General features: G+C 71.0%; 49 protein-coding genes, 1 pseudogene and 1 riboswitch (2 of these 51 running past the window's edge). Of the genes and pseudogenes, 19 read left to right on the plus strand and 31 right to left on the minus strand.

The genetic code is table 11. From position 1 onward, the window contains the following. Positions 1–42: the 5' portion of an ATP-binding protein gene (locus IE198_RS15120; RefSeq protein WP_189886955.1), read on the minus strand. The gene continues 1071 nt to the left of window position 1, outside the view; only the first 42 of its 1113 coding nucleotides appear in the window; it begins with the start codon at positions 40–42; its stop codon lies beyond the left edge, outside the window. Between the two features lie 680 nt (positions 43–722). On the opposite strand from IE198_RS15120, the gene IE198_RS15125 reads away from it, so the two are divergent. After that, entirely contained in the window at positions 723–2105 is a 1383-nt protein-coding gene (locus IE198_RS15125) for an SWIM zinc finger family protein (protein ID WP_189886721.1), read from the plus strand. A 25-nt stretch (positions 2106–2130) separates the two neighbouring features. Continuing rightward, positions 2131–3747: a DUF5691 domain-containing protein gene (locus IE198_RS15130; protein WP_189886723.1), complete on the plus strand. Its 1617-nt coding sequence runs from the start codon at positions 2131–2133 to the stop codon at positions 3745–3747. Positions 3748–3987: 240 nt separating this feature from the next. Here the strand turns inward: IE198_RS15130 and icmB are convergent, their stop codons facing one another. Beyond that, positions 3988–4395 carry a coenzyme B12-dependent isobutyryl CoA mutase small subunit gene (gene icmB / locus IE198_RS15135; RefSeq protein WP_189886725.1) on the minus strand — a complete coding sequence of 136 codons (408 nt, stop codon included), beginning with the start codon at positions 4393–4395 and terminating at the stop codon, positions 3988–3990. A 380-nt stretch (positions 4396–4775) separates the two neighbouring features. On the opposite strand from icmB, the gene IE198_RS15140 reads away from it, so the two are divergent. After that, complete coding sequence (locus IE198_RS15140; RefSeq protein ID WP_189886727.1) at positions 4776–5573, plus strand: esterase/lipase family protein; 798 nt, start codon at positions 4776–4778, stop codon at positions 5571–5573. Between the two features lie 236 nt (positions 5574–5809). Continuing rightward, the gene (locus IE198_RS15145) at positions 5810–7300 is read left to right on the plus strand and encodes a M23 family metallopeptidase (protein WP_189886729.1); all 1491 of its coding nucleotides are present in this window, start codon (positions 5810–5812) and stop codon (positions 7298–7300) included. A 170-nt stretch (positions 7301–7470) separates the two neighbouring features. On the opposite strand, the gene pcrA is transcribed toward IE198_RS15145, so the two are convergent. Further along, positions 7471–9933 carry a DNA helicase PcrA gene (gene pcrA, locus IE198_RS15150; protein ID WP_189886731.1) on the minus strand — a complete coding sequence of 821 codons (2463 nt, stop codon included), beginning with the start codon at positions 9931–9933 and terminating at the stop codon, positions 7471–7473. 253 nt (positions 9934–10186) lie between these two features. Further along, a riboswitch (cyclic di-AMP (ydaO/yuaA leader) is annotated at positions 10187–10347 on the plus strand. 2 nt (positions 10348–10349) lie between these two features. On the opposite strand from pcrA, the gene IE198_RS15155 reads away from it, so the two are divergent. Next, positions 10350–11516: a C40 family peptidase gene (locus IE198_RS15155; protein WP_189886733.1), complete on the plus strand. Its 1167-nt coding sequence runs from the start codon at positions 10350–10352 to the stop codon at positions 11514–11516. Positions 11517–11576: 60 nt separating this feature from the next. On the opposite strand, the gene IE198_RS15160 is transcribed toward IE198_RS15155, so the two are convergent. After that, positions 11577–11930, minus strand: coding sequence for a hypothetical protein (locus IE198_RS15160; protein ID WP_189886735.1), 354 nt, complete (start codon positions 11928–11930; stop codon positions 11577–11579). 563 nt (positions 11931–12493) lie between these two features. Between IE198_RS15160 and IE198_RS36915 the strand changes: the two are divergent. Together IE198_RS36915 and IE198_RS15170 are read left to right on the plus strand one after the other, a co-directional pair. Beyond that, positions 12494–12682 (plus strand): annotated as a pseudogene (locus IE198_RS36915) (C40 family peptidase); the annotation flags it as partial. Between the two features lie 76 nt (positions 12683–12758). Further along, positions 12759–13538: a GNAT family N-acetyltransferase gene (locus tag IE198_RS15170; RefSeq protein WP_189886737.1), complete on the plus strand. Its 780-nt coding sequence runs from the start codon at positions 12759–12761 to the stop codon at positions 13536–13538. 42 nt (positions 13539–13580) lie between these two features. Here IE198_RS15170 and IE198_RS15175 read toward each other — a convergent pair whose 3' ends face one another. Next, positions 13581–14270 (minus strand): LuxR C-terminal-related transcriptional regulator, encoded by a 690-nt coding sequence (locus tag IE198_RS15175; RefSeq protein WP_189886739.1) that lies wholly within the window; start codon positions 14268–14270, stop codon positions 13581–13583. Further along, positions 14267–15556: an ATP-binding protein gene (locus IE198_RS15180; protein WP_189886741.1), complete on the minus strand. Its 1290-nt coding sequence runs from the start codon at positions 15554–15556 to the stop codon at positions 14267–14269. The genes IE198_RS15175 and IE198_RS15180 overlap by 4 nt, the downstream gene beginning before the upstream one ends. A gap of 150 nt (positions 15557–15706) precedes the next feature. On the opposite strand from IE198_RS15180, the gene IE198_RS15185 reads away from it, so the two are divergent. After that, positions 15707–16984, plus strand: a complete 1278-nt coding sequence (locus tag IE198_RS15185; protein WP_189886743.1) for a PspC domain-containing protein — start codon at positions 15707–15709, stop codon at positions 16982–16984. Continuing rightward, positions 16971–17270, plus strand: a complete 300-nt coding sequence (locus tag IE198_RS15190; protein ID WP_308426810.1) for a hypothetical protein — start codon at positions 16971–16973, stop codon at positions 17268–17270. Before IE198_RS15185 ends, IE198_RS15190 begins: the two co-directional genes overlap by 14 nt. Here IE198_RS15190 and IE198_RS15195 read toward each other — a convergent pair. Together IE198_RS15195 and guaA are read right to left on the minus strand one after the other, a co-directional pair. Next, positions 17177–17698 (minus strand): DoxX family protein, encoded by a 522-nt coding sequence (locus IE198_RS15195; RefSeq protein ID WP_189886744.1) that lies wholly within the window; start codon positions 17696–17698, stop codon positions 17177–17179. The two genes, IE198_RS15190 and IE198_RS15195, sit on opposite strands and share 94 nt — an antisense overlap. A gap of 376 nt (positions 17699–18074) precedes the next feature. Continuing rightward, the gene (guaA, locus tag IE198_RS15200) at positions 18075–19655 is read right to left on the minus strand and encodes a glutamine-hydrolyzing GMP synthase (protein WP_189886746.1); all 1581 of its coding nucleotides are present in this window, start codon (positions 19653–19655) and stop codon (positions 18075–18077) included. A gap of 318 nt (positions 19656–19973) precedes the next feature. On the opposite strand from guaA, the gene IE198_RS15205 reads away from it, so the two are divergent. After that, positions 19974–20261, plus strand: coding sequence for a chorismate mutase (locus tag IE198_RS15205; protein ID WP_189886748.1), 288 nt, complete (start codon positions 19974–19976; stop codon positions 20259–20261). A gap of 527 nt (positions 20262–20788) precedes the next feature. Here the strand turns inward: IE198_RS15205 and IE198_RS15210 are convergent. Genes IE198_RS15210 through IE198_RS36125 form a run of 3 tightly spaced genes read right to left on the minus strand, consistent with a single transcriptional unit; the run spans position 20789 to position 21410 of the window. Further along, positions 20789–21085, minus strand: a complete 297-nt coding sequence (locus IE198_RS15210; RefSeq protein WP_189886751.1) for an LAVTG motif-containing sortase-dependent surface protein — start codon at positions 21083–21085, stop codon at positions 20789–20791. Beyond that, positions 21079–21291 carry a hypothetical protein gene (locus IE198_RS15215; protein WP_189886753.1) on the minus strand — a complete coding sequence of 71 codons (213 nt, stop codon included), beginning with the start codon at positions 21289–21291 and terminating at the stop codon, positions 21079–21081. Before IE198_RS15215 ends, IE198_RS15210 begins: the two co-directional genes overlap by 7 nt. Continuing rightward, positions 21288–21410, minus strand: coding sequence for a hypothetical protein (locus IE198_RS36125; protein WP_268246479.1), 123 nt, complete (start codon positions 21408–21410; stop codon positions 21288–21290). The genes IE198_RS15215 and IE198_RS36125 overlap by 4 nt, the downstream gene beginning before the upstream one ends. Before the next feature lie 202 nt (positions 21411–21612). Between IE198_RS36125 and IE198_RS36130 the strand changes: the two genes are divergently transcribed. Beyond that, positions 21613–22755, plus strand: coding sequence for an LAETG motif-containing sortase-dependent surface protein (locus IE198_RS36130; RefSeq protein ID WP_189886959.1), 1143 nt, complete (start codon positions 21613–21615; stop codon positions 22753–22755). Between the two features lie 97 nt (positions 22756–22852). Here the strand turns inward: IE198_RS36130 and IE198_RS15225 are convergent, their stop codons facing one another. The 6 genes from IE198_RS15225 to IE198_RS15250 all read right to left on the minus strand — a co-directional run bounded on the left by IE198_RS15225 (position 22853) and on the right by IE198_RS15250 (position 36039). Next, complete coding sequence (locus IE198_RS15225; protein ID WP_189886754.1) at positions 22853–24664, minus strand: GMC family oxidoreductase; 1812 nt, start codon at positions 24662–24664, stop codon at positions 22853–22855. Between the two features lie 50 nt (positions 24665–24714). After that, positions 24715–26331: a succinic semialdehyde dehydrogenase gene (locus IE198_RS15230; protein WP_189886756.1), complete on the minus strand. Its 1617-nt coding sequence runs from the start codon at positions 26329–26331 to the stop codon at positions 24715–24717. A 111-nt stretch (positions 26332–26442) separates the two neighbouring features. Beyond that, entirely contained in the window at positions 26443–27999 is a 1557-nt protein-coding gene (locus IE198_RS15235; RefSeq protein WP_189886758.1) for a serine/threonine-protein kinase, read from the minus strand. Positions 28000–28112: 113 nt separating this feature from the next. Next, complete coding sequence (locus tag IE198_RS15240; protein WP_189886759.1) at positions 28113–31040, minus strand: serine/threonine kinase C-terminal domain-containing protein; 2928 nt, start codon at positions 31038–31040, stop codon at positions 28113–28115. Positions 31041–31167: 127 nt separating this feature from the next. Then, positions 31168–34005, minus strand: coding sequence for a protein kinase domain-containing protein (locus IE198_RS15245; protein WP_189886761.1), 2838 nt, complete (start codon positions 34003–34005; stop codon positions 31168–31170). A gap of 327 nt (positions 34006–34332) precedes the next feature. Beyond that, the gene (locus IE198_RS15250; protein ID WP_189886763.1) at positions 34333–36039 is read right to left on the minus strand and encodes a glycerol-3-phosphate dehydrogenase/oxidase; all 1707 of its coding nucleotides are present in this window, start codon (positions 36037–36039) and stop codon (positions 34333–34335) included. Between the two features lie 242 nt (positions 36040–36281). Here IE198_RS15250 and IE198_RS15255 point away from each other — a divergent pair, with 242 nt between their 5' ends. Together IE198_RS15255 and IE198_RS15260 are read left to right on the plus strand one after the other, a co-directional pair. Next, complete coding sequence (locus IE198_RS15255) at positions 36282–37505, plus strand: nucleotide sugar dehydrogenase (protein ID WP_189886765.1); 1224 nt, start codon at positions 36282–36284, stop codon at positions 37503–37505. 284 nt (positions 37506–37789) lie between these two features. Next, on the plus strand, positions 37790–38275 hold the full coding sequence (locus IE198_RS15260; protein ID WP_189886767.1) for a hypothetical protein: 486 nt from the start codon (positions 37790–37792) through the stop codon (positions 38273–38275). A gap of 69 nt (positions 38276–38344) precedes the next feature. On the opposite strand, the gene IE198_RS15265 is transcribed toward IE198_RS15260, so the two are convergent. The 4 genes from IE198_RS15265 to IE198_RS15280 all read right to left on the minus strand — a co-directional run bounded on the left by IE198_RS15265 (position 38345) and on the right by IE198_RS15280 (position 42639). Further along, entirely contained in the window at positions 38345–39469 is a 1125-nt protein-coding gene (locus tag IE198_RS15265; RefSeq protein ID WP_189886769.1) for a GuaB3 family IMP dehydrogenase-related protein, read from the minus strand. 108 nt (positions 39470–39577) lie between these two features. Next, complete coding sequence (gene guaB / locus IE198_RS15270; RefSeq protein WP_189886771.1) at positions 39578–41080, minus strand: IMP dehydrogenase; 1503 nt, start codon at positions 41078–41080, stop codon at positions 39578–39580. A 138-nt stretch (positions 41081–41218) separates the two neighbouring features. Then, a complete protein-coding gene (locus IE198_RS15275; RefSeq protein ID WP_189886773.1) occupies positions 41219–41806 on the minus strand; it encodes a sigma-70 family RNA polymerase sigma factor in 588 nt (195 codons plus the stop codon). A 221-nt stretch (positions 41807–42027) separates the two neighbouring features. After that, positions 42028–42639, minus strand: a complete 612-nt coding sequence (locus IE198_RS15280; RefSeq protein ID WP_003948568.1) for a response regulator transcription factor — start codon at positions 42637–42639, stop codon at positions 42028–42030. Positions 42640–43143: 504 nt separating this feature from the next. On the opposite strand from IE198_RS15280, the gene IE198_RS15285 reads away from it, so the two are divergent. Further along, a complete protein-coding gene (locus IE198_RS15285) occupies positions 43144–43467 on the plus strand; it encodes a WhiB family transcriptional regulator (RefSeq protein ID WP_189886774.1) in 324 nt (107 codons plus the stop codon). 304 nt (positions 43468–43771) lie between these two features. Here IE198_RS15285 and IE198_RS15290 read toward each other — a convergent pair whose 3' ends face one another. Beyond that, positions 43772–44668 (minus strand): LysR family transcriptional regulator, encoded by an 897-nt coding sequence (locus IE198_RS15290; protein WP_189886776.1) that lies wholly within the window; start codon positions 44666–44668, stop codon positions 43772–43774. An 81-nt stretch (positions 44669–44749) separates the two neighbouring features. Here IE198_RS15290 and IE198_RS15295 point away from each other — a divergent pair, with 81 nt between their 5' ends. The 4 genes from IE198_RS15295 to IE198_RS15310 all read left to right on the plus strand — a co-directional run bounded on the left by IE198_RS15295 (position 44750) and on the right by IE198_RS15310 (position 48662). Next, entirely contained in the window at positions 44750–45466 is a 717-nt protein-coding gene (locus IE198_RS15295) for an MOSC domain-containing protein (RefSeq protein ID WP_189886778.1), read from the plus strand. Positions 45467–45584: 118 nt separating this feature from the next. Beyond that, on the plus strand, positions 45585–47096 hold the full coding sequence (locus IE198_RS15300) for a multicopper oxidase family protein (protein WP_189886780.1): 1512 nt from the start codon (positions 45585–45587) through the stop codon (positions 47094–47096). A 10-nt stretch (positions 47097–47106) separates the two neighbouring features. Further along, on the plus strand, positions 47107–47880 hold the full coding sequence (locus IE198_RS15305) for an SDR family NAD(P)-dependent oxidoreductase (RefSeq protein WP_189886782.1): 774 nt from the start codon (positions 47107–47109) through the stop codon (positions 47878–47880). 89 nt (positions 47881–47969) lie between these two features. Further along, positions 47970–48662 carry an ester cyclase gene (locus IE198_RS15310; RefSeq protein ID WP_189886784.1) on the plus strand — a complete coding sequence of 231 codons (693 nt, stop codon included), beginning with the start codon at positions 47970–47972 and terminating at the stop codon, positions 48660–48662. Between the two features lie 68 nt (positions 48663–48730). Here the strand turns inward: IE198_RS15310 and groL are convergent, their stop codons facing one another. From groL to IE198_RS15325, 3 genes are all read right to left on the minus strand, one after another. Beyond that, entirely contained in the window at positions 48731–50359 is a 1629-nt protein-coding gene (groL, locus tag IE198_RS15315) for a chaperonin GroEL (RefSeq protein WP_189886786.1), read from the minus strand. A gap of 115 nt (positions 50360–50474) precedes the next feature. Continuing rightward, positions 50475–50783: a co-chaperone GroES gene (gene groES / locus IE198_RS15320; RefSeq protein ID WP_005313390.1), complete on the minus strand. Its 309-nt coding sequence runs from the start codon at positions 50781–50783 to the stop codon at positions 50475–50477. Positions 50784–51050: 267 nt separating this feature from the next. Continuing rightward, entirely contained in the window at positions 51051–52022 is a 972-nt protein-coding gene (locus IE198_RS15325; RefSeq protein WP_189886788.1) for a polysaccharide deacetylase family protein, read from the minus strand. Positions 52023–52112: 90 nt separating this feature from the next. On the opposite strand from IE198_RS15325, the gene IE198_RS15330 reads away from it, so the two are divergent. After that, entirely contained in the window at positions 52113–53291 is a 1179-nt protein-coding gene (locus IE198_RS15330) for a class I SAM-dependent methyltransferase (protein WP_189886790.1), read from the plus strand. A gap of 183 nt (positions 53292–53474) precedes the next feature. Here the strand turns inward: IE198_RS15330 and IE198_RS15335 are convergent, their stop codons facing one another. The 6 genes from IE198_RS15335 to rimI all read right to left on the minus strand — a co-directional run. Next, entirely contained in the window at positions 53475–54125 is a 651-nt protein-coding gene (locus IE198_RS15335; protein WP_189886813.1) for a hypothetical protein, read from the minus strand. A gap of 10 nt (positions 54126–54135) precedes the next feature. Beyond that, a complete protein-coding gene (locus IE198_RS15340; RefSeq protein WP_189886815.1) occupies positions 54136–55380 on the minus strand; it encodes an RNA polymerase sigma factor in 1245 nt (414 codons plus the stop codon). A gap of 51 nt (positions 55381–55431) precedes the next feature. Next, positions 55432–55788, minus strand: a complete 357-nt coding sequence (locus IE198_RS15345) for a YciI family protein (protein ID WP_189886817.1) — start codon at positions 55786–55788, stop codon at positions 55432–55434. 104 nt (positions 55789–55892) lie between these two features. Further along, on the minus strand, positions 55893–56153 hold the full coding sequence (locus tag IE198_RS15350; protein ID WP_189886819.1) for a hypothetical protein: 261 nt from the start codon (positions 56151–56153) through the stop codon (positions 55893–55895). Further along, the gene (gene tsaD / locus IE198_RS15355) at positions 56150–57244 is read right to left on the minus strand and encodes a tRNA (adenosine(37)-N6)-threonylcarbamoyltransferase complex transferase subunit TsaD (protein WP_100108631.1); all 1095 of its coding nucleotides are present in this window, start codon (positions 57242–57244) and stop codon (positions 56150–56152) included. Before tsaD ends, IE198_RS15350 begins: the two co-directional genes overlap by 4 nt. Beyond that, positions 57244–57671, minus strand: the 3' portion of a protein-coding gene (gene rimI / locus IE198_RS15360) for a ribosomal protein S18-alanine N-acetyltransferase (RefSeq protein ID WP_100108630.1). It continues 55 nt past the right edge of the window; the window shows 428 of its 483 coding nt (coding positions 56–483); its start codon lies beyond the right edge, outside the window — the gene reads right to left on this strand; the stop codon is at positions 57244–57246. Before rimI ends, tsaD begins: the two co-directional genes overlap by 1 nt.

Genomic DNA, 57671 nt, shown 5'->3' on the forward strand with positions numbered 1-57671 from the left:
CGCTTCCGTTCCGGTCCTCGCGACGGTTTCCGACACGGTCATGGATCCCCCCTGCAGATCGTTCGACCCGATGTGGGAACCACCGTGCACCATGCCACTGACAGTCGCCCCGTCGCGACGACATGACCGCAGGTCAGTAACGGGAAGAGGGGTGTGCGGGAGGAGTCGGCCGCCGACCGGGGACTCCGCCACGCAGCCACCCGAGGGCACCAGCGCCTTGCCGTTCTCCTCGGCGAGCACCTTGCCCTTGTGCGTGATCCTGCACATGATCCCGGCGCCGGCGGGGTCGGCGACCGGCATCACGGCCGCGGGCATGATGCCGCGGAGCGTGACCGTCTTCTTCCACGGCAGGGTGGGCCTGTCCACCGTCTCGATCTTCGGGTTCGGCGCATCGCCCCCACCGCCGTGGAACTGGATCGAGTCGGCGCTCCTGCCGGTGACCTGGTATGTCACCTCGTGCGTTTCGTCGACCTCCTTGTCTACCTGCTCGACCGCCTCGTTGGAGCACGCGGCGAGGGCGAAGGCCAGGACGGCGGCGAGGCCGGCGGCCGTGACGGCGCGGAGCGCCGTGCGGGTGGAGCGCTGCATGGTGTATCCCCCCGGACTTCCATGGTGCTGATGAGCCCGACCGTAGGAAGGCGAATCGGGCGCCAACAGCATCCGGACACCGGCGAATTCGCAGGTCGCGACGATTGTCAGTGGTCGGCCGTAGCGTCGTTCCCATGCTTCTGACAAACGGGGAAACGGCGTCGGGCGCCCTGGCTCAGGGGCCCCGCTGGGCCACGGAGCAGGTGCTGTCACTGGCTCCTGACGACGCATCGCGCAAGGCGGGAAGCAAGCTGGGCGCTGCGGGGCCCTGGTCGACCGCGGGCTGCGACGCGTCCGGGGCCGTGTGGGGCCTGTGCAAGGGCAGCGGCAGCAGGCCCTACCAGACCGTCGTGGACACCACCGGCCCCGCGTACAAGTGCAGTTGCCCGAGCCGGAAGTTCCCGTGCAAGCACGCCCTGGGCCTGCTGTTGCTCTGGGCCTCCGACGAGCGGAGCGTGCGGGCGGGCGACGCCGTGCCGGACTGGGCGGAGGAGTGGCTGTCCGGTCGCAGAGCGCGCGCCGCGGGCCAGGACCGGGCGGCCGCCGGCTCGGGCACGTCCGCGAGGAGCGCCGATCCGGAAGCCGCCGGGCGGCGGGCCGAGCGCCGTGCCGAGCGGATCACCGCGGGCGCCACCGAGCTGGAACAGCGGCTCGCCGATTTACTGCGCGGCGGCCTCGCGGCGGCAGAGCAGTCGGGGTACGGCCTGTGGGAGGAGACCGCCGCCCGCATGGTCGACGCCCAGGCGCCCGGACTGGCCGCACGTGTCAGGGAACTGGGGGCCATTCCCGGCTCAGGGCCGGGTTGGCCGGTGCGGCTGCTGGAGGAGTGCTCCCTGATCCATCTGCTGGACTCCGCCTGGCTGGGGCGCGAGCGGCTGCCGGAGCCTCTGGCCGCCACGGTCCGCACCAGGGTCGGGCTCTCCTCGTCCGCCGACGGCTCGGCCGTCCGCGACCGGTGGCTGGTGCTCGCCCAGTACGACTCCTCCGACAGCAAGCTCACCACACGTCGTATCTGGCTGTACGGACGGGAGTCACAACGAGCCGCACTGCTGCTGTCCTTCGGCGCGGCGGGCCGCCCGCCCCGGCTTGCCCTCCCCGTGGGGCTGATGCTCGACGCCGAGGTCACCGCGCACACCGGCAGCGGGCCGAGGGCCGAACTGGGCGAGCAGTTCACCCCGCCGGTCGCCATCGACGCACCGCCGCCCGGCGGGCCGTGCGCCTCGGCGGCCGACACGTACGGGCAGGCCCTGCGCGCCGACCCGTGGCTGGACTCCTGGCCGGTCACCCTCAGCGGCGTCATACCCGTGCGGGACGGCGAGGGATGGCAGCTGGTCGACGCCGACGGCGGCGACGCGCTGTCTGTCGCGCCCGCCGTGCTCGCCCGCCCCGGCCTGTGGAAGCTCGTGGCGCTCGCCGGAGGCCGGCCGGTCACCGTCTTCGGCGAGTTCGGCCACCGGGGCTTCGTGCCGCTGACGGTGTGGCCCGCGGACATGTCCGAGACGGTCCCGCTGATCTGAACGCCAGGAACGTTAGGGAGGCCTCATGACCCGCACCGCCAGTACGTCACCGTGGGAAGACCTCGTCACCTCGGCGCTGCTCGGCACCGATCGCCGTACGCCGCCGTCCGGGCCGACGCCCGCGGGCAAGGACGCTCCCGTCGCCCTGCTCGACGCTGCCGCGCTGCACACCGTGCGGCGCCGGGCGGGCCTGCGCCCCGCGACGCGGGCCGGCGGGTCGCCGCCGGAGCCGGCGCCGCACGACGCCCGCCGTGCCCTGCCGGAGCCCGCACGGCGGCGCCTCGTGCAGCTGCTGGCCGACCGTGCCGGGCCCGCCGGCTCCGGCGGCAGGCGCGGCACCACCCCGGACCTGACCGAGCTGCTCCCCCAATGGCTCGCCGCCGCCAACGAACACGGCTACCGGGCGCCGGCGTCCGTCCTCCCCGGACTGCTGGACGCCGCCCGGGCCCGCACGGACCTTCGCCCGCAGGCGTTGGAGTTCGCGGGGCCGCGCGGGCTGTGGCTCGCCCGGCTCAACCCGGAGTGGAAGTACGCGCTGCGCGGCGGGTCCACGGGCTCCGCTCTGCCCGCCGTGGACGACGCGGAAGCCGTGCGGAAGCTCTGGGAGGAAGGCCTGTTCGCGGAACGGGTCGCGCTGCTCACCGCCCTGCGGGCCCATGACGCCGGTGCCGCACTGGCACTGCTCGGCACGACCTGGTCCACGGAGCGGGCGGAGGACCGGCTGATGTTCCTCGATTCCCTGCGGGCCGGGTTGTCCGACGCGGACGAGCCGTTCCTCGAGCAGGCGCTGTCCGACCGCAGCCGCAACGTCCGGGCCACGGCGGCGGAACTCCTCTCCGCGCTGCCCCGCTCCGCGCTCGCCGGCCGCATGGCCGCGCGTGCCGCGTCCTGCGTCGCGATCGACCGCAGCGGTGACGCCGCGGCGGCGATCGTCGTGGAGGCGCCCCACGAGTGTGATGCGGACATGCAGCGCGACGGCATCGTTCCCGCTCCGCCGTCTGGACGCGGTGAGCGGTCCTGGTGGCTCGGACAGTTGGTGGAGGCAGCCCCGCTGTCCGTCTGGCCGGGCAGGCTGGGTGGGCGCTCTGCCCGCGAGATCGTGGCGCTGCCCGTGTCCGACGACTGGGCGGAGGAACTGCATGCGGCGTGGTGCCGGGCTGCGGCACGGCAGCGCGACGCCGACTGGTCCCGCGCCCTGCTCGGCACACCCGCCACGCCGCCGTCGACCGGTCCCGGGACGACGTCACCGGCCGAGCGGTCGAAGCTTCTCGCCGCCCTGCCGGACGACGAACGTGCCTCCTGGGTGGCCGAGTTCATCGCCGCGCACGGCCTGTCGGAAGCGTTCCAGCTGCTCGGCGTGTGCGCGGTGCCGTGGGCCGAACCGCTGGGCCGTGCGGTCGTCGACGCTCTGGAGATCGCCCGGGACGCGGGTAGCTACCCGTGGAGCTTCAGCGGCGTGATGGGTCTGGCGGAGCGCTGTCTGTCCCCCGAGGAGGCCGGCCGCCTCGAGGTTCTCACCGCGACGCCGGACGATCAGGAGGACGCCTCACCGGGCGCGGGAAGCTACTGGTCGGAGGCGTTCCAGCGGCTCGTCTCCACGCTGCGGCTGCGCGCGACGATGCATGCGGAACTCACGGCGTAGGACGCACCGGGCCGTGTTTCTTCTGGCCGGCACGGTGTGGGGCTCTTGACCGGCGGACCGCTCCGGGGCTCGCACGGGTCTCGTGCGGCTGAGGGGCTCCTCGGTCGTACGACGGCGGGGTGAGCCTTCGGCTGCGGGCGGTGCCCTCCAAAGGCCCGGCCCACACGTCGGGCCGGGCGCCCGGCCCGACGCAACCGGGCCCGCAGGCAGACTTGGCCCGGTCCGCCGCCCGCCCAAGGGCTACGCCGCCACGCGCACGTTCGCGTTGACCCAGTCCACGATCGACGCTGTCGTCGCACCGGGCGTGAAGATCTCCGCAACGCCCTGCTCCTTCAGCGGCGCGATGTCCGCCTCCGGGATGATCCCGCCGCCGAAGACCTTGATGTCCTCCGCGTCCCGCTCCTTCAGGAGTTCGATGACCTTCGCGAAAAGCGTGTTGTGCGCACCGGAGAGGATCGAGAGTCCGATCGCGTCGGCGTCCTCCTGGATCGCCGTGTCGACGATCTGCTCGGGCGTCTGGTGGAGCCCGGTGTAGATGACCTCCATACCGGCATCGCGCAGCGCCCGCGCGATCACTTTGGCGCCGCGGTCGTGGCCGTCGAGACCCGGCTTGGCCACCACCACGCGGATCGGACCAGTCACACCCATCACTGCCTCCTGGGTCCCCGCGGTCGTACCGAGGCGCGGGGAAGTGAACGAACGTTATCTCCAGCATCCCGCAAGCGGCCGTTTCGCGGGCCGCCGGGAGGGGGAAATCACACGTGGGACATTTTCGCTGAGCGTCGTACCCGCTTCAGGCATCGCGCACGCCCCCCGCGCGGCCCCCGCAGGCACGGTCGCACGGGGAGCCGCCGCAGGTCCACCACAGGTCGCCGTACCACCGCGCCGACAGCCGCACGGCACGGTGGTACGGCGACGCCGACGGCGCGGGACATGGTGCACATGACCACGCCGGCCTCGATCACGCGCGCTTCCCATGAGGGCACGCGGGGCAGAGCCGCCCCCGCCGTGCCGTACGGGAGGTCGTCGTGAGGATCCCGCGTCTGCCCGCCGCGCTTCTGCGGGCCACCGCACTCGAGCTGCTGATCCTCGCCGGACACCTGCTCCTCTACCCCACCGGCCTCACACCGGAGCGCCGCATCCGCACCCGCCCCGCGCCCACCCTGCCGAGGACTCCGGCCGCCGTGCCGACGGTGCTGCTGCACGGCTTCGCAGACAACCGCTCCGTGTTCGTGCTGCTGCGCCGCGCCCTCACACGGCACGGTCCCCACCATGTCGAGTGCCTCAACTACTCACCCCTCACCTGTGACATCCGCGCCGCCGCGGATCTGCTCGGCCGCCATGTGGAGGAGATCTGCGCGCGCACCGGCCACCACGAGGTCGACATCGTCGGTCACAGCCTCGGCGGCCTGATCGCGCGCTACTACGTCCAGCGCCTCGACGGGGACCGGCGCGTGCGCACACTCGTCACGCTCGGTACCCCGCACTCGGGCACCACCGTCGCGCCGCTCGCGAGCGCACACCCGATCGTGCGGCAGATGCGGCCGGGCTCGCCGGTGATCGAGGAGTTGCGGCTGCCCGCGCCCGGCTGCCGCACCCGGTTCGTCAGCTTCTGGAGCGATCTCGACCGGATCATGGCGCCGGTCGAGACGGCCCGGGTAGACCATCCCGACCTTCTCACCCAGAACGTGCAGGTGAGCGGAATCGGTCATCTCGCACTGCCGGTTCACCCCGCGGTCGCCGACAGCATCCGCGAGGTCCTCGAGTCGGGCGCCTCGGACGCGGTCCGCTCCCTCGCCTCTTCCGCCTCCGCATCCGTCGCCTGAGGTGACCCCCATCGACGCCGGCCGATCGAACACTTCTCGAACGTAGGGCCAAGGCTCCGCCCTTGGACCGCCGAAACGCAACCGAATGCCCGTTTCCTGATTGCGTAGATCCCACCGAAGATTGTCGCCGTCGCGTACCGCCGGGTACAGTCGCGCCACTGCTTCCCCCCGGGACCCCCCGCGCAACAGGCGGCCCGCGGAAAACAGGTCCTGCTGCCGAGGCGAGAGAGAAGTTGGTGAACGACCAGCACGCCCACGCCGGGTACGTCGGCTACGCCACCGGCAGCTTCGACTCCGACCCGCTCTTCGGTGCCCTTCCGGGCAGTTACGAAGCGGGCCACAGCGGCCAATACGACTCGTCCCAGTGGGACACGGGCGCCGCCCCGACCGTCGGCTACGACGCCTACGGCACGGCGCAGCAGGCCCAACAGCCGCAGCACGACCAGGGTTTCGAGCAGCAGCAGTACGTGCAGTACGACACCACCGGCCAGTGGGACGCGAGCGCCTGGAACGAGGCGGGCGGAACCGGCCAGTACGAGACGGCCGCGGCGGCCTTCACCTACGACGCGACCGGCCAATGGGCGCCCGGCGCCTTCGAGACGGGCAGCTACGACGCCACCGCGTGGAACTCCGCGACGGCCACGCCGGACGGCCTGGTCCCGCAACAGTTCGTCCCTGAAGAGGGGTTCGCCCAGCCCGCCGAGTACGAGCCGCACCAGACATACGGCACGTACGAGACAAACGACGCGTACGACAGTGGTGCGTACGAGACCGCCCACTCCTTCGAGACGGAGTCCGAGGCGCAGTCGCCGGCAGACCTCGAAGCTGATTACGCGACGGAGTATGAGCCGTCGCCCGAGGCCGAACCCCAAGCCGCCGAAGCCGAGCCCGAGTCGGACCACGACGCGCTGACCCGGACGATGGCCGCCGTGCCGGTCGTGCCGGCCGCGCCCGTCACCCCCCGCGCGGTCCGCCGTGCCGGCGGCAGCCGAGGACGCCGCCGTACGCCGGCCAAGCGCTCCGCGCTCCTCACGGTCGCCGTGCCGTCCGCCTGTGTGATGGGCGTGGCAGGTGTCGCCGCCGCCTCCGTGAGCGGCCTCGGCGGCGAGACGCAGGACGACAAGAGCAGCGTGGCGGCACCCGACCCCGGCTCCGTGAAGCCGGCCGCCGCCAACAACGCCATGGACACCCAGCTCGCCGCGCTCAGCGCCGACGCCCGTGACTTCGGCGACCGCGCCTCCCGCACCCAGGAACGCATCGACCTCAAGGCGCGCCAGGCGGCGGAGAAGAAGAAGCGCGAGGAGGAGGCGGCACGCCGCGAGGCACTGCGCCCCAAGTTCATGCTGCCGGTGAAGCTGCACCAGCTCAGCGCCTACTACGGGCAGTCCGGCGTCAACTGGATGTCCCTCCACACCGGTATCGACTTCCCCGTCCAGTACGGCACTCCGGTCATGGCCGCGACGGACGGCACCGTCCGCACGCAGTGGAACGGCGCCTACGGCAACATGGCCATCGTGACGGCGGCGGACGGCACGGAGACCTGGTACTGCCACCTGAGCAGCACCAAGATCCGCAGCGGTTCGGTCAAGGCCGGCGATGTCATTGCCTATTCGGGCAACTCGGGCAACTCCACAGGGCCTCACCTGCACTTCGAGGTCAGGCCCGGCGGCGGCGCGGCCATAGACCCGCTGCCGTGGCTGCGCAGCCACGGCATCGACCCCACCTAGGCCCGGCGCGTAGCCCCAGCCACGGCATCCACCCCACCCCGGCCCGGCGCGTCGCCGCAGTCATGGAAGGGCCGGATGACGACGCAGAGCCGCACGCGAATACTGCTGAGCCACCGACGAGAGGCCGGCCCCCGCGGGGGCCGGCCTCTCGTGGTCAGAGCTTCTCGTGGTCAGAGCTTCTCGACCGGCGCGTACCGCAGCAGCAGCCGCTTCGGCTTCTCGTCCCCGAAGTCGATCGTCGCCTGCGCCTCCGATCCCGAGCCCTTCACCTCGAGCACGGTCCCGAGGCCGAACTGGTCGTGTGTGACCCGGTCGCCGACCGACAGCGAGATCACCGGCTTGTCGTTCGTACGCCGAGTGGCGAAGCCCGAAGCGCCGCCGCGTGAACGCGAGGAGGAGAGCGACGACGCGATGCCGGACGTCGGTCCGGCGGGCGCTGCCATCGGGCCCGTCCGCTTCCACGTCAGATGCCGGTCGGGGATCTCCTCGAGGAACCGCGAGGGCGGGTTGTACGAGGGCTGGCCCCAGGCGCTGCGCATCGACGAACGGGTCAGATAGAGCCGTTCCCGGGCGCGGGTGATGCCGACGTACGCCAGACGCCGCTCCTCCTCGAGCTCCTTGGTCTGACCCAGCGCCCGCATGTGCGGGAAGACGCCGTCCTCCATGCCGGTCAGGAACACGACGGGGAACTCGAGGCCCTTGGCGGTGTGCAGGGTCATCAGGGTGATGACGCCGGTGCCCTCTTCGTCCTCGTCCGGGATCTGGTCGGAGTCGGCGACCAGCGCGACCTGCTCCAGGAACTGGGCGAGCGTCCCCGCGCCCTCCTCCCCCCGTTCCTGCTCGAACTCGAGCGCCACGGACGCCAGTTCCTGGAGGTTCTCGATACGTGTCTCGTCCTGCGGGTCCGTGGACGCCTGCAGCTCCGCGAGATAGCCGGTCCGCTCCAGCACGGCCTCCAGCACGACGGCGGGGCCCGCGCCCGAGTCCACGATGGTGCGCAGCTCCTCCATCAGCACGTTGAACCGCTTGACCGCGTTGGCCGAGCGGGCCGCCATGCCGTACGCCTCGTCGACCCGCTTGAGGGCCTGCGGGAAGGTGATCTTCTCGCGGAGCGCGAGCGCGTCGATCATCGCCTCCGCACGCTCGCCGATCCCGCGCTTCGGTACGTTCAGGATGCGGCGCAGCGGGACGTTGTCCTCGGGATTGGCGAGGACGCGCAGATAGGCCAGCACATCGCGGACCTCCTTGCGCTCGTAGAAGCGCACACCGCCGACGACCTTGTAGGGCAGGCCGACGCGGATGAAGATCTCCTCGAAGACACGCGACTGGGCGTTCGTACGGTAGAAGACGGCGACGTCGCCGGCCTTCGCCTCGCCCTGGTCGGTGAGCAGGTCGATCTCGTCGGCGACGAACTGGGCCTCGTCGTGCTCGGTGTCCGCCACATAGCCGGTGATCTGCGCGCCTTCGCCGGCGTTCGTCCACAGGTTCTTGGGGCGGCGGGACTCGTTGCGCTCGATGACGGCGTTGGCGGCGGACAGGATCGTCTGGGTGGAGCGGTAGTTCTGCTCCAGGAGGATCGTGGTCGCGTCCGGGTAGTCCTCCTCGAACTGGAGGATGTTGCGGATGGTCGCGCCGCGGAAGGCGTAGATCGACTGGTCGGCGTCACCGACGACGCACAGCTCGGCAGGGTCCAGGTCCTCGTAACCGGTGCCCACCAGTTCTCGCACGAGCGTGTACTGAGCGTGGTTGGTGTCCTGGTACTCGTCCACGAGAACGTGCCGGAAACGGCGCCGGTAGTGCTCGGCGACGTCCGGGAAGGCCTGGAGCAGATGGACCGTCGTCATGATGATGTCGTCGAAGTCCAGGGCGTTGGCCTCGCGCAGCCGCGCCTGGTACATCCGGTACGCCTCTGCCAGCGTCCTCTCGAACCCTCCCCCAGAGCCTCCGGCCTGGGAGGTGCCGCCAAGCGCCTGGTCGGCGAAGGTCTCCTCGTCGATCAGCTCGTTCTTCAGGTTCGAGATCTTGGCGCTGAAGGACTTCGGCGGGAACTTCTTCGGGTCGAGGTCCAGGTCACGGCAGACCAGCGACATGAGCCGCTTCGAGTCGGCCGCGTCGTAGATCGAGAACGAAGAGGTGAAGCCCAGCTTCTTGGACTCGCGGCGCAGGATGCGCACGCACGCGCTGTGGAAGGTCATGACCCACATGGCGTTGGCACGCGGGCCCACCAGCTGCTCGACGCGCTCCTTCATCTCGCCGGCGGCCTTGTTGGTGAAGGTGATCGCCAGTATCTGGCCGGGGTGGACACGGCGCGTCCCCAGCAGATGCGCGATGCGGTGCGTGAGCACCCGGGTCTTGCCGGAGCCCGCGCCGGCCACGATGAGCAGGGGTGACCCTGTGTGCACGACGGCGGCACGCTGCTGTTCGTTCAGCCCCTCGAGCAGCACGGCGGGGTCCACGACGGGGCGCGGCGCACCGTCGCGGTAGTACCCGTCGCGGGCCGGAGGCACGTCGAAAGCGCCCTGGAAGAGGTCGTCCGGAATCTGCTCCGGAGCCGACTCCTCGGGCGGCGGCGGGTGCTCGTCCGCTTGGGGCTGGAGGTCCGCCAGGAAGCTGTCGTCAAAGAGGCTGCTCATCGCCTAACGAGTCTAGGCGGCCGGACCGACAATCCGTGACCGCTCGGGGAACCCAGAGGGGGCCACGGTACGTGACGGGACGAATCCGGCAAGCGACCGATCCGCGGGCCTGGTCCGGACCGGCGGTCACCCACCGAAAAAGGTCACGAAGATGTATCGGACATATCGAACATCAACCTTCACAGCGGCGACACGAGTTGGCTAGCGTGCTCGACCAGGCGGCCCGCACCCCTCCCGGCGAACCACGCCGAACGGGCGGCCTACGCCGAATCCGGCTTCCCGCAAGGGAGTTCGGAACCGGGGACCCACCATGCACAACCGGGGTGAATCGGACCGCGCTCCGCTCGGTCCGTAGGGCACCTTCCGTTCGCCCGAACCCGACAGCTAACCCGGTAGGCGGTCCACGGAAGAAGGAGATGCCGGCCTTGGCGTCGCATCGCAAGCCCCGCAGCCGAACCGCAAAGCCGTCCCCCGCCGTCGGGTTCACGACGGCAGCCCTCGCCGGTGTGACCCTGCTCTCGACGCAGAGCGCGACCGCCGCGCCGGCCGAGCCGAAGCCCAGCATCGAAGAGGTGCAGAAGAAGGTCGACGACCTGTACCGGCAGGCGGGCAGCGCCACGCAGGAGTACAACAAGGCGAAGGAAGCCACCGCCGAGAAGCGCCAGGAGGTGGACCAGCTCCTCGACGAGGCGGCCAAGCGCACCGAGAAGCTGAACGAGTCCCGCCGGGCCCTCGGCAACTACGCGGCCGCCCAGTACCGCACCGGTTCCGTCACCCCGACCGCCGCGCTGATGTTCGCGGACAGTCCGCAGGCGTACTTCGACCAGACGCAGTTGATGGACCGGATGACGGACCAGCAGCGCACCGCGGTCAGCGAGTACGAGACCGAGCGGGCTGCGGCAGCCAAGCAGCGTGCGGAGGCCACGAAGCGCCTCGAGTCCCTCACGGACTCCCAGGAGGCCCTGCGCACCAGCAAGCAGACCGTGCAGACCAAGCTGGCCGAGGCGCGCACCCTGCTCTCGAAGCTGACGGCGGAGGAGAAGGCCCGGCTCGCCGCGATCGAGCGGGAGAGGGAAGAGGAAGCGCGCCGCAAGGCCGAGGCGAAGGCCGAGGCGGAGGCCGAGGCCCGCGCCAGGGCGGAGGCCGAGCGCCAGCGCGAGGAACGCGAGACGACTCCGGACACCGGCACCACCGACCCGGGCACCGGGACCGGCACGGACGACGGGACCTACGCGGCCAAGGCCGACAAGGTCCTCGCCTTCGCCCGCGACCAGATCGGCAAGCCGTACGTCTGGGGGGCGACGGGCCCGAGTTCGTACGACTGTTCCGGCCTCACCCAGGCCGCGTGGAAGGCGGCGGGTGTGGACCTGCCGCGTACCACCTGGGACCAGGTGAACGTCGGCACCCGCGTCGCAACCGCCGACCTGCTCCCCGGCGACCTGGTCTTCTTCTACGACGACATCAGCCACGTCGGGATCTACATCGGCGACGGCAAGATGATCCACGCCCCCAAGCCGGGCGAGAACGTCCGCGAGGAGTCCATCTACTACATGCCGATCTACGGCAGCGTCCGTCCTGCCTGACCTCGTCACACGGGTGCCCGGGCGGCCGAGCCGCCCGGGCACTCGCCTGTCCCGTTCGGGTCAGGTCCAGAGGGTGGCGATGAAGATGTTGACCACGGTCAGGCCGCCCACCGCGCCGAACAGCGCCTTGTCGACCTTCTCGTCGTCCCGCTTGACGTACACGAGGCCGAGGATCACCACCAGGACCGCCAGCTTGATGCCGATCTTGAGGTTGTTCACCGTCTGGTCGTCCGCCTGGTTCAGCCCCACCAGCGCCACACCCGTGACCAGCATGGTCAGGGCGCCGTGCAGCATCGCCGGATTGAAGCGGGCCCTGCCTTCGCCCATCGCCTTCATCTGGGTCAGGAATCCGCCCAGCAGCGAGGCGATGCCGATGATGTGGAGAGCGACGAAGACATTGATGAGTACGTCCATGGCCGGAGCCTAACTCTCCCCATACCACCGCCTGTCGGGCAGGTGGGCCGGTTCCGCCTCATCGGTCGGCCGGGCACGGCATGCGGACCGGCGACGTCGTCCGGGCGGTCACCAACCGGTCCCGAGTGACCTTCTTCGACAATTAGCGGTCCTTCGGCCCCACCACCATGACCGCGAGGTTTAGCGTCATGCCCCAGGTGGCCGACTCCCCACCCCCCGTCGTGGAGCCGGACGGCACTCGGCCGCCACCGCCGAGAGATCCGGCGGCGGACCGCTCCCCCGTGCGGCCCGCCGCCGGATGCGAAGGTACGGCGGAAGGGACGACGGAAGGACGTGGAAGCCCTCGTGGCAGCCCACCGGAAATCCAGGCAGCACCCGCTGGGCGGCCCTGCCGCCCGTACCGCGGTCACCTTCGCGCTCGCCGGCGCGGCGACCGCCACCGCGTTCGAGGGCACGGGTCACGCCGAACCCCGCCTCACCCCCGCCCAGGTCAGGGCCAGGTCGACAAGCTGTACCAGGAGGCGGAGGCCGCCACGGAGAAGTACCACGGCGCCGAGGAGCGGGGGACGGGCGCCCGCACCTCGCTGACCCGGCTCGCCCCGGGCGACCTGGTGTTCTTCTACTCGGGCGTCTCGCACGTCGGCCTCTGCATCGGCGGCGGACAGATGATCCACGCGCCGCGTCCCGGTGCCCCGGTGCGGGTCGCGCCGATCGACCGGATGCCGTTCACGGGAGCGACCCGCCCCGCGTGACGGCCTCGTGACGCAGGCCGATAATCCGTTGGCCCGGAGCCTGTTCTGGTGTCAGCATCCGGACGTCCGCCCGCAGATGCCCGACCAGCAGGAGCCGTACGTGGACCTCGACGTCCAGAACTATGTGCGCACGCTCGCACTCCGCTCGCCCGGCCACGTACGCGTCGGCCCCTTCACCGTGCGCTACAACGCCGACTGGCCCATCCCACCGGTCAATTACGCCGTCCCGGACCACGGTGCGAGCCCGACGGTCGACGACATCGAGGCCCTGATCGAGGTCTTCCGGGCACGGGACCGGCTACCGCGCCTGGAGTTCCTGCCGTCCTGCGCACCCGACCTCGAACCGGCCCTGCTGGCCGCCGGTTTCACGGTCGAGCGCCGCGCCCCGCTGCTCGCCTGCACCCCCGAGTCGCTGGTGGCACCACCCCCGGTGCCGGGCATCACCTTCACCGTGCTGTCCGACGAGGCCGGTTACCGCGCCGCCGCCGGCGTGCAGCACGCCGGGTACGGGCTGGAGGGCGAGGGGACGGACGGCGAGATCGGTGCCCTGCGCAGCGTCACGGAGGGCGGCGGGGTCGCCGCCCTGGGCACCGACGACACCGACGGCACACCCGTCGCCGCCGGCAGCTGCTCGATACCGGTCGACGGCCTGAGCGAGCTGACCGGGCTCGCGGTCACCGCCTCCCACCGCCGCAGGGGCATCGGCGCCGCGCTCTGCGGACATCTGACGGCCCAGGCCTTCGGCCGGGGTTGCCGCACGGTCTGGCTGGAGCCCGGCGACGCGGACGTCGAACGCATCTATGCCGCCGTCGGCTACACCCGCGTCGGCGACAAGACCGACATGTCCCTGGCGTGAGCCGGATGACGTCCCGTCACCCGTTAGGTGCGTGACGGAACGTCACACCAGACGGCGGGCCGTCGCCCACCGCGTCAGTTCGTGCCGGTTGGACAGCTGCAGCTTGCGCAGAACCGCGGAGACGTGCGACTCGACGGTCTTCACCGAGATGAACAGCTGCTTGGCGATCTCCTTGTACGCGTATCCGCGCGCGATCAGCCGCAGTACCTCCCGCTCCCGCTGGGTCAGCCGGTCCAGGTCCTCGTCCGCCGGCGGCGCGTCCGTCGAGGCGAACGCGTCCAGCACGAAGCCGGCCAACCGCGGCGAGAACACCGCGTCGCCGTCCTGCACCCGGAAGATCGAGTCGACCAGGTCCGTGCCGGTGATGGTCTTGGTGACATAGCCGCGGGCGCCGCCCCGGATCACGCCGATCACGTCCTCCGCGGCGTCGGAGACCGACAGTGCCAGGAACCGCACCGGGTTCTCCACGGCCGCCATCAGCGCGGCGCAGCGCCGCAGCACCTCGACCCCGCCGCCGCCGGGCAGATGCACGTCGAGCAGGACGACCTCCGGCCGGGTCGCCGTGATCACGGTGACCGCCTGGTCGACGTCGGCCGCCTCGCCGACGACCTCGACGCCCGTACGCTCGGTCTCCCCGATCTCGGCCTGCACACCGGTGCGGAACATCCGGTGGTCGTCGACGAGCACGACCCGCACCCGTCGCTCCGCGGTCTGTTCTGCGGCCTCGGTCATCCGTCCGCCCTCTCCATCTCGAGCTCCACTTCCGTGCCGTCCCCGGGCACGGAACGCAGCCGTGCCGTCCCGCCGTTGCGCTGCATACGGCCGATGATCGATTCTCTGACGCCCATCCGGTCCTCCGGCACGGCGTCAAGGTCGAAGCCCGGCCCCCGGTCCCGTACGGACACGAAGACCGTACGGCCCTCGACCTCCGCGAACACCTGCACCGCCCCTCCCGCGCCACCGTACTTGGCCGCGTTGACCATCGCCTCACGCGCGGCCTGCATCTGCGCGGCCAGTTTCTCGTCGAGCGGGCAGTCGCCCACGACGACGACCTCGATGGGGACCCCGTGCTTGTCCTCGACCTCCGCGGCCGTCTTCCTCACCGCCTCCGCGAGGGTTTCGGGCTCCTCGTCCTCGTCCTTGCCGGTGCCCTCCGGCTTGTAGAGCCAGTTCCGCAGTTCCCGCTCCTGGGCGCGGGCGAGCCTGCGCACCTCGCCCGCATCGTCGGCGTTCCGCTGGATCAGCGTGAGGGTGTGCAGTACGGAGTCGTGGACGTGCGCGGCGACCTCGGCCCGCTCCTGGGCACGGATGCGCATGGTCCGTTCCTCCGAGAGGTCCTGCGTCATCCGTACCAGCCACGGGCCCGCGAGCAGCGCGACACCGGCGATGACGGCCACGGCGGCGGTCAGCACGTTGCCCAGCTGGGCGGCGGAGCCGCGCACCACCATGAAGACGGTCAGGCCCACGCCGACCAGCGCGACGCCGGCCAGCGCCCGGGCCAGTTGGAGCAGCCGCCGGCGGCGGCCGACGTCGGTCCAGCGGGCGCGCCGGGCGTTGTCCGCCTGCCGCCAGACCAGGACGACGCCCGCGCCGATGAGCAGCGTCGGCCACACATAGCGGTTGCTTCCCCGCAGGTCGACGTTGCCGACGAAGACCGCGGCGCCGAAGAGGAGGGCGGCCACGGCGAAGAGCTGGCCCTTGTCGGGCTTGCGGAGCCTGCGACGCCCGTCGGAGGTGGTCTCGAACACCGAGCGCGGCTCCGCGGCCCTGCCGCCGACGCCGAGCGGCACCACGATCCAGAAAACCGCGTAGAGCACCGCGCCCAGACCGTCGGCCAGGAACAGTCCGAGGAAGACCAGGCGCACCCAGATGACGGGAAGTCCCAGATGCCCTGCCAGACCGCGGGCCACCCCACCGAGCATCCGCCCGTCGGCACTGCGGTACAGCTTGCGCAGAGCCGGCTCCTCCGGCAGGGGGGCGCGGGAGGAGCCGGTGGTTCCCGGTGTGGCGACTGGCATGCCTCGATCGTCACACGCGGGTACGGCGCGCGGTATCAGGGTCGTCCCTCAATCCGCCCCTGAATCCCCACGGTCTCCGGGCCGGATATCAGGGAACGGCCAGGGTCGGCCGGGCTCCCGCCGTACGGCCCCGCCCGTCACCATGGACCCATGACAGAGCAGCCGACCGTCCCGCCCCCCGAGACGCCGCAGCTGCGCCGCTCCCCCCGCCACAAAGTGGTGGCCGGCGTGTGCGGCGGTCTGGGCCGCTACTGCGACGTGGACCCGGTGATCTTCCGGATCGCCGTGGGCGTGCTCTCGGTGACCGGCGGCATCGGGCTGATCTTCTACGGGTTCGCCTGGCTGCTGCTCCCGTCGGACGACGAAGAGGAGAACGAGTTCCGCCGGCTGCTGTCCGGCCGGGTCGACGGCGCCTCGCTGACCGCCGTGCTCCTCGCCCTGATCGGCTGCGGGATCTTCCTGTCCATGCTGGGCAACAGCGGAACGCTCTTCTTCGCGGCGCTGCTCTCGCTGACGGTCGCCGGCGCCGCCGTGTGGTCCCAGCGCCGCCGGCTCGTGTCGACCGACGGCGCGCCGATGGACGCGGCGACGGCGCACGCGGTGGCGGAGGCGCCGCCCGAGACGAAGGCTCCGCCCACGCCGGAGAGCCCCTCGTGGTGGCGCGACCCGATCGTCAAGGACGGCACGACGGGGCCGGTCCCGACCGGCTATCTGTGGGGCCCGGAGTCGGCGATGGCGGAGGCCGCGGCGCCGCGGGACCGCACCGGCAATGCGCCCGTGCCGCGGCAGAACCGGGGGCCCCGGGGCATCGGCGGACCGGTGTTCCTCCTGGCGCTGCTTGCGGGTGGTCTCGGGACCGGACTCAGCTGGGAGGGGCAGCCCCTGGGCACGGCCCTGCAGATCGGTCTGGTGGCCGCACTGGCCGTGTTCGGCCTCGGCCTGCTGGTCGGTTCACTGCTCGGGCGCACCGGCTTCGGCACGATCCTGCTGGCGCTGGTCACCGCGGGGCTGCTCGCCGGTGCGTCCGCCCTGCCGAAGGACATCAGCACGAGCTGGGGCGATCAGACCTGGCGGCCCGCCTCGGTCACCGCCGTCGAGCCGCTCTACGAGCTGGGCACCGGGGCCGGCACGCTCGACCTGTCCACCCTCGCCGTTCCCGAGCGCGCGACGGTGTCCACTCGTGCCGAGGTCGGGGCGGGCCGGCTCAGGATCGTCCTGCCGAAGGACGCGACGGTGAAGGTCGACGCCGAAGTCGGCGTCGGCGACATCCGGCTCCCCGGCGAGACCGCCGAGGACATCGACGTCGGCCCGAGCCAGGACCGCCGGCGCACCCTGCCGCCCCCGGCGGGGGCGAAGCCGGCGGGGACGCTGGAGCTGCGGCTGGAAGTGGGCATCGGACAGGTGGAGGTGACCCGTGCCACGTCATGAGTCGACGCAGGGGCCCGGCCGGGCGTTCCTGCACGGTTTCCGCCCGGCCAGGATGATCGCCGGGCTGTGTGTACTGGCCACCGCCCTGCTCTACGGCGGCGACGCCGGCGGCGCCTGGCACACGCCCTGGTGGGTGGCGTTCCCTCTGGTCTTCGGCGGTCTCCTCGTGGCGGGCGCGGTGGCCGCGCTGCACTACGGGATACGCCGCCGCCGTGCCGCGATCAGCGCGTCCAGGGAGAACAGGGAGGCGCCCGCGAGCACCAGCGGCAGCCAGGCCATCAGATAGGCGAGGTCGTTGCCGTAGTAGTACGGGTCGGTCTGCCAACTCACCGTCAGCCACAGACTCAGCGAGATCAGCGCCCCGCCGAGGGCGGCGAGCCGGGCCACCAGCCCGACGAGGGTGCCGATGCCGACGGCCAGTTCCCCGAGGGCGATGGCGTGGCCGAAGCCTTCCGGGTTCTTCAGCGCCAGGTCGACGAGGGACGGGATGGCGGAGGTGTCGCGCACGTTGTTCATCAGCTCACCGATGGAGCCGGTGCCGGTCGCCGACATGAAGGCGCTGTCGGTGAGTTTGTCGATGCCCGCGTAGATGAACGTCACGCCGAGGAAGAGGCGCAGCGGCAGCAGTGCGTACCGGCCGGCCTGCTCCCTCCAGCCGCGCGGCCGGTCGTCGAGCGTTCCATAGACCGATGTCGCCCGCTGCGTGTGTGTCATCGCTCGTCCCGCCTTCAGTTGACCCGTCAACCGACCATACGTACGGCGTGGCCACGCCGCTCACCAGGCTAGCGGCGCAGTCCGTGACAGAGGAGAACCGTCAGAGGGTGTCGATGTCCCCGATGTCGATGTCGAACGGGACGGAGAGCTCGAGCCGGTCGTGGTGGATGCCGGTCGCACAGGACCTGGTGACCTCTGAGCGCTCGAAGACCTGGACGACCGGGTGATCGTCGGTGCCGCCCGTCTCGACCCGCCGGAAGTGGGGAATGCCCGCCGCCGGGGGTTCTGGTCCGTACGGCGGCGTACCCAGGGGGAACGGACGATGCCGCCGCTCAAACGAATGAGCGACGGCATCACGGTTGGCCTTGCGGAAGGGTCACTCCCACTCGATGGTGCCCGGGGGCTTGCTCGTCACGTCGAGGACCACGCGGTTCACGTCCGCGACCTCGTTGGTGATCCGGGTCGAGATCTTCGCCAGCACCTCGTAGGGCATCCGCGTCCAGTCCGCCGTCATCGCGTCCTCGGACGAGACCGGGCGCAGCACGATCGGGTGGCCGTAGGTGCGGCCGTCTCCCTGGACGCCCACGCTGCGGACGTCGGCGAGCAGTACCACCGGACACTGCCAGATGTCCCGGTCCAGGCCGGCCGCCGTGAGCTCCTCGCGGGCGATGGCGTCGGCCTCGCGCAGCAGGTCGAGCCGCTCTCGGGTGACCTCGCCGACGATCCGGATGCCGAGGCCCGGGCCCGGGAACGGCTGGCGCTGGACGATCTCGTCCGGCAGGCCGAGCTCCTGGCCGACCATGCGGACCTCGTCCTTGAACAGCTTGCGCAGCGGCTCGACGAGCTCGAACTCGAGGTCCTCGGGCAGACCGCCCACGTTGTGGTGCGACTTGATGTTGGCGGTGCCGGTGCCGCCGCCGGACTCGACGACGTCCGGGTAGAGCGTGCCCTGGACGAGGAAGGCGACGTCCTCGCCGTGCTCGGCCTCGGCCACGATCTCGGCCTGCGCCTGCTCGAAGACGCGGATGAACTCGCGGCCGATGACCTTCCGCTTCTCCTCGGGGTCGGACACCCCGGCCAGCGCCTTGAGGAAGCGCTCCTCGGCGTCCACGACCTTGAGCTGCACGCCCGTGGCCGCGACGAAGTCCTTCTCGACCTGCTCGGTCTCGCCCTTGCGCATCAGACCGTGGTCGACGTACACGCAGGTCAGCTGGGAGCCGATGGCCTTCTGGACGAGGGCCGCGGCGACCGCGGAGTCCACGCCGCCGGAGAGACCGCAGATGGCGCGCTTGGTGCCGACCTGGGCACGGATCGCCTCGACCTGCTCCTCGATGACATTGCCCGTGGTCCAGTTCGGCTCGATGCCGGCGCCGCGGTAGAGGAAGTGCTCGAGCACCTGCTGGCCGTAGGTGGAGTGCATCACCTCGGGGTGGTGCTGCACGCCGTACAGCTTCTTCTCGTCGTTCTCGAAGGCGGCCACCGGCACGACGTCCGTGGACCCGGTGACGGTGAAGCCCTCGGGGGCGGCGGAGCAGGCATCGCCGTGCGACATCCACACCGACTGCTCGGCCGGGGTGCCCTCGAAGAGCGTCGAGCCGGGCTTGGTGACGTGCAGCGGCGTACGCCCGTACTCCCGCGCGCCGGTGTTGTCGACGGTGCCGCCGAGCGTCGTCGCCATCAACTGGAAGCCGTAGCACATGCCGAAGACGGGGACACCCGCCTCGAAGATCGCGCGGTCCAGGCGCGGGGCGCCCTCCGCGTACACCGACGAGGGGCCGCCGGAGAGGATGATCGCCCTCGGGTTCTTGGCCAGCATCTCGGCCACCGGCATGGTCGACGGGACGATCTCGCTGTAGACCCGGGCCTCACGGACGCGGCGGGCGATGAGCTGGGCGTACTGCGCACCGAAGTCGACAACGAGTACGACGTCGGGGGCGGCGGAGGGTGCTGCTGGCACTGGGGCTGCCTTCCGGCGGGGAAAAAGGGTCTGCCTTACCGATTCTACCGGCGCGCCGGACGCGGCTTCTCGTCTCACCATCCGAACCCGGTTTGGCCTCCGCGGCCGGGTGCGGTCCATACTGACCGCATGCAGAAGCAGCTGACCTTCGTCTTTACCTATGGCACCGGCCCGTCCGGCTGCCATGGTCGTGCTGCCTAGCTTCAGACAGCGACTTCCCAGGCGCCCCGGGCCGACAAGGCCCGGGGCGCTTCGGCTTTTCCGGGCCGTGCCGATCCGAGGGCCGCGCGAGAGAACCCGGAACAAGGAGCCCATGAGATGTCCGTCACCGAGACCGAGAAGACCGGCGCCCGCACCGACCAGGCCGCAACCGTGATCACCGGCGCCCGCGAGCGGATCGACGCGCTCGACGACCGGATCATCGGCCTCATCCAGGAACGGATGGCCGTCTCCGCCGTCATTCAGGACGCCCGTATCGCCTCCGGCGGCCGCCGGGTGAATCTGGCGCGCGAGATGGAGGTGCTCGCCCACTACAGGGACGCGCTCGGCAAACCCGGCACGGCGATCGCGATGACGATGCTCGAGCTGTGCCGCGGCCGGATCTGACCCAACGGCCCGCGTACGCCTGCGTATCCGCGTTCGGGCGGATCCTCACCCGTACGGCGCGTGACGCACCCGGCCGGGTTTCGTTGGTCCCGTTGTCCGTGCCAGCCAGGGGCGGCCTCGAAGGAAACCACGCGTGGCTCCGCTGGGGCGTGTGACGTACCGCAGGTGCGTCGTGGGACCTCGCCCCAGTGCGCGTGACCGGTAGGCAGGGGACAGCAGCCCGGTCACCCCAAGGGCGGTCGGCGCCGGGGACGCCCGGCACCGACCGCATTCGGTCCGTACGGTTGCGCGCGCCGCAGCCCGCCCAGCAGATGCAGCACGATCAGATCCCCCCCACTGCGCGGCCACATTCCCGAAGGCCACCGCTGCCCGTGCGCGCTGCCCGCGCGCCGGGCCGGCGGCCTGCCCACGACGCGGCGCAACCCCCGGCGCCCCTCGGCACCGGCGCTGCCCTGACGTCGGTGCCGACCTGAAGAGCCCCGCGGACGCCGATGTCCGCAGGTCCCTTCTCGACGTCGGCGCCGGCGTCACGCGGAGCGGCGACGACGGGCGACCACTAAGAGCCCCCCACCCCCGACGAGTGCGACGGCGGCGCCGGCCGCGGCCGGTGCGGCGGTGGAGCCGGTGGAGCCGGTGGAGGCCAGACCACCCTGGGTGGAGTCCCCACCGGTGGTGCCGGTGGAGGAGCCGCCGGCCGTGCCGGACCCGCCCTCGTCGTCACCGGGCCCGCCGGTCGAGCCACCGTTGGAACCGGAACCGCCGGTCCTACCTCCGGAGTCACCGGTGTCGCCGGGGGTCTCCTCCTCACTGGTGCCGTTCAGCACGATCCAGCCGTCGTCGTCTGCGGGCTTCCCCTCCCAGGGGCTGTCCTCCTGCCCCGGGAACGCGGGGAAGTGGATCCTGCCCTTGGCGCTGCGACGACCTTCTCGATGCGGAGCTCGAACGGGTAGCTGCGCTTGTCGTTCTCCAGGACCGGCGTGTCGGCCCAGCGCAGGTAGCGGGACTCGTCCTTGCCGTTCTCGGTGTTCACCGGGCCGCAGGCAGCGGGCTCTTGGTGACCTTCGCGCCCTGCGGGACATTGACCAAGAAGCTGAACGGTTCGCCTCCCGCGCGCAGCGAACCGATCCACGCCGGGCCGTCGTTGCTCATCCGCACGTCGGCATGACGCAGGTCACATAAAGATCCTGTGAGTCGGCGTGCAACCAATCCCCCTGGTCACAGGTCATGCATGCGTAACACCGACCTCACGTGTTCGCACCCACGGTGGTGCCCCGGGGGGTCCCCATCAGCCTTCGTGCCGCATCAGCGGTACCCAGACTTCACTGAGGTCTCAATGAAGCTTCGCCGCGCCATGGCTGTCGCTGCCGCGACCGCCGTCATCGCACCCGCCACCTTCCTGGCGGCGCCGGCTGCGTACGCGACGATCAGCACCACCCCGATCGTGTCCGAGACGGACCCCAACACGCCGGGCACGGAAGACCCCGGTACCGAGGACCCCGGCACGGAAGACCCGGGCACCGAGGACCCGGGCACGGAAGACCCCGGTACCGAGGACCCGGGCACGGAAGACCCCGGTACCGAAGACCCGGGCACGGAAGACCCCGGTACCGAGGACCCCGGCACGGAAGACCCGGGCACGGAAGACCCCGGTACCGAAGACCCGGGCACGGAAGACCCCGGTACCGAGGACCCCGGCACGGAAGACCCCGGTACCGAGGACCCCGGCACGGAAGACCCGGGCACGGAAGACCCCGGTACCGAGGACCCCGACGAGGAGCTTCCGCCGTACTGCGAGGAGCTGGACGAGAACTTCGAGGAGAAGGCGCTCGGCCTCAAGCTCTCCGGGCTGCCCGGCAAGATCGTCGCGGGCAGCGGCTGGGAGGACTTCAACCTCACCATCACCAACAACTCGAAGGCCGACCTCAAGGAGGTCGCCTTCTACGCCGAGGTCGAGAACTACGAGGTCGACGAGGCCAAGTGGCTCAGCAAGTACGTCGAGCTGCAGTTCCGTCTTCCCGGCACCAACCAGTGGGAGCGGATCGGCGACGAGACGTACGCCGGTGACTACTTCTGGGGCGTCCAGACGATGAAGCCCCAGGACTTCGTGAAGATCGACCTTCGGGTCAACATCGCGAAGGACGCGCCTGCCGGTGACAGCTACGCCATCGGTTCCGGCGGCTACCTCGGCGATGTCGAGGGCCAGGAGTGCATCGCCGAGAACGCGGGCGCCTGGGCGGACTTCACCGTCCTGAAGCCGGGTTCCCCGAACGAGAACCCGGGCGACGCGGAGCCGGGCAAGGGCAAGCCGGGTGACAAGGGCCCCGACACCAAGCCGCAGGGCGGCGTGAAGGAGCTTCCCGTCACCGGCAACCTCGCCGAGACCGGTTCCGACTCGAGCCTGCCCGTCATCGGCACGGTCGGCGGTATCGCCATCCTCGCCGGTGCGGGTGTGGTCTTCGCCATGAAGCGCCGCCGTGGTGACGCCACCGCGTAACCGCTGACGCCTGACGCTCGCGTTCAGGCCCGTAGAGCCACCAAGGCCGCTGCACTCGGAGGGGGGTGCAGCGGCCTTTGTGCTGGGTGCGGCCGGGTCACCTCTTCGGCGGGAGCGCCGGCATGCCCAGGAACGGCAGCTTCAGCGCGCCGAACGCATCCGCCGGGACCGCCGGTGACTTCGGCGCCACCGGGGACAGCCGCTGGTACTCCACGCCCTGCGCCGGCCGGGGGTCCTCCTCGCCATTGTTGGGCCAGAAGGACATCGCCCGCTCCGCCTGGGCCGTGATCGTCAGCGACGGGTTGACGCCGAGGTTCGCCGAGACCGCGGCGCCGTCCACGACCGAGATGCCGGGATGGCCGTACAGCCGGTGGTACGGGTCGATCACACCGGTCTGCGGGGAGTCGCCGATCGGGCAACCGCCCAGGAAGTGCGCCGTGAGCGGGGTGCCCATCAGCTCACCGATGTTGGAGCCGGCGAAGCCGTTGATCTCCTCTGCGAGCAGCGAGGCCGCACGCGTGGCCTCGGGGATCTGGTTGGGGTTCGGGGCGCCGTGCCCCTGGCGCGCGGTGAGCAGCCCCTTCCCGATGCCCTTCGGCTTGCGGTACGTGGTCAGGGAGTTGTCGAGGGACTGCATGACCAGGCCGATGATGGTCCGCTCCGACCAGCGCCGGTTGGAGAGCGCGCGCACCGCGAGCAACGGGTGCTTCGCCATGTTGCCGAGCCAGCCGACGACCCGGCCCTTCACCCGGTAGGGCACCTGGAGGACGGTCATGCCGCCCATCGCGTTCGAGCCCCTGCCGTAGCGGACGGGCTCGATGTGGGTGTTCTCGTCCGGGTGGATGGACGAGGTGATGGCGACACCGCGGGTGAAGTCGACCCTGTCGGCGCCGTGGCGCCTGCGGTAGCGCCGGTCGTCGGTCTGCGCGCCGACCACTGCCTCCGAGTTGGTGCGGGTCAGCTCGCCGAGCCGGGCCGACAGATGCGGCAGCAGTCCGCCGTCCTTCATCCGGTGCAGCAGCGTCTGCGTCCCGTACGTACCGGCGGCGATGACGACCCGGCGGGCGGTGAACGTGCGGCCCCTTCCCTTGCGCCGGTTGTCGCTGGGCAGGGTCTTGACGGCGAAGCCGCCCTGAGAGTCCTCGGTGACGGCGACGACGGACGTCATCGGGTGGACGACGGCGCCCGCCTTCTCCGCGAGGTACAGATAGTTCTCGTTGAGGGTGTTCTTGGCGCCGTGCCGGCAGCCCGTCATGCACTCGCCGCACTCGCTGCATGCCCTGCGCGAGGGGCCCGCGCCGCCGAAGTAGGGGTCGGCGACCTCCTCTCCGGGCCTGGCCTTCACCGTGCCGTCGGCGTCGTCGCCGTCGCCGAAGAACACCCCGACGGGCGCCATGTGGAAGCTGTCGCCGACGCCCATCGCCTGTGCGGTCGCCTTCAGATGGACGTCGGAGGGGGTCATCGTCGGATTGAGGCGGACACCGAGCATGCGCCGCGCCTGGTCGTAGTACGGCTTCAGCTCGTCGTGCCAGTCCGTGATGTCCTTCCACTGCGGGTCGTTGAAGAAGGGTGCGGGCGGTACGTAGAGCGTGTTGGCGTAGTTGAGCGAGCCGCCGCCGACGCCCGCTCCGGCCAGCACCATCACATTGCCGAGCAGATGGATGCGCTGGATGCCGAAGAGGCCGAGAGCCGGGGCCCAGAGGTAGTTGCGCAGGTCCCAGGAGTTCTTCGGCAGGGACTCGCGGGTGAAGCGCCGGCCCGCCTCGAGCACCCCCACCCGGTAGCCCTTCTCGGTGAGGCGGAGCGCCGAGACGGAGCCGCCGAAGCCGGAGCCCACGACGAGCACGTCGTAGTCGTACGCGACGCCGTCGCCCGCATCCTGGTTTCGGGCAGGGGGTACCTCGGACATGGCTCTCCTCGTGAAATGTGCGGGCGGTGAAGGGGGACGGGGGCGGCGGGTCAGCGCAGGCGCAGGGCCTTCATCGCCTTGAGGCTGACGCTCATGAAGGCCGCGTACTTCTCGTCGTCCATGCCGAACGACGGGGCCAGCGGCATCAGTCGCTGCTGGGCCACGGTCTGCGCCTCGGTGTACTTGAGGATGCCCTCGGAGCCGTGGCGCCGGCCGAGGCCGGAGTCATTCATGCCGCCCATCGGGGACTGGACGCTGCCGTACGCCGGTGCGTAACCCTCGTTGATGTTGACGGTGCCGGTGCGCAGCTTGGCGGCGACGGCGTGACCGCGCCGGGCGTCCTTGGTCCAGACGCTGGAGTTGAGGCCGTACGGGGTGGCGTTGGCCCGGGCGATGACGTCGTCCTCGTCGGTGAAGCGGTAGAGGGAGACGACCGGGCCGAAGGTCTCCTCCGAGCACACGGCCATCGGTGACTCGACACCGTCGAGAATGGTGGGCTCGTAGAAGAGCGGGCCGATGTCGGGGCGGGCGAGCCCGCCGGCGACGAGCCGCGCGCCCTTGGCGACGGCCTCCTCGACGTGGCGGGTGACGGTCTCGAGCTGGCGCTCGCCGACGAGGGAACCCATGTCGGCCCCGTACGCGAGGGAGTTGCCGAGCCGCATGGCCTTCGTGCGGGCGGCGAACCGCTCGATGAAGTCATCGGCGACGGATTCGTGAACGTAGAGCCGCTCGATGGAGATGCACAGCTGGCCGGCGGAGGAGAAGCACGCACGCACCGCTCCGGCGGCGGCCTTCTCCACATCGGCGTCGTGCAGTACCAGCATGGCGTTCTTGCCGCCGAGTTCGAGGGAGACGCCGACCAGACGGGCGGCCGCACCCTGCGCCACCTGACGGCCGGTGCGGGTGGAGCCGGTGAAGGAGACGTAGTCGGCGTGCTTCACGACTTCGGGTCCCACGACCGGTCCGTCTCCGACGACGACCTGGAACACCTCGGCGGGCAGTCCCGCCTCGATCAGCAGGTCCCGCGCCCAAAGGGCGGTCAGCGCCGTCTCGGTGTCGGGCTTCATCACGACCGCGTTACCGGTGACGAAAGCGGGCAGTGCGTCTCCGACGGACAGCTCCAGCGGGTAGTTCCAGGGTGCGATCTGCCCCACGACCCCGCGCGGGTGGCGCAGTTCGGTGGTCCTGGTGAGGACGGGTACGACTCCGGTGTGCCGCTTCGGCTTCAGGTACGAGGGGGCCTTGCGCCCGTAGTGGCGCGCGGCGACGGCGACGGCCTGGACCTCTTCGTGCGCGTGCAGCCGGGCCTTGCCGGTCTCCAGCTGGATCAGATCGAGGATCTCGGCCTGGCGCTCGAGGACCAGGTCGTGGAAGCGCAGCAGGACGGCCGCACGGGCCCGGACCGGGGTGGCCGCCCATGCGGGCTGCGCGGCGCGGGCGCGTTCGAAGGCCGTGGCCACGTCCTCGGGCGTCGATTCGGGAAGCTCGGCCAACTGCTCGCCGGTGAACGGCGTGTGGTTGGCGGTGCGGCCGGAGCCGACGACGCCCTTGGTCAGCCGGGCGACCACCTCGGGGGTCACCACGTCGGCGGCGGTGCGCGCCCCGGCCGGGGCAGCGGCGGTCGGGTTGGTGCCGAGGGCGGTGGCGGTGGCCTGCGAGTCCGTCATGGGGGCGAGAGTAGGCGTAGAGCAGCACTTTGGGTACCCGTCGGTAACACCTTTTCACCATGTGCGCACGACCATGCCAGTGATCACTGGCACATAAGCCCTGATCAGGTCCTATTCAGCGCCCGAAGGCCGCCATCCGCGCAACATGGTGTCGAACTGCTCACGAGTCGTCGTCCAGTCCTCCGCGGGGCCCGACATGTAGAGGGCGTACTCGGTGCCGTCCTCCTCGTAGTACATCTGGTCGATCGCCCGCCGGGGGCCGGGGTGCTCCGTACGCTCCGTCCAGGTGAACTCCCAGAGCGCGGAGAGCGTCCGGTCCCGGAAGGTGTTCGGATGCAGCTGAAGGCGCCGGTACTCCGGCAGTCTCTCCTCGAGGCTTCTCTGCATGTCGAGCATGTGCATGTACGGGTTCTCGTGGTCGGGCGCCGGATCGATGCTGATACGGATGCGGTGCCGGCCGTTGTCCGGCGTGTAGTCGATCTGGTTGCCGTCCGTCTGACGCCGCCAGCCGTCGGGCACCCACAGGCTGAAGCCCTCCGGGTCGGCGACGCGTTGCCAGCCCTCCGGGAGTCCTGACGGGTCCGCCCCCGGATCGCCCTGCGGCTCGCCCGCCGACTGCGTGCCGCCGCCCCGAATGTCACCGTCCGCGAACTGCATCGCCACGCCCGCGCCGCCGCCGACCACGGCCGCCAGCACCACGACGAGCGCCGCCCTGCGTATGCGGCCCCCGCGACGGCGTGGGGCAGCCCCGGCCGGCGGTGCCTCGGGGGACTCCGGTACCGGAGCGGGCTGCGGCATCCGCTGCGTCGGCACGCCCGTGCGCCCGGTGGCCTCCTCTCCCTCCATGGCCTGTGTCAGCATCCGCTCCGCTTCGGCGACCGAAGGCCGTGCGGCCGGATCCTTGCGCAGCAGCGCCAGGATCACCGGCCCGAGCCGCCCCGCCCGCACCGGCACCGACGGCTCGTCGTCCACCACGGCCTGCATCGTCGACAGCGGCGACGAACGCCGGAACGGTGACGTCCCCTCCACTGCCGTGTACAAGGTCGCGCCCAGCGACCACAGATCCGAGGCGGGCCCGGGGTCGCGGCCACGGACCCGCTCCGGTGCGAGATAGTCGATCGAACCGACGATCTCGCCCGTCCTGGTGATCGTCGCATCGCCCTCGATGGCCGCGATCCCGAAGTCCGTGATCAGCGCCCGGCCGTCCCTGCCCAGCAGCACATTGGCGGGCTTGATGTCCCGATGGAGCACCCCGGCGGCGTGCGCGGCGCCCAGCGCCCGCAGGACGTCGAGACCGATCCGCGCCGCCTCCCGCTCGTCGATTCGCCCCGGCACCTTGGCGGCGTCCGCGAGCGAGGGTCCGTCCACGTACTGCATGACGATCCAGGGCCGTGCGTCGTGCTCGAGCACGTCGTGGACCGTGACGACTCCGGGATGGCTGATGCGGGCGGCCGCCCGCGCCTCCTTCTGCGTGCGGGCGTGAAGGACGGCCCGATCGACCTCCGACACGTAGAGGCCCGCCGTCAACTCCTTGACGGCGACCACTCTGTGCAACAACTCGTCATGGGCACGCCAGACTTTGCCCATGCCACCACGACCGATTGTCTCGCCCAGCCGATAGCGCCCGGCGAGCAATAGACCGGTGTTTGCGCTTCGAGTGTGTTCCACGTACCCCGCCCCGTTCCTTGGAATGCCAGGTTACGGAGGGAAAGTACGGGCACGGAACCACGGACGCCTCAATTAACCGCACTGTGATGCGCGTTCCGTGCGCGTCCGGGCACTCAGCGGGTGGCGCGGTAACTGCCGGTGGCCTGTTCGAAGATCTCGGTCACTTTGTCACGCTCCGCTTCCGGACCGATCACTTGGACGACGTGGTACACCCCGTCGACCGCGATCGCGAGATTACGCACGTACACCTCGCGGCCGTTGCTGTCCTGCCAGGTGAACTGCCCCTCCGCCATGGACCGTCCGCCGACGTCGATACGGCGCAACCCGCTCGCGCCGGCCCACGACGAGTCACGGAAGGGCTGCAGCTCCGGCTCCTTGTCCCGCTGGTAGACCAGCGGGTCGTCGCCGTTCGCCCGCACGGTGTCCCGGCCCGGCACCACGATCAGGGTGAAGTCGTCCCCGGTGTAGCGCACTTGACCGGCATCGTTGATCGGCCGGCGCTGCCACGACCTGTCGACGGCGATCCGGAAGCCCTCCGGATCGTTGCGGAGTTCATAGCCCTCGGGGAGGTCCCCGGCCGGGGCGGACGTCTGCGGCTGCTGCGACCCCGGGGTGCCGCTGGGAGCGGGCCCCGCACTGCCCTCTCCACTCGTACGGCCGGGGCTCGGACCCCCCTGCGACGGCTGCGCCCCGGTGTTCTGCCCCTGCGAAGTCCGCTGTTGCTCACCGGACTTCGGCATGAACAGCACCGCGTAGGCGATCGCGGCCACCAGGGCGAGCAGTATCAGCAGCAGGAGCGTACGGCCGAAAGAGCGCGGCCCCCGCCCGGCGTTCCCGTACGACTGCCGGTACGGCAAGTCGCGGGGCGGCACCTCGTAAGGCTCCTCGTACGCCCGCCTGGGCGGCGCCGCTTCGGCACGGGCCGCCCCGTCCCGCGCGCGGCCCTGCGGCTTCTTGTGGCGGTGGCGGCCGTGGGCGGCGTCGGCCGTGCCCCACCGGCGCCTGCGGACGAGCTCGCCCCTGCGGCGGACGACCGGCAGCCGCGATCCGTCGACCGCGCCGGCCGGCAGGGGCACGACGTTGACACCGGCCTCCGGCTCCGGCGCCGACCGTACGAGGGAACGCAGCCAGCCACGCAGCTCCTCGAAGTCCGGCCGCTCCGTGGGGTCCTGGCGCAGCAGTGACTCGACGACCGGCCGCAGCGGACCGCACTCCTCTGCGAACGCGGGCGGCTCCGCGCACACCATGTGGACCAACTCGGCCGCGGTGTCCTCCGGGTAGGGAGCGTGGCCCTGCACGGCCCGGTACAGCAGCGCACCCAGCCCCCACAGATCGGTGGCCGGGCCGACGGGCGCGGCCAGTTGCCAGTTCTCGTGAACCGGACCGGCCTGCTCGGGCGCCCACCGCTCGGTCACGGCGCCGACGACGGTGATCCGCGCCTGGCGGGCACGCTCGGCGTGGAGCGGGGTGGCGGGACCGCGGTACGCCGGGACCCCGGCTCCGGCGACGGTCCCGTCCCAGCGGCCGTCCGGCGCTTCGTTTCCCGCGGCCGCCGGCCGGCGCTGTGCATCGGCGCGCATGGCGTCGCCGCCGCGCTGCCAACTGCCTCCGGCGGCAGCTTCCGTGCGCGCCGGAGGAAGAGCGGGTCGCTGCCCGCCCGCGTGCCTGTTGCCGGAGCTTTGCTGCCCCGTTGAACCGCTGTCCGCCCGGGCGGCGGGCAGCACGGGCCGGACGCCGTAGGGGTCGTCGCGGTAGGGATCGTGGTCGCGTGCGCCCGGCAGGGCGGGGCGGGCGGCGATGCCGCGCGGGCCGCCGCCTGCGACGGGCAGCGAGCCGGGACCCTCGCGGCCGGCGAACGGCGCGTCGTGCCAGGTGCCCGCCAGCCGGACCCGCCCGGGCCCTTCCTGGTCCGGGTCCGACACGGGTATGCGGTCACGGCGGCCGCCGTCGTGGTACGGGTCGCGCTCGGCGTACGGGTCGCGGCCGGGCGGGTCGACGCGCTCGGCGTACGGGTCGCGGCCCGCGTCGTCCGTGCCGGGAAACGGACCGGCGAGACCCAGGTCGTCGAAGTCCGCTTCGTCGTCCTCGTCCCGGACACCGAGCCCGAGCAGTCCACGGCGTCCCTCGTCCGGCCGGCGCGCCCACCAGTCGGGGTCGAGGCCGTCCTGCTCCGGGCGGTCGCGGCGTACCGCCTCCGGCTCCTCCTCGCGGCGCCGGTCCTCGCCCGTCCGGGCACCTGCCCGGGCTCCGGCCCGGTACGCCGCGATCGCGCCGGCACGGGCGGCACGCACGTCCGGCACATCGCTCGACGGGGTGCTCTGCCGGGGCAGTTGCAGGTGCCCGGAGCCGCCCGGCATCGGCAGGCCGTCCACCCCTGGACCGTCGTCGGCCTCGGCCGCGAACTCGGTCTCGACCTCCGCCTCGGATTCGGGCTCCGGCACGGGCGCGTACCCGCACAGCGCCTCCTCCGCCGCACCGGACGCCAGCCCGGTCAGTACGACGCGGCCGTCGTCGCAGACGAGCACCGTGCGCACGGTGATGTTGCGGTGGGTCCAGCCGTGCGCGTGCAGGACGCGCAGCGCGGTCAGGACGTCCGACGCGACCTCCGCGGCCCGGTAGGGGCTGAGCGGCTTCTCGGCGAGCAGGGCCGCCAGCGGCCGGGCCGCGACCCGTTCGCTCACTATCCACAGTGAGCCGTCCTCGGCGAAGACGTCGAAGACCTGGTCGAGTCGCGGATGGTCGGGAATCCGAGCGGCTGCCTGCGCCGCCTCGACGGCCCGGCGCACCGCCGGGTCCGCGGGCCGCCGTGTCGTGCCGCCCCTGCCTCCGCCGTGGGCCCGCCGTGGCACAGCGGCCCCGGCGAGGTCGTCCGAGTCGAGCACCTCCGCGTCCACGATCTCGGGCAACGGGACCTGCCGTATCAGGACTTCGTGCCCGCTGTAGGTGTCGAACGCACGGGTCTCTGCGAACTCGAACTCGCCGGAGGGCGGCAAGGGCAGGCGGTAGCGGTCGGCGAGCACTCTGCCCGCGTAGTCCTCCACGACGCCTCCCCACCAGCGCGTTGTCCCGGTCGGAACCGGAACAACGCACGAAGCCGTCAAATCCGGTCGCTCAGCGGCCCCTTGCGGCTGCGTACCGTCCACGGCTTCTCACGATACGTGTCATCGGTCAATCCTTGGGGCTGAACGTGGCGAACGCCGTCTGCCGCAGCGTCCGGCACTCTTCGCCGTCCCATTCACTCGCCTTGCACGTGATCATGATCGAGTAGCCGCGCTTGGCGTCGACCTTGAAGCCCCTGTTGAGGACACGCACCCGCTCGCCGCTCTCGTTGCGCTCGAAACTCCAGTCCGCGACGGTCGGATAGCCGTTGTAGCCGACCGTTTTGATCCCGAGGTGCTTGTAGCCGTTGCTCGTGGCGCTCACGCCGGCGACCGCGGCCGCCCATGCCGCCGCGGCATCGTCCTTCGGGCCGCTGTTGAAGTCGACCTGGACCCGCGGGGTTCCGCCGTCGACGCTGAACTTGCCGCCCGAGTTCTGTCCCGCCACGCCCGTGAGCCTGAAGTCCTTCGGCATGGCCATCGTGAAGTGCCAGCGGTCGTTGGAGACCATCACGTAACCGGCCGGGAGGGTGAACCCGCCCGCCGAGTCGTCGCCCTTGGGGTCACCCAAGGGCTGACCGCCGGGTGTACCGGTGGCACCGCCCTGGTCGTCCTTGCCGTCGTCGTCCTTGCCGTCGTCCTTGCCGGTGTCGTCCTTGCCGGTGTCGGAGCTCGCGTCGCTGCCCGTACCACCGGTGGCCTTGTCCTCCCCGCCGCCGGCGGTGGCGCCCGCGGAGGCGGCCGTTTCGTCCTTGCCCTTGGTCCTGTTCACCGGGTCGTCGTCACCGCCGAAGGCGAAGACGAGCACGGTGGAGAGCACGGCGAGCACGGCGACGACCGCGATGATCACCAGGGTGCGGCGCGGCACCACATCGGTGAGCGGGGCGCGCACCGGCGTGGGCCTGCGGGCCGCCCCGTCAGGCACGGGCGGCTGCTTGGACTCCGCCTTCACGGCAGCGGCAGCGTTGCGCACCGAACGGAGCGCGCCGCGCAGCCGGTCGGCGGCGGGGTCCTTCGGTCCGGCGGCAGGCCCGGGCACGGCCATGGGCGGTACGGGGGGCACCGAAGGCAGCCGTAGGGCACGGGTCGCCTCGGGTGACGGCTCCGGCTCCGCCGGCCGCTCCGGCGCCTCCGGCGCGTTGACCACCCGGGTGAGCAGAGTGCGTGCGCCGGCGTCGTCCAGCCGCTGGGCCGGGTCCTTGGCGAGCAGGCCGTAGATGACCTCCTCCAACGGGCCCGCGTTCTTCGGCGGGTCGAGCGGCTCGGTCATCACGGCGGTCAGCGTCGCGATCGCCGACCCCTTGTCGTACGGCGGGCAGCCCTCGACGCTCGCGTAAAGGAGGCCGCCGAGCGACCAGAGGTCGGCCGCCGGACCCGGCTTGTGGCCGCGGGCACGCTCGGGCGAGATGTACGACGGGGCGCCGACGAGCATGCCGGTCGACGTGATCGACGGGTCACCCTCGACCTGCGCGATACCGAAGTCGGTGAGCACGACACGGCCGTCGCGGCCGATGAGCACGTTGGACGGCTTGACGTCGCGGTGCAGGATGCCCTCGCGGTGGGCGGAGCGCAGGACGTCGAGGATCGCGAGTCCGACCTCAGCGGCCCGGCGGGGCGTGAGGGTGCCGTCCTCCCGTACGACCTCGGCGAGGGACTTGCCCTCGACCAGCTCCATGACGATCCAGGGGCGGTCGTCCTCGTCGACGACGTCGTAGACGGTCACGGCGCTGTTGTTGCGGATACGGGCGATCGCCTTGGCCTCGCGCAGGGTACGCGTGATGAGCCGGCGCTTCTCGTCGTCGTCGACGCTGCCGGGGAAGCGCAGTTCCTTGACGGCGACGGTACGGCCGAGGGTCTCGTCGACCGCACGCCACACCGTGCCCATGCCACCACGCCCGAGCACCCCGCCGAGGCGGTAGCGCCCGGCGAGCAGCCGCCCGTCGGCCCCGGTGGCGCCGCGCCCCTTCGCCCCGGCCGCACGCCCGCCGCCTGCCGGCTTGTCCTCGGGGGCGGCTTTCGCGGACGCTGAGCCCTTGGCGCCCGGTGCCGCTGCGTCAGCCGGGACCGCGTCGGCACCGGCGTCTGTCGGGTCGGTCTTCGCCCCGGCCGCACGCCCGCCGCCTACCGGCTTGTCCTCGGGGGCGGCCTTCGCGGACGCTGAGCCCTTGGCGCCCGGTGCCGCTGCGTCAGCCGGGACCGCGTCGGCACCGGCGTCTGTCGGGTCGGTCTTCGCTCCGGCCGCACCGGCGCCTCGGCCGCCGGCCGGCTTTTCGTCGGGCGACCCGGCGGACTTCCCACTCGCGTGGGCGGCAGCCTCGGCCGAAGACTCGGCGCTCGGCTTCGCGTCGACGCCGGTCGACTTCGCGGCGGCATTCGGCGTCGCGTCGGCGCCGGTCGGCGTCGCGTCGGCATTCGGCGTCGCGTCGGCGCCGGTCGGCGTCGCGTCGGCGCCGGTATCCGTCGACTTGTCCGCCGAAGTCGCGCCCTTGTCCGACAGGGACGCAGCATTCGGCGCGTCCGAACTCGGGGCGCGCGGGCCGGGCACCTTGTCGCCCGCCGCAGCCGCCTGAGCGTCCGTCACGGGGCCGCGGGCGCGGCGGTCGTCGTCGACGCTTTCCGACGAGGTGGGGCCGTCTCCACCCCCCTGCGCTTCCGAGGACGCACCGGACTCCGAAGCGTCCGCGTCCGGGCCAGGCCGCTCGGCACGGTCCGCGCTGTCGACTCCCGCGGCCTCCGCGCCGGCCACGGCATCCGCGTCCTTGCGCGCCGCCTTCAAGGTCGCCGTGCCCGAGTCGGAAACGGCGCCGCCACCGGCGGAGCCGGCTCCCGCGCCCGCGGCAGAACCCGCATACCCGCCGGCGAAGCCGGCCCCCCGCTGGGGCTCCCGCGACTGCTCAGCCTCCGACATGCGTCCCCTCTGCGATCCCTGATCTTCGCCCGCGCCTGCCGCTCTCCGCGCGATGCGTAACCCGCCCTGGCAGAGCGCCCATTGTCCCTCACTCCGGGACCGGTACGTCGTCCGGGTCCACCCTGTGGCGCGCCGGACGCGCCTGGGTGTGCCACCCCACCATGCCATCACCCGGCGTCAGGCCCACCCCTGTACTGGTCGGGGCCTTGCCCGCTCTCCCCAACTGGCCTACGCCGGGCCGGTGTCCGCCGTATCAGGCCGGCGGGACGGTCCCTGCGTGCGACGCTCACGACGCAGCGACCCCATGGGCGCTCGGACCGGGAAAACTCAGAGAGGCACGATGTCCGGCGCCCCCAGCCGCGCCGCGTCCGCCGTCAGGTCGTCCGGCTGCCGCTGCGACTCCCGCTCCGCCTCCACCCGCTTCTCGTAGTGCTCGACCTCCTTCTCGATCTGCGCCTTCTCCCAACCGAGGACCGGAGCCATCAACTCGGCGCACTCCCGCGCACTCCGCGTCCCCCGGTCGAACGTCTCGATCGAGATACGGGTGCGCCTCGTCAGCACGTCGTCCAGGTGACGGGCACCCTCGTGCGACGCCGCGTAGACGATCTCGGCCCGCAGATAGTCGTCCGCACCGCCGATCGGATCACCGAGCGTCGGATCCTTTGTGATGAGGGCGAGGAGTTCCTCGGCCAGTGCGCCGTAGCGGTTCAACAGATGCTCGACGCGTACCACATGAAGGCCCGTCCGGGCGGCGATCCTCGCCCTGGAGTTCCACAGGGCGCGGTACCCCTCGGCGCCGAGCAGGGGCGTGTCCTCCGTGACGCACGCGGCGACCCGCTGGTCCAGGCCGTGCACCGCCGCATCAACGGCATCCTTCGCCATCACCCGGTACGTCGTGTACTTCCCGCCGGCCACGACCACGAGGCCGGGCACGGGGTGCGCCACCGTGTGCTCGCGGGAGAGTTTGCTGGTGGCGTCCGACTCGCCGGCGAGCAGCGGCCGGAGCCCCGCGTACACCCCTTGGACGTCGTCCCGGGTGAGCGGCACGGCCAGCACCGTGTTGACGTGCTCCAGCAGATAGTCGATGTCGGCGCTGGAGGCGGCCGGGTGCGCCTTGTCGAGGTCCCAGCCGGTGTCGGTCGTGCCGACGATCCAGTGCCGCCCCCAGGGGATGACGAACAGCACGGACTTCTCGGTCCGCAGGATCAACCCGGTCGTGGAATGGATCCGGTCCTTGGGCACGACCAGATGGATGCCTTTGGATGCCCGCACATGGAACTGTCCGCGCTGCCCGATCAGCGCTTGGGTGTCATCCGTCCACACCCCTGTGGCGTTGACGATCTGACGGGCCCTGATCTCGTACTCACCGCCGGCCTCGACGTCGAGCACCCGGGCGCCCACGACCCGCTCGCCCTCCCGCAGGAAGCCGACCACCCTGGCCCGGCTCGCGACGTGGGCCCCGTAGCTCGCGGCCGTGCGCACCAGGGTCGTCACGAAGCGGGCGTCGTCCATCTGGGCGTCGTAGTACTGCAGGGCGCCGACCAGGGCGTCCTTCTTCAGGGCGGGCGCGACCCGCAGCGCGCGCCGCCGCGAGAGATGGCGGTGGACGGGCAGCCCGCGCCCGTGGCCGGAGGACACCGACATCGCGTCGTACAGCGCGACGCCCGAGCCCGCGTACAGCCGCTCCCAGCCCTTGTGCTGGAGCGGGTAGAGGAACGGCACCGGCTTGACCAGGTGGGGGGCCAGTCGCTCCAACAGCAGCCCGCGCTCCTTGAGCGCCTCCCTCACCAGGGCGAAGTCGAGCATTTCCAGATAGCGCAGGCCGCCGTGGATCAGCTTGCTCGACCTGCTGGAGGTGCCCGACGCCCAGTCGCGCGCCTCCACCAGACCGGTCGACAGTCCTCGTGTCGCGGCGTCGAGCGCCGTGCCGGCTCCGACCACGCCGGCGCCCACCACCAGCACGTCCAGTTCACGCTCGGCCATCCCGGCGAGCGCCTCGGCGCGCTCCGCGGGTCCCAGTGTCGATGTCCTCACTGCTGCCTCCCGTCGCCCCCGTGCGTTTCCTGCGGTCGGTCTCACAACGTCGAACTCACACGTCGATTCTGTCCGCAGTCGCCGACTTCAGCCACCGCCTGTGGATAACACTCGGACGGCCAGAGGCCCACAATCCGACAGAACGGTCATATTTACGCCTAGTCTGACATTGCGCGTGCCCGTTCTGCCCACAGGGCTTGCGTTCACTGTCCCCTTTGGCTATGGGAAGGACGGCCACAGCCATGCCCGCCGATCTCGCCGTCATCGGACTCGGCCATCTCGGTCTGCCGCTCGCCCAGGCCGCCGTGGCCGCAGGCATCGAAACCATCGGCTACGACCCCGACCCACGCCAGCTCACGGAGCCCGCCGCTGGAGTGACACCCGCCGACATCCGGCGCATGGTCTCCAGCGGATTCCGCAACGTCACCGACCCGGCCGAACTCGGCCGCGTACGCACCGCCGTCATCTGCGTCCCCACCCCGATGGGCGCGGACGGCACTCTGGACCTGACCGCGCTCACCGACGCCGCTCGGGCCCTCGCGTCCCGGCTGCGCCCCCATACGACGGTCCTGCTGGAGTCGGCGGTCGAGCCCGGCACCACGGAGGACTTCCTGCGGCCCCTGCTCGAAGAGGGCTCCGGCCTGCGCGCCGGCCGGGACTTCCACCTGGCCTACTCCCCCAGCCGCACCGACCCCGGCCGCCGCACCCACGGGTACGCCAACACGCCGAAGGTCATCGGCGGGCTGACCCCCGCCTGCACCGAGTCCGCCGCAGCCTTCTACGCCAGGCTGACCGACAAGGTGGTCCGCGCCCGCGGACTGCGCGAGGCGGAGACCGTCAAGGTCCTCGAGACGAACTTCCGGCACGTGAACATCGCGCTGGTCAACGAGATGTCGGTGCTCTGCCACGACCTCGGCGTCGACCTCTGGGACGTCATCCGCTGCGCAGAGACCAAGCCCTTCGGCTTCCAGGCCTTCCGACCCGGCCCCGGGGTCGGCGGCCACGGCGTCCCCCTCGACCCCGGCCACGCGCCGGGCCGCCCGCTGCGCATGGTGGGCCTCGCCCAGGAGATCAACGCCCGGATGCCCCAGTACGTCGTCCGGCGCTGCGCCACCCTCCTCAACGAACACGGCAAGTCGGCCCGCGGTGCCCGCGTCCTGCTCCTGGGCGTCACCTACAAGCCGGACCTCGCCGACCTGCAGGGATCACCGGCCACCGAACTGGCCCGCCGTCTGATGGACCTCGGCGCGTCCGTGAGCTACCACGATCCCTACGTCCCCGACTGGCGCGTGGGCGAACTCCCCGTCCCGCGCGCCGACTCGCTGTACGAGGCGGCCGCCGCCGCGGACCTGACGGTCCTGGTGCAGCACCACCGCACCTACGACCTCCAGGGCTTGGCGGTCAAGGCCCAACTCCTGCTGGACACAAGGGGAGCGACTCCGGCGGGAGCCGCACACCGCCTTTGATCCCTTGCTCCCGGACCGGCCGGTCGCCGGGCTGTTGGCGTTCACGACGTACTCCCGCGAGCCATGGACCGTAGGGGTCGCGGGAGGCACGCTGCCGTGCATCGGATGGTCTTCCGCGCATGCTCGGGGACCGGCCGGCCTGAGCCGACACTCTCTCAGGAATCCGACACCGTCCTTACAACGGTCATATAACCGAATGCCGCACCGTCGGACCGGACTGCTAGTCTCCGGGACCGCCGCTCGCACGATCGTGCGACGCGTTCGATCCCAGGGGGAGTTCCGCCATGAGCCAGCCCGTCCCGCCGCCGTCCGGCAACCCGTTCGCCGGTGACGCCCAGTACGCACCCGCCCCGCCGCCGGCCCCGGTCCGCAACAACATCGGCCTCGGCATCGCCGCCGCCGTCGTCACCGCGCTGGTCACCGCGGGCATCTACGGCGCCATCGCCGGCTCCATCGAGGCCGAGGTCGGCTACGCGGCCGTCGCCGTCGGCTTCCTCATCGGTTTCGTCGCCGCCAAGGCCGGCGGCCCCAACCCGGTCCTGGCCGTCGTGAGCGCCGTGCTCGGCATCGGCGCCGTGTACCTGGGCCAGTTGGTCGGTATCGCGATGATCCTCGGCGACATGGGCGGCGGCTCGTTCGGCGAGATCTTCTTCCAGCACTTCGGCGACCTGACGAAGGTGTGGAAGGAGGCCGCGGACGGCATGACGTACGTCTTCCTCGCCATCGCCGCGGTCACCGCGTTCGCCGGCGCCAAGAAGGCCAACGCCTGACGCGCACTCAGCACATGGGAAGGGCCCGGCACCGAAGTGCCGGGCCCTTCCCATGTGTACGGCCGGAAGTCAGCGGCGGTGCTGCGAGTCCGCCACCGTGACCTCGACGCGCTGGAACTCCTTGAGCTCGCTGTAGCCCGTCGTCGCCATCGCCCGGCGCAGCGCGCCGAAGAAGTTCATCGAACCGTCAGGGGTGTGCGAGGGCCCGGTGAGGATCTCCTCCGTGGTGCCCACGATGCCCAGGTCCACCAGCTTGCCCCGCGGCACGTCCTCGTGGACGGCCTCCATGCCCCAGTGGTGGCCCTTGCCCGGTGCGTCGGTGGCGCGGGCCAGCGGCGAGCCGATCATCACCGCGTCGGCACCGCACGCGATTGCCTTCGGCAGGTCGCCGGACCAGCCGACGCCGCCGTCCGCGATGACGTGGACGTAGCGGCCGCCGGACTCGTCCATGTAGTCGCGGCGGGCCGCGGCCACGTCCGCGACGGCGGTCGCCATCGGGACCTGGATGCCCAGCACGTTACGGGTGGTGTGCGCGGCGCCACCGCCGAATCCCACCAGGACACCCGCCGCACCGGTGCGCATCAGGTGCAGGGCCGCGGTGTACGTGGCACAGCCGCCGACGATGACCGGAACGTCGAGCTCGTAGATGAACTGCTTGAGGTTCAGCGGTTCGGCGGCGCCGGAGACGTGCTCGGCGGAGACGGTCGTGCCGCGGATGACGAAGATGTCGACGCCCGCGTCCACGACGGCCTTCGAGAACTGCGCGGTGCGCTGCGGGGAGAGCGCGGCGGCGGTGACGACACCGGAGTCGCGCACCTCCTTGATGCGCTGCCCGATCAGCTCCTCCTGGATGGGGGCCGCATAGATCTCCTGCAGCCTGCGCGTCGCGCTCGCCTCGTCCATCTCGGCGATCTCGTCCAGCAGCGGCTGCGGGTCCTCGTATCGGGTCCACAGGCCCTCGAGGTTCAGTACGCCCAGGCCGCCCATCTCGCCGATGCGGATGGCGGTCTGCGGGGAGACCACGGAGTCCATCGGCGCGGCCAAGAAGGGCAGCTCGAAGCGGTAGGCGTCGATCTGCCAGGCGATCGAGACCTCCTTCGGGTCCCGCGTACGCCGACTCGGCACGACGGCGATGTCGTCGAACGCGTACGCCCGGCGGCCGCGCTTGCCGCGCCCGATCTCGATCTCAGTCACGTGTGTGGCCTTTCCTTCTGCATCTGCGCCTGGGCCCTACCAGTATCCCCGACGCACACGTGAGGGGCGGCCCCGGCAACCCCGGGACCGCCCCTGTCACGCGGGGGACTACTTCCTGCCGTAGTTCGGCGCCTCGACCGTCATCTGGATGTCGTGCGGGTGGCTCTCCTTGAGCCCCGCCGAGGTGATCCGCACGAACCGGCCGCGGTCCTGCAGCTGAGGCACGGTGCGCCCGCCGACGTAGAACATCGACTGGCGCAGACCGCCCACCAGCTGGTGGACGACCGCGGAGAGCGGGCCGCGGTAGGGCACCTGGCCCTCGATGCCCTCGGGCACCAGCTTCTCGTCCGAGGCGACGCCCTCCTGGAAGTAGCGGTCCTTGGAGAAGGAGCGCTGCTCGCCACGGGACTGCATCGCGCCGAGCGAACCCATGCCGCGGTACGACTTGAACTGCTTGCCGTTGATGAACATCAGCTCACCCGGAGACTCCTCGCAGCCGGCCAGCAGCGAGCCGAGCATCACCGTGTCCGCGCCCGCGACCAGTGCCTTCGCGATGTCGCCCGAATACTGCAGACCGCCGTCGCCGATGACCGGGATGCCGGCCGCCTTGGCGGCGAGCGAGGCCTCGTAGATCGCGGTCACCTGCGGGACGCCGATGCCGGCGACCACGCGGGTGGTGCAGATGGAGCCCGGGCCGACACCGACCTTGATGCCGTCGACACCGGCGTCGATCAGCGCCTGGGCGCCGTCCTTGGTGGCGATGTTGCCGCCGATGACGTCGACGCCGGACGCATTCGACTTGATCTTTGCCACCATGTCGCCGACCAGCCGGGAGTGGCCGTGCGCGGTGTCGACGACGATGAAGTCGACACCGGCCTCGATCAGCGCCTGGGACCGCTCGAAGGCGTCGCCCGCCACGCCGACCGCCGCGCCGACCAGCAGTCGGCCGTCCTTGTCCTTGGCGGCGTTCGGGTACTTCTCGGCCTTGACGAAGTCCTTGACCGTGATCAGGCCCTTGAGGATGCCCGCGTCGTCGACCAGCGGAAGCTTCTCGATCTTGTGGCGGCGCAGCAGCTCCATGGCGTCCACGCCGGAGATGCCCACCTTGCCGGTGACCAGCGGCATCGGGGTCATGACCTCGCGCACCTGGCGCGCACGGTCCGACTCGAAGGCCATGTCACGGTTGGTGACGATGCCGAGCAGCTTGCCCGCGGCGTCGGTGACCGGCACGCCGCTGATGCGGAACTTGGCGCACAGCTGGTCCGCCTCCGCGAGCGTCGCGTCCGGGTGCACGGTGATCGGGTCGCTGACCATGCCGGACTCGGAGCGCTTGACCAGGTCGACCTGGTTGGCCTGGTCGGCGATGGAGAGGTTGCGGTGCAGCACGCCCACGCCGCCCTGCCGGGCCATGGCGATCGCCATGCGCGCTTCGGTCACCTTGTCCATGGCGGCGGACAGCAGCGGGATGTTCACCCGCACGTTCTTCGAGATGTACGAGGAGGTGTCGATCTGGTCGGGCGCCATGTCGGAGGCACCCGGCAGCAGAAGCACATCGTCGTAGGTCAGCCCGAGTGTCGCGAATTTCTCGGGCACTCCGTCGACGTTGGTCATGACACCTTCCCCAAATGGCCTTGATCCCTGCGAATGTCCATGCTAACGGCCCGAGGAGCCGTCTCATTCCACGATCAAGATCGATGAGCAGCTTTGTACGTTCACACGACAGTCATACGGAGATCGCCGGCGAGCGGTTCACTGCTCGGCCAGCGCCCGCAGCCTGCTGAGCGCACGGTGCTGGGCGACCCGGACCGCGCCCGGCGACATCCCCAGCATCTGGCCGGTCTCCTCCGCGGTCAGCCCGACGGCGACCCTGAGCACCAGCAGCTCGCGCTGGTTCTCCGGCAGATTGGCGAGCAGCTTCTTGGCCCACTCCGCGTCGTCGCTGAGCAGCGCCCGCTCCTCCGGGCCGAGCGAGTCGTCCGGCCGCTCGGGCATCTCGTCGGACGGCACGGCCGTGGATCCCGGATGACGCATCGCCGCGCGCTGCAGATCGGCGACCTTGTGGGAGGCGATGGCGAAGACGAACGCCTCGAAGGGCCGGCCGGTGTCCTTGTACCGCGGCAGCGCCATCAGCACCGCGACGCAGACCTCCTGCGCCAGGTCCTCGACGAAGTGCCTGGCGTCACCGGGCAGCCGGCTCAGCCGCGAGCGGCAGAAACGCAACGCGAGCGGATGGACGTGCGCCAGCAGATCGTGCGTCGCCTGCTCGTCGCCGTCGACGGCTCGGTGCACGAGTGCCCCGATGGCCCCCTGGGCGGTCACCGCCTCGTCGTCGCGCATCGGTCCATGGTGCCTCGGCCCACGACCGTCCGTGGCACCGCGTCCCGTGTTGTGCACCGAAGCGTTATGAGCAGGTGCGCCGGAACTCATCTCCTGCGCCCTCCCCTCCCGCTCGACCGACTCGTCCCCGAGGAACTCCACACCTCAAGGATGCGGCATCGCGCGGGAAACGGATGCCCTCGGGCATCCGTCACCCCCGCGCCGCCCTCTTCGTACGGTCCTCAGCGGACCAGGCCCCAGCGGAATCCGAGCGCCACCGCGTGCGCCCGGTCCGAGGCTCCGAGCTTCTTGAACAGCCGCCTGGCGTGCGTCTTCACCGTGTCCTCCGAGAGGAACAACTCGCGCCCGATCTCCGCATTGGAGCGGCCGTGGCTCATGCCCTCGAGGACCTGGATCTCACGCGCGGTGAGCGTGGGCGCGGCGCCCATCTCGGCCGAGCGGAGCCGACGCGGGGCGAGCCGCCAGGTCGGGTCGGCGAGCGCCTGCGTGACGGTCGCGCGCAGCTCGGCGCGAGAGGCATCCTTGTGCAGATAGCCGCGGGCACCGGCGGCGACCGCGAGCGCGACGCCGTCGAGGTCCTCGGCGACGGTCAGCATGATGATCCGCGCGCCGGGGTCCGCGGACAGCAGGCGGCGCACGGTCTCGACGCCGCCCAGTCCGGGCATGCGTACGTCCATCAGAATCAGGTCCGAACGATCGGCGCCCCAGCGGCGGAGGACTTCCTCGCCGTTGGCCGCGGTCGTCACGCGCTCGACGCCGGGCACGGTCGCGACCGCGCGGCGGAGCGCCTCTCGGGCAAGCGGGGAGTCGTCGCAGACGAGGACGGATGTCATGGCCGCCCTCCGCAGCTGATGCGCGTCACCTTGAGCCTCCAGGCTGGGTACGTTTCTTCACCTGTGCGGTTGAACGCTCTCGGACATGTGCCCGAGAGCTTGTTCTTTCAACCGCCTCCGCCCTCTCAACGACGGTCACTCGAAAGAGTTACGGGTCGTATGCAGCACTTCCGCACGCTGCGTGAGGGAGCCGTCGGACACGCGTGAGCACCGGTTCCGCGGGCCTCGGGCGGCCCGTCGCGGCGCCGTCCAGGTTTCACCGACGGCAGGCGGAGCACCCGTTCTCCTCGGTTGCGGGTCCTGCCCCATTCAGCGGCTTTTCTTCCCTTTTTCCAGTGTCTGTGGCTAGATTCGCAATGAGTCATATTTACATCTACTTACACAGCAGATGTACGGTCGTTGGCACGGTGCTGGTGCCGGATCCGGCGCACGTCCGGTCGGCGTCCCGCCCGTTTCCGACCTGGTCCTGTATCCACCCAGCACGGTTTCAAGGGGACATGCGCCATGGCAGATTTCTCTCGCCTTCCCGGACCCAACGCCGATCTGTGGGACTGGCAGCTCCTCGCGGCATGCCGTGGGGTCGACAGCTCGCTCTTCTTCCACCCGGAAGGCGAGCGGGGCGCGGCGCGCAGCGCGCGCGAGAACTCGGCGAAGGAGGTCTGCATGAGGTGCCCGGTACGGGCCGAGTGCGCGGCGCATGCGCTGGCCGTACGGGAGCCCTACGGCGTCTGGGGCGGACTGACCGAGGACGAGCGCGAGGAGCTCATGGGGCGAGCACGCCACCGGCTGATCCCCGCCACGAGTGCGGGGGGTGCGGTACCCAACTGACGAGCGCGCCGCGCCCACGAACAGAAGAAACGTTCCTTCATATGGACTGCCCTGCGGCCGGTGATTCGGCCCCACCGATGCGCAGATGTTCCGGCCCCCGGCCCTGACGGACGGGGGCCGTAGATCGTCCGGGACCGGCGACGACCGCCCCGCCTCCGCGCCCCGGCCGGGCCACAGCGCGATGCGGATACCGGAAAGCAGTCCTGGGCACGCCCCCGGAGCGGCACCGGACGCAAGCGCTCCGTGACCGGGCCGGGGAAAGCAACGCGTAACCCGGTCCGCCGCCACCCGAGGGCCGGGCCGGTCAGCGGACGGACGCGCGCGCGAGTTGGGTCAGGGTCGCGGAGACGGCCGGCACCTGGGCCAGGTCGGGGAGGGTGAGCGCCACGATCTCGCGGCTGACGGCCGGCTCGACCGTCACCAGCCGGGCCTTCTTGGGCCGTACCGACTCCAGTGCCAGCTCGGGCAGTACGGCCACGCCGAGACCCGCGCCGACCAGCCCGATCACCGCCGGGTAGTCGTCGGTGGCGAAGTCGATGCGCGGGGTGAAGCCCGCCTCCTCGCAGACGTCAACGAGCTGCCGGCGGCATCGGGGACAGCCCGCGATCCACGACTCCTCCGCAAGGTCCCCGATGGCGACCGACGTAGCTTCGGCGAGCCGGTGCCCCTCGGGCACCAGCCCGACGAGCCGGTCGGTGAGCAGGGGCCGCACCACCAGGTCGTCCCATTCCGACTCCGCGCCGGCCGGGCCGTACCGGAAGGCGAGCGCCACGTCGCAGTCACCCTCGCGCAGCATCTCCACCGAGCGCGGCGGCTCGGCGTCGACGAGGTAGACACGCGTGCCCGGGTGGGCGGCGCGCAGGGCGGCCAGCGCGGTGGGCACCAGCGTGGAGCTGCCGCTGGGGAACGAGACGAGGCGCACCCGGCCCGCCCGGAGCCCGGCGATCGCCGCGACCTCCTCCTCTGCCGCGGTGAGCCCGGCGAGGATGCCTGCCGCATGCCGGACGAGCGCTTCACCGGCCTGGGTGAGGCGCATCTCGCGGCCGGTCCGGATCAGCAGCGGGGTGCCCGCGGAGCTCTCGAGCGCCTTCATCTGCTGGCTGACCGCGGGCTGGGTGCAGCCGAGTTCACGGGCGGCCGCGGAGAACGAACCGGTGGCGGCGACGGCACGCAGGACGCGGAGGTGGCGGGCTTCTATCACCCCGAAAGCATAAGGGATGCTTGGGGGAGTGAGCGAGAATTCGCTGGCTGCTTTGAGGAGGGGGCGATTAGCGTACCCGGCATGAAGCTCTTGACCGTGAACCTGGGGCGGCCGAAGGCCGTCGACTACTCCGATGCGCCTGACGGCACGACCGGTATCGACAAGCGCCCGGTTGACTGGCCCGTCCGGGTGACGGACCCCGGCCCCAAGGGGCAGGGGGCGAGCGGAGTGTCCGGCGACGCGGTCTGCGATCTGCGCCACCACGGGGGGACGGACCAGGCCGTCTACGCGTTCGCCCGGGAGGATCTCGACGCCTGGGAAAGGGAGTTGGGGCGTCCGCTCGCCAACGGCACATTCGGCGAGAACCTCACCACGAGCGGCGTGGACGTCACCGGCGCCAGGATCGGCGAGCGCTGGCGCGTCGGCGACTCGCTGGTGCTGGAGGTCACCTCCGGCCGCGTCCCGTGCCGCACGTTCGCGGGTCGGCTCGGGGAGAAGGGCTGGGTCAAGCGCTTCACCGCGAACGGCGCCTCCGGCGCGTATCTGCGGGTGATCGTGCCTGGCGAGATCCGCTCGGGCGACCCGATCGAGATCGTGCACCGGCCGGAGCACGACGTGACGGTGGCGATGGCGTTCCGGGCGGAGACGACCGAGCGGACGCTGCTGCCCCGGGTGCTCGTCGCCGGTGAGGCCCTCCATGCCGAACTGCTGAAGGGCGCCCGCGAGTACGTCGCCAAGTACGGCCCCGCGCCCCAGCCAGACCCGGTCTCCGGCCGCACCGCGCAAGGCACCCCGTAGGGCGCCGCCGGGACGGCGCCGCGTGGGGGAAACCCCTGAGACGACGGGCCGTTGGATCGGGGATCGCTGGGGGCGTCCCCCGATACCACCGCTCACGCCCGGCCGTGACGCTGAAGACATGTCCCCTCTCAGGCGCGTCCTGGTCGCCCTCTCCGTCGCCGGCGTCGTCCTCGGTCTCGCGCTCGGCGGCGGAGCGCTGTGGCTCTACTCGGACGCCAAGGTGTCCACCGCCGGTACCGAGTTCACCCGGGAGCTGGCCGTACCGCCGCTCGCCCGGTCGACGGTGCGGAGCGACGGCACCCGCGTCTTCGATCTGACGATGCAGGCCGGGCACAGGGAATTCAGGGCCGGGGCGAAGACACCCACCTGGGGCTTCAACGGTGACCACCTGGGGCCGACCCTGCGTGCGAAGCGCGGTGAGAAGGTCCGGGTGCTGGTCAGAAACATGCTGGACGAGGCGTCCACGGTCCACTGGCACGGCATGCATCTGTCGGCGCGGATGGATGGCGGACCGCACCAGATGGTGGCGCCCGGCGCGTCCTGGGCCCCGCACTGGACGGTCGACCAGCCGGCCGCGACCCTCTGGTACCACCCGCATCCGCACGGGCGGACCGAGAAGCATGTGCAGCGGGGACTGGCAGGAATGTTCCTGCTGAACGACGAGAGGTCGGCGAAGCTCCCGCTCCCGAAGAGATACGGCATCGACGACCTGCCGGTCGTGGTCCAGGACGTGACCTTCGACGGCGTGCACTTCGAACACGGGCGCAGACTGATGGCCAACAGCGGGTTCCTCGGCGACCGGACGATGGTCAACGGCACGCTCGCCCCCTACAAGGTGGTCAAGGACGAGCTGGTGCGGCTGCGGCTGCTCAACGCCTCCACCGCCCGGGTCTACGACTTCGGCTTCACCGACGACCGGCGGTTCTCGCTCATCGGCACGGACGGCGGGCTGACGGAGCAGCCGGTCGCCATGGACCGGGTGCAGTTGTCGCCCGGAGAGCGGGCCGAGATCGTGGTGCGGATGGAACCGGGCGAACGGGCGGTGCTGCGCAGCTTCCCGCAGAAGAACTACGGCGACTTCTGGCAGACGCGCTTCAACGGCGGCGACGACACCTTCGACGTCCTCGAACTGCGGGCCGCCGACCACCTGCGCCCCTCCCCCGAACTTCCGGCCGCGCTCGGCGAACCGGAACTCCCTGACGGCTCCGACTCCGTACGCAGCCGGTCGTTCGGGCTGCAGATGTCCGGGATCAACGGCAAGGCCATGGCCATGGACCGGATCGACGAGACGGTCACCCGTGGCATGTCGGAGATCTGGACCGTGCGCAACCACGACGGCGTCCCGCACAACTTCCATGTGCACGACGTGCAGTTCAGGGTGCTCGAGGTGGACGGCCGGGAGCCGCCGCCCGAGCTGCGGGGCGCCAAGGACACGGTCTTCGTGCCCGGCGGCAGGACCGTGAAGCTCGCACTGCGGTTCACCGGACCAGCGGACCCGGACACTCCGTACATGTACCACTGTCACCTCCTGTACCACGAGGACGGCGGCATGATGGGGCAGTTCGTGGTCGTCGAGAAGGGACAGCAGGCGGGGAAGGTGCGTACACCGCACTCACACACGGGGCATTAACGTGCCCCGTATGACGACTGCACTGATCACGGGAGCAACGGCGGGCATCGGCGCCGCCTTCGCACGGCGGCTCGCGGCCGACGGCCACAACCTGGTGCTGGTGGCCCGCGACACCAAGCGGCTGCAGGAGCAGGCCACCGAGCTCCACGACCGCCACGGCATCGAGGCGGAGGTGCTGACCGCGGACCTGTCCGAGGAGGACGGGATCACCGCGGTCGAGCAGCGCCTCGCGGACCGAACCCACCCCGTCGACCTGCTGGTCAACAACGCGGGTTTCGGGAACAAGGGACGCTTTCTGGAAGTGCCCATGGCCGACGAACTGACGATGCTGAAGGTGCACTGCGAGGCGGTGCTGCGCCTGACGGCCGCCGCGGCCCAGCCGATGCGCGAGCGCGGCCGGGGCGGTGTGGTGAACGTGGCCTCGGTCGCCGCATTCGTGCCGCGCGGCACCTACGGCGCGTCGAAGGCGTGGGTCGTGCAGTTCACGCAGGGTGCGGCCAGGGACCTGGCGGGTACGGGAGTGCGTCTGATGGCGCTGTGCCCCGGTTTCGTACGGACCGAGTTCCACCAGCGGGCCGGGATGGGCACGGACAACATTCCCGGCTGGATGTGGCTGGACGCGGACAAGCTGGTGGCGGCGGCGCTCGCGGACCTGGCCAAGGGGAAGTCGCTCTCCATCCCCGATCCGCGGTACAAGGCGCTGATGGGCGTGGTGAAGCTGGCGCCGCGCGGACTGCTGGGCGGGCTCTCGTCGAGGACGGGCAGGAAGTACGGGCCGCAGTAGTGGCCCGCGATCACATACCGCACGGGATGTGACTTGCATCACTAAAATGGACGTATCCCCTCGGGGGCCCCAGCGGCTCGGGAGGCGCCATGAAGTTCGTACAGATCATCGACTACAAGACCGCCAGGTTCGACGACTTGAACGCGGCCATGGACAAGTGGGTCGAACAGACGAAGGGCAAGCGGACCACCGGCCACGCACTCACGGGAAAGGACCGCACCGACAGCAACCACTACGTCGACATCGTCGAGTTCCCCTCGTACGAAGAGGCGATGAAGAACTCGCATCTGCCGGAGACGGACAAGATGTTCCAGGAGATGGTGGCGCTCTGCGACGGCATGCCCTCGTTCACGGACCTCGACGTGGTCCGTGAGGAACAGCTGAACGCCGCCACCGCCCGCCGCTTCTTCCACGAGATCGCGGCCGGCGGGAATCTGGACGCCATCGGCGAGGTGTTCGCGGCCGACTACATCGACCACGACATCGCCAACGAGGAGGAGTCCGAGACCGGCATGGACGTCATACGCCGCGACCTCACCATGTGGCGCGGCGCCTTCGACTTCACCTTCGAGCTCGACCGGCAGATCACCGAAGGCGACGACGTGGTGACGCTGTGGACCTGGAGCGGCAAGCACAAGGGCGACTTCCAGGGCATCCCCGCCACCGGTGAGCAGTGCACCATGACCGGAACGACGGTCTTCCGCTTCGAGGACGCAAAGATCAAGGAAGGCTGGTGGCACTTCGACATGATGCGGCTGATGCGTCGGCTCGGCGCCATGTAGGACCGTGCCACGGAGGAAGGCCCCCGGCCCGCTCTGCGGGACGGGGGCCTTCTGCGGTGCTTGTCGCGTCAGTGGCTGTGGCCGTGACCGTGGCCGTGACCCCCGTCGGCCTCCTCCTCGGCCGGCTTCTCGACGACCAGGGTCTCGGTCGTGAGCAGCAGGGAGGCGATGGAGGCAGCGTTCTCCAGAGCGGAGCGCGTGACCTTGACCGGGTCGATGACGCCGGCCTTGACCAGGTCGCCGTACTCGCCGGTGGCGGCGTTGAAGCCGTTGCCCTTGTCGAGCTCGGCCACCTTGGAGGTGATGACGTATCCCTCGAGGCCGGCGTTCTCCGCGATCCAGCGCAGCGGCTCGACGGCGGCGCGGCGGACGACGGCGACACCGGTGGCCTCGTCGCCCTCCTTGCCCAGGTTGCCGTCGAGCACCTTCACGGCGTGGACCAGCGCGGAGCCACCACCGGAGACGATGCCCTCCTCGACCGCGGCGCGGGTCGCGGAGATGGCGTCCTCCAGACGGTGCTTCTTCTCCTTCAGCTCCACCTCGGTGGCGGCGCCGACCTTGATCACGCACACGCCGCCGGCCAGCTTGGCGAGGCGCTCCTGGAGCTTCTCGCGGTCCCAGTCGGAGTCGGTGGTCTCGATCTCGGCCTTGATCTGGTTGACGCGGCCCTTGACGTCCTCGGAGTTGCCGCCACCGTCGACGATGGTGGTTTCGTCCTTGGTGATGGTCACGCGGCGGGCGTTGCCCAGCACGTCCAGACCGGCCTGGTCGAGCTTGAGGCCGACCTCCTCGGCGATGACGGTGGCACCGGTGAGGGTGGCCATGTCGCCGAGCATCGCCTTGCGGCGGTCGCCGAAGCCGGGGGCCTTGACGGCCACCGCGTTGAAGGTGCCGCGGATCTTGTTCACGACCAGGGTCGACAGGGCCTCGCCCTCGACGTCCTCGGCGATGATCAGCAACGGCTTGGAGCCACCGGCCTGGATGACCTTCTCCAGCAGCGGGAGCAGGTCCTGGATGGAGGAGATCTTGCCCTGGTGGATCAGGATGTACGGGTCGTCGAGGACGGCCTCCATACGCTCCTGGTCGGTCACCATGTACGGGGACAGATAGCCCTTGTCGAAGGCCATGCCCTCGGTGAAGTCGAGCTCCAGACCGAAGGTGTTGGACTCCTCGACGGTGATGACACCGTCCTTGCCGACCTTGTCCATCGCCTCGGCGATGAGCTCGCCCACCTGCTGGTCCTGCGCGGAGAGCGCGGCCACGGCGGCGATGTCGGTCTTGTCCTCGATCGGGCGGGCGGTCGCGAGCAGCTCGTCGCAGACGGCCTTGACCGCGGCGTCGATCCCCTTCTTCAGGGCGGCCGGGGAGGCACCGGCGGCGACGTTGCGCAGACCCTCGCGGACCAGCGCCTGGGCCAGCACGGTGGCGGTGGTCGTACCGTCACCCGCGATGTCGTTGGTCTTGGTCGCCACCTCCTTCACCAGCTGGGCGCCCAGGTTCTCGTACGGGTCCTCGACCTCGACCTCGCGGGCGATGGTGACACCGTCGTTGGTGATGGTGGGAGCGCCGAACTTCTTGTCGATGACGACGTTGCGGCCGCGGGGGCCGATCGTCACCTTGACCGTGTCGGCAAGCTTGTTGACGCCGCGCTCGAGGGCGCGACGGGCGTCCTCGTCGAACTTCAGGATCTTCGCCATGGGAGCGGTTCAGCCCTCTCGGAAAGTCGTGTTCAAAGAACTGCGCCCCTCGCCGCCCGGCAATCCGCGGGGTGACCAGGGGCGCAGCTCAAAGCAATGCAGGTGAAGCCGGTGCTTACTTCTCGACGATCGCGAGCACGTCGCGGGCCGAGAGGACGAGGTACTCCTCGCCGCTGTACTTCACTTCGGTGCCGCCGTACTTGCTGTACAGCACGATGTCGCCGGTCTTCACGTCGAGCGGCAGGCGCTCGCCGTTCTCGAAGCGGCCCGGGCCCACGGCCAGGACGACGCCCTCCTGGGGCTTCTCCTTGGCAGTGTCCGGAATGACCAGGCCAGAGGCCGTGGTCTGCTCGGCGTCGAGCGGCTGGACCACGATGCGGTCCTCGAGCGGCTTGATGGCAACCTTGGAGCTGGCGGTCGTCACGATCCGACCTCCCCCTTCGGAGATCTCACGGGGTTAACTGTCTGAGGTGGCGACCAGGTGGATCCGTCGTCGCGGGTGCCGGACCTGCCCGTCGCTGTGTTGGCACTCTCACTCGGGGAGTGCCAGAGCCGAGACTATGACTGCGATTAGCACTCGGTCAAGCGGAGTGCCAATGTGGCGGCCGACAGGACCCGATCCGGTACGCACAACGCCATGCCGGCACCGATGGTTCCGGGAGGTCCTCTGCGGCTGACGACGCCGGCTCCGTCAGACGTAGTCCTCCAGCCTGGCCACCGCGTACCCCTTCGACGTCACCGTCTCCATCACCCGCCGGATCATGTCCGGCATCGTGCCCTTCCAGTCCCCCTTGCCGCGGAAGTGGGTGAGGATGATGTCGCCCGGGTGCAGGTCCCGGTCCCACTCGCGCCACTCCATGTGGTCGGGGAAGGCCTCCGCCGCCCACAGCGGCACGGCCTCGATCCCGCACTTCCCGGCGACCCGCAGGGTGTCCTTGTTGTAGTTCCCGTACGGCGGCCGCATCAGCCGCGGGCGGGTGCCGTACCGTTTCTCCAGCTTTTCCTGCTGACCGCAGATCTCACGCTTCTGCGCGCTGTACGAAAGTCCCGGCAGGTAGGGGTGGCTGAGCGTGTGGTTCTGCAGCGCCACCCCGCGGTCCTGCATCTTCTCGAAGTAGCCGTAGTCGTCGTCGATCACGTAGTCGCTGAGGAAGGCGCTGTAGGGGATCTGCAGCTCGGACATCATCCGCAGCAGCTCAGGGTCCTTCTCCGCACCGTCGTCGATCGTCAGGAAGACGACCTTCTCCTTCGTCGGGACGGTGGTGAAGACCGGTGGCAGGTCCTCGCCGCCCTTGACCTCGAAGCCCTTGCGGGTGGTGATCTTCGGCTTGACGGTGGGTGGCGGGGGTGCCGCGAGGGGAGTGCGCGCCAGTCCCCACTTCTTCGCGGCGACGGCGCGGGCCTTCTGCTTGCGCTTGACCTTTTCCACGTACGCGGAGAGCGCCCCGGCAGGACCGGCCGCATCCTGGGCCTCCGGCTTCCCGCCCTGCGGCCCCTTCTGCGCCGGCTGTCCGGCGGCGGACCCGGCCGGCGCGGCGGGGCGCGAGGCTTCCGAGGACCCGCCGGCCGCACAGCCCGAGCCGAGAGAGGCGACGATGAGCGCGGCCAGGGCCGCACGAACCCGATACGCCCTCAGCTTTCCCTTTTGTCTTACTAGCTGCATGGCGACGCATCCTGTCAGCGCCCCGCCCGCCCACCGGCCCGACACCGCCGCAGCGCGCGCACCATCCCCCGGCTGGCCCACAATGGCCCGGTGAACGACCTCGACCCGCTCGCCGCCTTTGCCGCACTGCGCACCGAGGAAGGCGGAGCGCTGCTGGCGTCGCTCGCCTCCTACGACCCGGCCCAGGAACTGTCCGTCGCGACGCGTCTGCGCCGCGAGCACCCGGCGGCCCTGGTCTCCGCCGCCCTCGGGCAGGCCCGGTTGAGGCAGCGGGCGACGGCGAAGTTCGGCGAGGAGGACGCCCGCCGGATGTTCTTCACCCCGAACGGCGTCGAACAGTCCACCCGCCGCTCGGTCGCCGCCCACCGCGCCGCACGCTTCGCCGCGCTCGGGGTACGCAGCGTCGCCGACCTGTGCAGCGGCATCGGCGGCGACGCGATCGCGCTGGCTCGGGCGGGCATCCGGGTCCTGGCCGTCGACCGCGACCCGCTCACGGCGGAAGTCGCACGTGCGAACGCCGAAGCGCTGGGCCTGTCCCTTCTGATCGAGGTCCGTTGCGCGGACGTCACGGACATCGACACCTCCCCGTACGACGCGGTCTTCGTCGACCCCGCCCGCCGCGGCGGCCGTGGCCGCATCTTCGACCCGGAGGCGTACTCCCCGCCCCTGTCCTGGGCGGTCGGCGCCGCCCGCACCCGCCCCCACGCCGCCCTGAAGGTCGCCCCCGGCATCCCTCACGAGGCAGTCCCCGAGGGCGCGGAGGCGGAGTGGATCTCGGACGGCGGCGACGTGAAGGAGGCGGTGCTCTGGTTCGGTACCGCCCAGTCCGCGATCCGCGCCACCCTTCTCCCCGGCCCGCACACCCTGACCGGCCGCAATCTCCCCGACCCGCCGGTCCGCCCGGCCGGCCGGTACCTGTACGAGCCGGACGGCGCGGCGATCCGCGCCCACCTGGTCGCGGAGGTCGCCGAGGGTGTGTCCGGCGGCCTGCTCGACGAGACCATCGCGTACATCACCTCCGACGAACTGCACTCCACCCCGTATGCGACGCCCTACGAGATCACCGACGAACTCCCCTTCAACATGAAGAAGTTGAAGGCACTGCTACGGGAACGCGAGATCGGCAACCTCACCGTGAAGAAGCGCGGCTCCGCGGTCGAACCGGAGGAGGTCCGCCGCAAGGTGAAGCCCCAGGGCCCGAACGCGGCGACGGTCTTCCTGACCCGGGTGGCGGGCGCCCCGGCGATGCTGATCGGCCGACCCCTGTAGCGGACGACACATTTGCCGTTGCCTTTGCAAAGTCCGTACGTCAGCGGCCGTTGTCACGGTTCGGGGAATGCTCATCGACCGCGCGGGGGGAACCAGGGTCGACAAGGCCCGTCTCGACGTCTTCGACGAGGATCTGACCAGACTCGGCGGCGACCTCGGCGCGACTCGACGGCTCCTGGCCCGTCAGCGGTGCGCGCCGCCCCGCACGGCGGTGGGAAGCGAGGGACGCGACACCAGCCGGAGCGCCCAACGGTAGTGCCTCACCGCCTTGGCGATACCGAGCAGGCCGGTGAGCCAGAGGATCAGGCCCAGGCCCATCAGCAGGACGACGCCGGCCAGGGTGTCGCCCGGTCGTGCGTCGGCCGGGGCGGTGAAGGAGAGCCACAGGCCGTACGCGCACAGCAGGAACGAGGGCAGGAACCAGAACAGGCTCAGGGCAGGTGCGCCGTAGCGGGCGTCGCCGGCCGGGTCGCGGGCGAGTGCGCTCCACTGGCGCAGCCGCCCGCGTAGTTCGGCGTCATGGGCGATGCCGAAGCCGACGACCAGGCCCGTCAGGATCATGCAGGCGAGCCCGATGGCGCCGAGGACCGCACCGAAGAAGTGGCTGAACATGTCCAGCCCCTCTTCGAACGTCCGCAGCGCCGCCCCGAAGATCGACCACCCCACCGCGAACCCGACCGCCGTCAGCCACAGCAGCACCAGCCGCTTGGGGTCGAGGCTCAGCCGGAGGAGCTCGCCCATCGCCTGCCGCCGGTCGGCGAGCAGCGCCTCCTGGTCGGGCCAGGTCCGTATGTCGGCAGGCGGCGGCGGAGGCGGCAGGACACGGCTGGGCATGGCGACGAGGCTACCGGGCGGTGTCCGCGGCGCGCGCCAGCAGCAGTTCCCGCTCCCGGGCGTTGCGGGTCAGCGACGCCGCGCGCTCGAACTCCGCCCGCGCCTCGTCCCGTCGGCCCAGCCGGGCCAGCAGGTCTCCACGGACGCTCGGCAGCAAGTGGTAGTCCTTGAGGGCCGGTTCGTCGGTGAGCGCGTCGACCAGTGCCAGGGCGGCCTCGGGGCCGTCGGCCATCGAGACGGCCACCGCCCGGTTCAGTTCCACCACTGGGGACGGGGTGAGTGCCGCCAGTTTCCCGTACAGGGCGGCGATCATCGCCCAGTCCGTGTCCTCGTACCGCACGGCCCGCGCGTGGCACGCGGCGATCGCGGCCTGTACGGCGTACGGGCCGTACGGGCCGCCGCCCGCGCGGTGCAGCGCCTCGATGCCGCGGCGGATCAGCAGCCGGTTCCACTTGGTGCGGTTCTGGTCGCCGAGCAGCACCGGTTCCCCCAAAGGGCCGGTGCGGGCCGGGATCCGGGAGGCCTGGATCTCCAACAGGGCTGCCAGGCCGTGCACTTCGGACTCGTCCGGCATCAGCGCGGCCAGTACGCGTGCCAGCCGCAGCGCGTCCTCGCACAGCGCGGGGCGGACGAGGTCGTCGCCGGCGGTCGCCGAGTAACCCTCGTTGAAGATCAAGTAGATGACGTCGAGCACGGACCCGAGGCGGGCTGCGCGGTCCTCGCCGTACGGCACCTCGAAGTGGACACCCGCCTTCGCCAGCGACCGCTTGGCCCGGACGATGCGCTGCGCGACCGTGGACTCCGCGGCCAGGAAGGCGCGGGCGATCTCCTCGGTGGTCAGGCCGCCGAGCAGTTTCAGGGTGAGGGCGATCCGCGCGTCCGTGGACAGCACCGGATGGCAGGCGGTGAAGATCAGCCGCAGCAGGTCGTCGTCGATGTCCTCGGGGTCCGACGGCTCGACCGGGGGCCCGACGTCCTCCAGGGTGCGACCGACCTCTGCCAGCTTGCGCGCGTACGTCTCCTTGCGGCGTACGAGGTCGATCGCACGGTGCTTGGCGGTGGCCATGAGCCAGGCTCCCGGCCTGTCCGGGACGCCCGACTCCGGCCACTGCTCCAGCGCGGCGACCAGAGCGTCCTGCGCGAGTTCCTCGGCGATGCCCACGTCCCGCACGATGCGGGCGGCACCGGCGATGATCCGCGCGGACTCGATCCTGAACACCGCTTCGACCGTCGCGGTCGCTCCTGCTGCCGTCACGGCCACCCATCAGAGCAGCCGGGACGAACGGCAGGCAAGCGCGGCCCGGGTTCAGCCCTCCTCGATCTCGCGGACCTCGCAGGTGATCGTCCATTCCTTCGGATGGATCTCGAGGAAGCGCTTGGCCCACTCCAGAGCCTCGGCCTTGTCCTTGCACTGTGTGATCGAGTAGCCGCCGATGACTTCCTTGGTCTCCGTGAAGGGCCCGTCGGTGTAGGAGATATTGCCGTCGGACCACGTGACGCGGGTGCCGTCGGAGGTCGGCCGGAGGCCGGCGGTGTCCAGCATGACGCCGGCCTTGGTGATCTCCTCCAGCAGAGCGCCCATCCGATCCCCGAAGTCCTTGGGGAAGTCGTTCTCGGAGATCTGGTTCTCCTCGATGCGGATCATCGTCAGAAAGCGCGGCATGGTGACTCCTCGTCCCGTGAGTACGAGGCCGTTCCCCGCCTCTCACCCATGCGTCGAACGGGAGACCGCCGGATCGACACACCTGCCGAAGTTTTTCCCAGGAATCATCCGCCGAGCGATTCGAAACGCCAGCGGTGCACCGGCCGGGTGATCAGATCGGCCGCCGGTTCGGGGAGTTCGGGCAGATCGGCGGCCATATCGGCCACCTCCCACCAGGTGATCACCAGCACCCGGTCGCCACTCGCACGGAAGGTCTCACGGCGCAGCGGCTCGCGCCCCAGCTGCTGCGCCCTGGCCCACTCCAGCAGCTCCGCGCCGCGGTCCTGGACGGCCCGGGCCTCCCACATCAGCGCGACGACAGTCATGAGTACAGATTGTCCTTGCTGACCTCGTGTACATGGTCGTGGTCGGGCGCGCCCGGCACGTGCGGATCCGTCACCGGCAGCGACGAGTCCGCCGACAGCTCCCAGTCGGAGGCGGGCCTGCCCCGGGCGACCATCTCGGCCCCCAGTGCGGCGACCATCGCTCCGTTGTCCGTGCACAGCTTCGGCCTCGGCACGCGCAGCCGGACACCCGCCCGCTCGCAGCGCTCCTCGGCGAGCGCGCGCAAGCGCGAGTTGGCCGCGACGCCGCCGCCGATCATCAGGTGGTCGACGCCCTCGTCCTTGCAGGCGCGCACCGCCTTGCGGGTCAGCACGTCGACGACCGCCTCCTGGAAGGACGCCGCCACATCCCGCACCGGCACCTCCTCGCCGGCCGCGCGCTTCGCCTCGATCCAGCGCGCCACGGCCGTCTTGAGGCCGGAGAAGGAGAAGTCGTACGCCGGGTCCCTGGAACCGCTCAGTCCGCGCGGGAACGCGATCGCCTTCGGGTCGCCCTCCTTGGCGAGGCGGTCGATCACCGGGCCGCCCGGGAAGCCCAGGTCCAGGACGCGCGCGATCTTGTCGAAGGCCTCGCCCGCCGCGTCGTCGATCGTCGCGCCCATGGGCCGTACGTCGGCGGTGATGTCGGGCGCGAGCAGCAGCGAGGAGTGGCCGCCGGAGACCAGCAACGCCATCGTCGGCTCGGGCAGCGGGCCGTGCTCGAGCTGGTCGACGCAGATGTGGGAGGCCAGATGGTTGACCCCGTACAGCGGCTTGCCCAGGGCGTACGCGTACGCCTTCGCCGCCGAGACGCCCACCAGCAGCGCGCCCGCGAGGCCCGGGCCTGCCGTGACCGCGATGCCGTCGAGGTCGCGCGCGCTCACCCCCGCGTCCTTCAGCGCACGCTCGATGGTCGGCACCATCGCCTCCAGGTGGGCGCGCGAGGCGATCTCGGGCACGACGCCGCCGAAGCGGGCGTGCGTGTCGACGCTGGAGGCGATCGCGTCGGCGAGCAGGGTCGTGCCGCGGACGATGCCGACGCCGGTCTCGTCGCAGGAGGTCTCGATGCCGAGTACGAGCGGTTCGTCAGCCATCAGTTGGTCTCTGTTCCTTGTACGGTCAGTCGCATGACGAGGGCGTCGATGTTGCCCGGCTGGTAGTAGCCGCGGCGGAATCCGATGGGCTCGAAGCCGAAACGCTCGTACAGCTTCTGGGCCCTTGTGTTGTCCACCCGCACCTCGAGCAGCACCTCGTCGCACTCGAAGGCGGTGGCGTGCTGCAGCAGGTCGGTGAGCAGCCGGGCGCCGAGGCCGGTGCCCCACTGGTCCCGGTCGACGGCGATGGTCTGCACGTCACCGAGGCCGCCGGCCGCCGCGAGGCCCGCGTAGCCGACGATCGTCCCGTCCTCGGTCTCCGCAACCACATAGCGGCGGGTGGCCTTCGGGCCGCGTGCATGCGCGAGTTCGGACCAGAACATGCCGGGCGACCAGGCGTCCTCGGGAAACAGCTCGTTCTCGAGCT

Origin of the sequence: Streptomyces xantholiticus, assembly GCF_014651015.1 — a bacterium.
GTDB lineage: Bacteria > Actinomycetota > Actinomycetes > Streptomycetales > Streptomycetaceae > Streptomyces > Streptomyces xantholiticus.

Coding starts and splice junctions, on each gene's coding strand:
- IE198_RS15310 (WP_189886784.1), top strand. CDS start 47,970: ATGAAGTTCGTACAGATCATCGACTACAAGACCGCCAGGTTCGACGAC.
- IE198_RS15175 (WP_189886739.1), bottom strand. CDS start 14,270: ATGACCGAGGCCGCAGAACAGACCGCGGAGCGACGGGTGCGGGTCGTG.
- IE198_RS15230 (WP_189886756.1), bottom strand. CDS start 26,331: ATGACGGACTCGCAGGCCACCGCCACCGCCCTCGGCACCAACCCGACC.
- IE198_RS36130 (WP_189886959.1), top strand. CDS start 21,613: ATGGCTGTCGCTGCCGCGACCGCCGTCATCGCACCCGCCACCTTCCTG.
- IE198_RS15345 (WP_189886817.1), bottom strand. CDS start 55,788: ATGCCGCGCTTTCTGACGATGATCCGCATCGAGGAGAACCAGATCTCC.
- IE198_RS15125 (WP_189886721.1), top strand. CDS start 723: ATGCTTCTGACAAACGGGGAAACGGCGTCGGGCGCCCTGGCTCAGGGG.
- IE198_RS15245 (WP_189886761.1), bottom strand. CDS start 34,005: ATGTCGGAGGCTGAGCAGTCGCGGGAGCCCCAGCGGGGGGCCGGCTTC.
- IE198_RS15255 (WP_189886765.1), top strand. CDS start 36,282: ATGCCCGCCGATCTCGCCGTCATCGGACTCGGCCATCTCGGTCTGCCG.
- IE198_RS15155 (WP_189886733.1), top strand. CDS start 10,350: ATGCCGGCCTTGGCGTCGCATCGCAAGCCCCGCAGCCGAACCGCAAAG.
- IE198_RS15205 (WP_189886748.1), top strand. CDS start 19,974: ATGTCCGTCACCGAGACCGAGAAGACCGGCGCCCGCACCGACCAGGCC.
- tsaD (WP_100108631.1), bottom strand. CDS start 57,244: ATGGCTGACGAACCGCTCGTACTCGGCATCGAGACCTCCTGCGACGAG.
- IE198_RS15295 (WP_189886778.1), top strand. CDS start 44,750: ATGAAGCTCTTGACCGTGAACCTGGGGCGGCCGAAGGCCGTCGACTAC.
- IE198_RS15275 (WP_189886773.1), bottom strand. CDS start 41,806: ATGCGCGACGACGAGGCGGTGACCGCCCAGGGGGCCATCGGGGCACTC.
- IE198_RS15280 (WP_003948568.1), bottom strand. CDS start 42,639: ATGACATCCGTCCTCGTCTGCGACGACTCCCCGCTTGCCCGAGAGGCG.
- IE198_RS15170 (WP_189886737.1), top strand. CDS start 12,759: ATGCCCGACCAGCAGGAGCCGTACGTGGACCTCGACGTCCAGAACTAT.
- IE198_RS15225 (WP_189886754.1), bottom strand. CDS start 24,664: ATGTCCGAGGTACCCCCTGCCCGAAACCAGGATGCGGGCGACGGCGTC.
- pcrA (WP_189886731.1), bottom strand. CDS start 9,933: ATGAGCAGCCTCTTTGACGACAGCTTCCTGGCGGACCTCCAGCCCCAA.
- groL (WP_189886786.1), bottom strand. CDS start 50,359: ATGGCGAAGATCCTGAAGTTCGACGAGGACGCCCGTCGCGCCCTCGAG.
- IE198_RS15285 (WP_189886774.1), top strand. CDS start 43,144: ATGGCAGATTTCTCTCGCCTTCCCGGACCCAACGCCGATCTGTGGGAC.
- IE198_RS15325 (WP_189886788.1), bottom strand. CDS start 52,022: ATGCAGCTAGTAAGACAAAAGGGAAAGCTGAGGGCGTATCGGGTTCGT.
- IE198_RS15195 (WP_189886744.1), bottom strand. CDS start 17,698: ATGACACACACGCAGCGGGCGACATCGGTCTATGGAACGCTCGACGAC.
- IE198_RS15180 (WP_189886741.1), bottom strand. CDS start 15,556: ATGCCAGTCGCCACACCGGGAACCACCGGCTCCTCCCGCGCCCCCCTG.
- IE198_RS15130 (WP_189886723.1), top strand. CDS start 2,131: ATGACCCGCACCGCCAGTACGTCACCGTGGGAAGACCTCGTCACCTCG.
- IE198_RS36125 (WP_268246479.1), bottom strand. CDS start 21,410: ATGAGCAACGACGGCCCGGCGTGGATCGGTTCGCTGCGCGCGGGAGGC.
- IE198_RS15300 (WP_189886780.1), top strand. CDS start 45,585: ATGTCCCCTCTCAGGCGCGTCCTGGTCGCCCTCTCCGTCGCCGGCGTC.
- IE198_RS15305 (WP_189886782.1), top strand. CDS start 47,107: ATGACGACTGCACTGATCACGGGAGCAACGGCGGGCATCGGCGCCGCC.
- icmB (WP_189886725.1), bottom strand. CDS start 4,395: ATGGGTGTGACTGGTCCGATCCGCGTGGTGGTGGCCAAGCCGGGTCTC.
- IE198_RS15160 (WP_189886735.1), bottom strand. CDS start 11,930: ATGGACGTACTCATCAATGTCTTCGTCGCTCTCCACATCATCGGCATC.
- IE198_RS15185 (WP_189886743.1), top strand. CDS start 15,707: ATGACAGAGCAGCCGACCGTCCCGCCCCCCGAGACGCCGCAGCTGCGC.
- IE198_RS15350 (WP_189886819.1), bottom strand. CDS start 56,153: ATGACTGTCGTCGCGCTGATGTGGGAGGCCCGGGCCGTCCAGGACCGC.
- guaB (WP_189886771.1), bottom strand. CDS start 41,080: ATGACCAACGTCGACGGAGTGCCCGAGAAATTCGCGACACTCGGGCTG.
- IE198_RS15335 (WP_189886813.1), bottom strand. CDS start 54,125: ATGCCCAGCCGTGTCCTGCCGCCTCCGCCGCCGCCTGCCGACATACGG.
- IE198_RS15260 (WP_189886767.1), top strand. CDS start 37,790: ATGAGCCAGCCCGTCCCGCCGCCGTCCGGCAACCCGTTCGCCGGTGAC.